The 56,016-nt window shown below is 72.3% G+C and carries 55 protein-coding genes (1 of these 55 only partly in view); 33 read left to right on the top strand and 22 right to left on the bottom strand.

The features are described 5' to 3' along the window. The 3 genes in view from ACFY2Q_RS19930 to ACFY2Q_RS19920 are tightly spaced (each overlapping or abutting the next) and all read left to right on the top strand, a layout consistent with a single transcriptional unit that may run on beyond the window. On the top strand, nt 1–186 hold the 3' end of the coding sequence (locus ACFY2Q_RS19930; RefSeq protein ID WP_387132252.1) for a (Fe-S)-binding protein. Its footprint begins 588 nt before the window's first position; 186 of the gene's 774 nt are visible here — the last part of the coding sequence; its start codon lies off the left edge, out of view; its stop codon occupies nt 184–186. After that, nucleotides 183–1,628, top strand: coding sequence for a LutB/LldF family L-lactate oxidation iron-sulfur protein (locus ACFY2Q_RS19925; RefSeq protein WP_387132250.1), 1,446 nt, complete (start codon nt 183–185; stop codon nt 1,626–1,628). The genes ACFY2Q_RS19930 and ACFY2Q_RS19925 overlap by 4 nt, the downstream gene beginning before the upstream one ends. Next, nucleotides 1,625–2,224, top strand: a complete 600-nt coding sequence (locus tag ACFY2Q_RS19920) for a lactate utilization protein C (RefSeq protein WP_387132248.1) — start codon at nt 1,625–1,627, stop codon at nt 2,222–2,224. The genes ACFY2Q_RS19925 and ACFY2Q_RS19920 overlap by 4 nt, the downstream gene beginning before the upstream one ends. A gap of 19 nt (nt 2,225–2,243) precedes the next feature. Here the strand turns inward: ACFY2Q_RS19920 and ACFY2Q_RS19915 are convergent, their stop codons facing one another. The 9 genes from ACFY2Q_RS19915 to ACFY2Q_RS19875 form a co-directional block, all read right to left on the bottom strand. Next, a complete protein-coding gene (locus ACFY2Q_RS19915; protein WP_387132245.1) occupies nt 2,244–3,272 on the bottom strand; it encodes an endonuclease/exonuclease/phosphatase family protein in 1,029 nt (342 codons plus the stop codon). A 132-nt stretch (nt 3,273–3,404) separates the two neighbouring features. Further along, nucleotides 3,405–4,598: an endo-1,4-beta-xylanase gene (locus ACFY2Q_RS19910; RefSeq protein WP_387132242.1), complete on the bottom strand. Its 1,194-nt coding sequence runs from the start codon at nt 4,596–4,598 to the stop codon at nt 3,405–3,407. A 334-nt stretch (nt 4,599–4,932) separates the two neighbouring features. Next, nucleotides 4,933–10,395, bottom strand: coding sequence for a carboxyl transferase domain-containing protein (locus tag ACFY2Q_RS19905; RefSeq protein ID WP_387132239.1), 5,463 nt, complete (start codon nt 10,393–10,395; stop codon nt 4,933–4,935). A 432-nt stretch (nt 10,396–10,827) separates the two neighbouring features. Further along, complete coding sequence (locus ACFY2Q_RS19900; RefSeq protein WP_387132236.1) at nt 10,828–13,755, bottom strand: glycosyl hydrolase; 2,928 nt, start codon at nt 13,753–13,755, stop codon at nt 10,828–10,830. 189 nt (nt 13,756–13,944) lie between these two features. Next, entirely contained in the window at nt 13,945–14,328 is a 384-nt protein-coding gene (locus ACFY2Q_RS19895) for an MmcQ/YjbR family DNA-binding protein (RefSeq protein WP_387132233.1), read from the bottom strand. A 101-nt stretch (nt 14,329–14,429) separates the two neighbouring features. After that, the gene (locus tag ACFY2Q_RS19890; RefSeq protein ID WP_387132230.1) at nt 14,430–14,723 is read right to left on the bottom strand and encodes a BON domain-containing protein; all 294 of its coding nucleotides are present in this window, start codon (nt 14,721–14,723) and stop codon (nt 14,430–14,432) included. Nucleotides 14,724–14,755: 32 nt separating this feature from the next. After that, nucleotides 14,756–15,349, bottom strand: a complete 594-nt coding sequence (locus ACFY2Q_RS19885; protein ID WP_387132226.1) for an STAS domain-containing protein — start codon at nt 15,347–15,349, stop codon at nt 14,756–14,758. 78 nt (nt 15,350–15,427) lie between these two features. After that, entirely contained in the window at nt 15,428–15,709 is a 282-nt protein-coding gene (locus ACFY2Q_RS19880) for a GlsB/YeaQ/YmgE family stress response membrane protein (RefSeq protein WP_387132223.1), read from the bottom strand. Between the two features lie 24 nt (nt 15,710–15,733). Then, on the bottom strand, nt 15,734–16,123 hold the full coding sequence (locus ACFY2Q_RS19875) for an STAS domain-containing protein (RefSeq protein ID WP_387132220.1): 390 nt from the start codon (nt 16,121–16,123) through the stop codon (nt 15,734–15,736). Nucleotides 16,124–16,275: 152 nt separating this feature from the next. Here ACFY2Q_RS19875 and ACFY2Q_RS19870 point away from each other — a divergent pair, with 152 nt between their 5' ends. The 5 genes from ACFY2Q_RS19870 to ACFY2Q_RS19850 all read left to right on the top strand — a co-directional run bounded on the left by ACFY2Q_RS19870 (nt 16,276) and on the right by ACFY2Q_RS19850 (nt 19,715). Beyond that, the gene (locus tag ACFY2Q_RS19870) at nt 16,276–16,959 is read left to right on the top strand and encodes a response regulator transcription factor (protein WP_387132217.1); all 684 of its coding nucleotides are present in this window, start codon (nt 16,276–16,278) and stop codon (nt 16,957–16,959) included. Next, the gene (locus ACFY2Q_RS19865; RefSeq protein WP_387132214.1) at nt 16,956–18,314 is read left to right on the top strand and encodes a sensor histidine kinase; all 1,359 of its coding nucleotides are present in this window, start codon (nt 16,956–16,958) and stop codon (nt 18,312–18,314) included. Before ACFY2Q_RS19870 ends, ACFY2Q_RS19865 begins: the two co-directional genes overlap by 4 nt. Then, a complete protein-coding gene (locus tag ACFY2Q_RS19860) occupies nt 18,311–18,880 on the top strand; it encodes a GerMN domain-containing protein (protein ID WP_387132211.1) in 570 nt (189 codons plus the stop codon). The genes ACFY2Q_RS19865 and ACFY2Q_RS19860 overlap by 4 nt, the downstream gene beginning before the upstream one ends. Before the next feature lie 163 nt (nt 18,881–19,043). Next, complete coding sequence (locus ACFY2Q_RS19855) at nt 19,044–19,313, top strand: GlsB/YeaQ/YmgE family stress response membrane protein (RefSeq protein ID WP_387132208.1); 270 nt, start codon at nt 19,044–19,046, stop codon at nt 19,311–19,313. 99 nt (nt 19,314–19,412) lie between these two features. Further along, nucleotides 19,413–19,715: a GNAT family N-acetyltransferase gene (locus tag ACFY2Q_RS19850; RefSeq protein WP_387132205.1), complete on the top strand. Its 303-nt coding sequence runs from the start codon at nt 19,413–19,415 to the stop codon at nt 19,713–19,715. A 28-nt stretch (nt 19,716–19,743) separates the two neighbouring features. Here ACFY2Q_RS19850 and ACFY2Q_RS19845 read toward each other — a convergent pair whose 3' ends face one another. Next, nucleotides 19,744–20,328 carry a TetR/AcrR family transcriptional regulator gene (locus tag ACFY2Q_RS19845; protein ID WP_387132202.1) on the bottom strand — a complete coding sequence of 195 codons (585 nt, stop codon included), beginning with the start codon at nt 20,326–20,328 and terminating at the stop codon, nt 19,744–19,746. Nucleotides 20,329–20,420: 92 nt separating this feature from the next. Here ACFY2Q_RS19845 and ACFY2Q_RS19840 point away from each other — a divergent pair, with 92 nt between their 5' ends. Then, nucleotides 20,421–21,176, top strand: coding sequence for an SDR family NAD(P)-dependent oxidoreductase (locus tag ACFY2Q_RS19840; RefSeq protein WP_387132199.1), 756 nt, complete (start codon nt 20,421–20,423; stop codon nt 21,174–21,176). A 20-nt stretch (nt 21,177–21,196) separates the two neighbouring features. Beyond that, nucleotides 21,197–21,913: an isocitrate lyase/phosphoenolpyruvate mutase family protein gene (locus ACFY2Q_RS19835; RefSeq protein ID WP_387132196.1), complete on the top strand. Its 717-nt coding sequence runs from the start codon at nt 21,197–21,199 to the stop codon at nt 21,911–21,913. A gap of 27 nt (nt 21,914–21,940) precedes the next feature. Here the strand turns inward: ACFY2Q_RS19835 and ACFY2Q_RS19830 are convergent, their stop codons facing one another. From ACFY2Q_RS19830 to ACFY2Q_RS19820, 3 genes are all read right to left on the bottom strand, one after another. Next, nucleotides 21,941–22,867: a 5'-3' exonuclease H3TH domain-containing protein gene (locus tag ACFY2Q_RS19830; RefSeq protein ID WP_387132193.1), complete on the bottom strand. Its 927-nt coding sequence runs from the start codon at nt 22,865–22,867 to the stop codon at nt 21,941–21,943. A gap of 49 nt (nt 22,868–22,916) precedes the next feature. After that, nucleotides 22,917–23,144 (bottom strand): hypothetical protein, encoded by a 228-nt coding sequence (locus tag ACFY2Q_RS19825; protein WP_387132190.1) that lies wholly within the window; start codon nt 23,142–23,144, stop codon nt 22,917–22,919. Nucleotides 23,145–23,314: 170 nt separating this feature from the next. Continuing rightward, nucleotides 23,315–24,580, bottom strand: a complete 1,266-nt coding sequence (locus tag ACFY2Q_RS19820) for an MFS transporter (protein ID WP_387132187.1) — start codon at nt 24,578–24,580, stop codon at nt 23,315–23,317. A gap of 80 nt (nt 24,581–24,660) precedes the next feature. Here ACFY2Q_RS19820 and ACFY2Q_RS19815 point away from each other — a divergent pair, with 80 nt between their 5' ends. Beyond that, a complete protein-coding gene (locus ACFY2Q_RS19815; RefSeq protein ID WP_387132184.1) occupies nt 24,661–25,548 on the top strand; it encodes a winged helix-turn-helix transcriptional regulator in 888 nt (295 codons plus the stop codon). 33 nt (nt 25,549–25,581) lie between these two features. Here ACFY2Q_RS19815 and ACFY2Q_RS19810 read toward each other — a convergent pair whose 3' ends face one another. Then, nucleotides 25,582–26,952 carry a glycosyl hydrolase family 18 protein gene (locus ACFY2Q_RS19810; RefSeq protein WP_387132181.1) on the bottom strand — a complete coding sequence of 457 codons (1,371 nt, stop codon included), beginning with the start codon at nt 26,950–26,952 and terminating at the stop codon, nt 25,582–25,584. Nucleotides 26,953–27,153: 201 nt separating this feature from the next. Between ACFY2Q_RS19810 and ACFY2Q_RS19805 the strand changes: the two genes are divergently transcribed. The 3 genes from ACFY2Q_RS19805 (at nt 27,154) to ACFY2Q_RS19795 (ending at nt 30,014) form a co-directional block, all read left to right on the top strand. Next, complete coding sequence (locus ACFY2Q_RS19805) at nt 27,154–28,263, top strand: M24 family metallopeptidase (protein ID WP_387132178.1); 1,110 nt, start codon at nt 27,154–27,156, stop codon at nt 28,261–28,263. Further along, the gene (locus ACFY2Q_RS19800; RefSeq protein ID WP_387132175.1) at nt 28,260–29,402 is read left to right on the top strand and encodes an acyl-CoA dehydrogenase family protein; all 1,143 of its coding nucleotides are present in this window, start codon (nt 28,260–28,262) and stop codon (nt 29,400–29,402) included. The genes ACFY2Q_RS19805 and ACFY2Q_RS19800 overlap by 4 nt, the downstream gene beginning before the upstream one ends. 105 nt (nt 29,403–29,507) lie before the next feature. Next, entirely contained in the window at nt 29,508–30,014 is a 507-nt protein-coding gene (locus ACFY2Q_RS19795; protein ID WP_387132172.1) for an Lrp/AsnC family transcriptional regulator, read from the top strand. Here the strand turns inward: ACFY2Q_RS19795 and ACFY2Q_RS19790 are convergent. Then, entirely contained in the window at nt 29,944–30,555 is a 612-nt protein-coding gene (locus tag ACFY2Q_RS19790; RefSeq protein WP_387132169.1) for a histidine phosphatase family protein, read from the bottom strand. The two genes, ACFY2Q_RS19795 and ACFY2Q_RS19790, sit on opposite strands and share 71 nt — an antisense overlap. Before the next feature lie 167 nt (nt 30,556–30,722). Between ACFY2Q_RS19790 and ACFY2Q_RS19785 the strand changes: the two genes are divergently transcribed. From ACFY2Q_RS19785 to ACFY2Q_RS19775, 3 genes are all read left to right on the top strand, one after another. Further along, nucleotides 30,723–30,917: a CsbD family protein gene (locus ACFY2Q_RS19785; RefSeq protein ID WP_387132166.1), complete on the top strand. Its 195-nt coding sequence runs from the start codon at nt 30,723–30,725 to the stop codon at nt 30,915–30,917. Nucleotides 30,918–30,991: 74 nt separating this feature from the next. Next, a complete protein-coding gene (locus tag ACFY2Q_RS19780; RefSeq protein WP_387132163.1) occupies nt 30,992–31,333 on the top strand; it encodes a YnfA family protein in 342 nt (113 codons plus the stop codon). A 135-nt stretch (nt 31,334–31,468) separates the two neighbouring features. Beyond that, the gene (locus ACFY2Q_RS19775; RefSeq protein ID WP_387132160.1) at nt 31,469–32,371 is read left to right on the top strand and encodes a polysaccharide deacetylase family protein; all 903 of its coding nucleotides are present in this window, start codon (nt 31,469–31,471) and stop codon (nt 32,369–32,371) included. A gap of 43 nt (nt 32,372–32,414) precedes the next feature. On the opposite strand, the gene ACFY2Q_RS19770 is transcribed toward ACFY2Q_RS19775, so the two are convergent. Then, a complete protein-coding gene (locus ACFY2Q_RS19770; protein ID WP_387132156.1) occupies nt 32,415–33,821 on the bottom strand; it encodes a KamA family radical SAM protein in 1,407 nt (468 codons plus the stop codon). 152 nt (nt 33,822–33,973) lie between these two features. Here ACFY2Q_RS19770 and ACFY2Q_RS19765 point away from each other — a divergent pair, with 152 nt between their 5' ends. The 9 genes from ACFY2Q_RS19765 to ACFY2Q_RS19725 all read left to right on the top strand — a co-directional run bounded on the left by ACFY2Q_RS19765 (nt 33,974) and on the right by ACFY2Q_RS19725 (nt 44,244). Then, nucleotides 33,974–35,023, top strand: coding sequence for a zinc-binding alcohol dehydrogenase (locus ACFY2Q_RS19765; protein ID WP_387132519.1), 1,050 nt, complete (start codon nt 33,974–33,976; stop codon nt 35,021–35,023). Between the two features lie 4 nt (nt 35,024–35,027). Beyond that, complete coding sequence (locus ACFY2Q_RS19760; RefSeq protein ID WP_387132153.1) at nt 35,028–36,593, top strand: amidohydrolase; 1,566 nt, start codon at nt 35,028–35,030, stop codon at nt 36,591–36,593. A 22-nt stretch (nt 36,594–36,615) separates the two neighbouring features. Next, entirely contained in the window at nt 36,616–38,175 is a 1,560-nt protein-coding gene (locus ACFY2Q_RS19755) for a lysine 5,6-aminomutase subunit alpha (protein ID WP_387132150.1), read from the top strand. Beyond that, entirely contained in the window at nt 38,172–38,921 is a 750-nt protein-coding gene (locus ACFY2Q_RS19750) for an OAM dimerization domain-containing protein (RefSeq protein ID WP_387132147.1), read from the top strand. Before ACFY2Q_RS19755 ends, ACFY2Q_RS19750 begins: the two co-directional genes overlap by 4 nt. Continuing rightward, nucleotides 38,918–39,310: a hotdog domain-containing protein gene (locus ACFY2Q_RS19745; protein ID WP_387132144.1), complete on the top strand. Its 393-nt coding sequence runs from the start codon at nt 38,918–38,920 to the stop codon at nt 39,308–39,310. Before ACFY2Q_RS19750 ends, ACFY2Q_RS19745 begins: the two co-directional genes overlap by 4 nt. Next, nucleotides 39,307–40,644, top strand: a complete 1,338-nt coding sequence (locus ACFY2Q_RS19740) for a glutamate mutase L (RefSeq protein ID WP_387132141.1) — start codon at nt 39,307–39,309, stop codon at nt 40,642–40,644. Before ACFY2Q_RS19745 ends, ACFY2Q_RS19740 begins: the two co-directional genes overlap by 4 nt. Nucleotides 40,645–41,130: 486 nt before the next feature. Then, nucleotides 41,131–42,810, top strand: a complete 1,680-nt coding sequence (gene lnt, locus ACFY2Q_RS19735; RefSeq protein ID WP_387132518.1) for an apolipoprotein N-acyltransferase — start codon at nt 41,131–41,133, stop codon at nt 42,808–42,810. 34 nt (nt 42,811–42,844) lie between these two features. After that, nucleotides 42,845–43,654, top strand: coding sequence for a polyprenol monophosphomannose synthase (locus ACFY2Q_RS19730; protein WP_387132138.1), 810 nt, complete (start codon nt 42,845–42,847; stop codon nt 43,652–43,654). Between the two features lie 65 nt (nt 43,655–43,719). Continuing rightward, nucleotides 43,720–44,244 (top strand): FxsA family protein, encoded by a 525-nt coding sequence (locus tag ACFY2Q_RS19725; RefSeq protein WP_387132135.1) that lies wholly within the window; start codon nt 43,720–43,722, stop codon nt 44,242–44,244. Nucleotides 44,245–44,309: 65 nt separating this feature from the next. Here ACFY2Q_RS19725 and ACFY2Q_RS19720 read toward each other — a convergent pair whose 3' ends face one another. The 3 genes from ACFY2Q_RS19720 to ACFY2Q_RS19710 form a co-directional block, all read right to left on the bottom strand. After that, the gene (locus ACFY2Q_RS19720; protein ID WP_007460094.1) at nt 44,310–44,651 is read right to left on the bottom strand and encodes an RNA polymerase-binding protein RbpA; all 342 of its coding nucleotides are present in this window, start codon (nt 44,649–44,651) and stop codon (nt 44,310–44,312) included. A gap of 262 nt (nt 44,652–44,913) precedes the next feature. Further along, nucleotides 44,914–46,071, bottom strand: a complete 1,158-nt coding sequence (locus tag ACFY2Q_RS19715; protein ID WP_387132132.1) for a hypothetical protein — start codon at nt 46,069–46,071, stop codon at nt 44,914–44,916. Nucleotides 46,072–46,143: 72 nt separating this feature from the next. Continuing rightward, nucleotides 46,144–47,523 (bottom strand): MFS transporter, encoded by a 1,380-nt coding sequence (locus tag ACFY2Q_RS19710; protein WP_387132129.1) that lies wholly within the window; start codon nt 47,521–47,523, stop codon nt 46,144–46,146. A 59-nt stretch (nt 47,524–47,582) separates the two neighbouring features. Between ACFY2Q_RS19710 and ACFY2Q_RS19705 the strand changes: the two genes are divergently transcribed. Genes ACFY2Q_RS19705 through ACFY2Q_RS19695 form a run of 3 tightly spaced genes read left to right on the top strand, consistent with a single transcriptional unit; the run spans nt 47,583 to nt 50,430 of the window. Continuing rightward, nucleotides 47,583–48,230: a TetR/AcrR family transcriptional regulator gene (locus tag ACFY2Q_RS19705; protein WP_387132126.1), complete on the top strand. Its 648-nt coding sequence runs from the start codon at nt 47,583–47,585 to the stop codon at nt 48,228–48,230. Between the two features lie 56 nt (nt 48,231–48,286). Further along, entirely contained in the window at nt 48,287–49,609 is a 1,323-nt protein-coding gene (locus tag ACFY2Q_RS19700; protein ID WP_387132123.1) for a flavin-containing monooxygenase, read from the top strand. Continuing rightward, on the top strand, nt 49,606–50,430 hold the full coding sequence (locus ACFY2Q_RS19695) for an SDR family NAD(P)-dependent oxidoreductase (RefSeq protein WP_387132120.1): 825 nt from the start codon (nt 49,606–49,608) through the stop codon (nt 50,428–50,430). The genes ACFY2Q_RS19700 and ACFY2Q_RS19695 overlap by 4 nt, the downstream gene beginning before the upstream one ends. Nucleotides 50,431–50,565: 135 nt before the next feature. On the opposite strand, the gene ACFY2Q_RS19690 is transcribed toward ACFY2Q_RS19695, so the two are convergent. After that, nucleotides 50,566–51,216 (bottom strand): LysE family translocator, encoded by a 651-nt coding sequence (locus ACFY2Q_RS19690; protein WP_387132117.1) that lies wholly within the window; start codon nt 51,214–51,216, stop codon nt 50,566–50,568. A 230-nt stretch (nt 51,217–51,446) separates the two neighbouring features. Here ACFY2Q_RS19690 and ACFY2Q_RS19685 point away from each other — a divergent pair, with 230 nt between their 5' ends. Together ACFY2Q_RS19685 and ACFY2Q_RS19680 are read left to right on the top strand one after the other, a co-directional pair. Beyond that, nucleotides 51,447–51,932 (top strand): DUF1992 domain-containing protein, encoded by a 486-nt coding sequence (locus ACFY2Q_RS19685; RefSeq protein WP_387132115.1) that lies wholly within the window; start codon nt 51,447–51,449, stop codon nt 51,930–51,932. 108 nt (nt 51,933–52,040) lie between these two features. Beyond that, on the top strand, nt 52,041–52,559 hold the full coding sequence (locus tag ACFY2Q_RS19680; protein ID WP_387132112.1) for a GNAT family N-acetyltransferase: 519 nt from the start codon (nt 52,041–52,043) through the stop codon (nt 52,557–52,559). 2 nt (nt 52,560–52,561) lie between these two features. Here ACFY2Q_RS19680 and ACFY2Q_RS19675 read toward each other — a convergent pair whose 3' ends face one another. Both ACFY2Q_RS19675 and ACFY2Q_RS19670 read right to left on the bottom strand, forming a co-directional pair. Continuing rightward, nucleotides 52,562–53,128, bottom strand: a complete 567-nt coding sequence (locus ACFY2Q_RS19675) for a maleylpyruvate isomerase N-terminal domain-containing protein (RefSeq protein WP_387132515.1) — start codon at nt 53,126–53,128, stop codon at nt 52,562–52,564. A 111-nt stretch (nt 53,129–53,239) separates the two neighbouring features. Next, nucleotides 53,240–53,740, bottom strand: coding sequence for a hypothetical protein (locus ACFY2Q_RS19670; RefSeq protein WP_387132109.1), 501 nt, complete (start codon nt 53,738–53,740; stop codon nt 53,240–53,242). 369 nt (nt 53,741–54,109) lie between these two features. Between ACFY2Q_RS19670 and ACFY2Q_RS19665 the strand changes: the two genes are divergently transcribed. Beyond that, nucleotides 54,110–54,595: a DUF1062 domain-containing protein gene (locus tag ACFY2Q_RS19665; protein WP_387132106.1), complete on the top strand. Its 486-nt coding sequence runs from the start codon at nt 54,110–54,112 to the stop codon at nt 54,593–54,595. Nucleotides 54,596–54,811: 216 nt separating this feature from the next. Continuing rightward, a complete protein-coding gene (locus ACFY2Q_RS19660) occupies nt 54,812–55,426 on the top strand; it encodes an amphi-Trp domain-containing protein (RefSeq protein ID WP_387132103.1) in 615 nt (204 codons plus the stop codon). The last annotated feature ends 590 nt before the right edge of the window (nt 55,427–56,016 follow it).

Below are 56,016 nucleotides of genomic sequence, written 5' to 3'. Positions count from 1 at the left end.
CGTCACGTCATCTCCACCGGTGCCGACGTGTGCGCCGCAAGCGACGCCTCCTGCCTGCTGCACATCGGCGGCGGGTTGTCGCGGCTGCGGACCGGGGTCGGCACGGTGCACCTCGCCGAGATCCTGGCCTCCACCGAGCAGCACGCGGCACCCGGCGCCGCCAACGGGCCGGCGGTGCGGCCATGACGCGCCGCACGTTCCTCGGCATGCCGGCGACCGCACCGCCGGGTGTGGGCCACCTGCGCGGCACGGAGTCGTTTCCGGCCGCCGCGCGGCGCAGCCTGGCCGACCCGCAGTTGCGGCGCAACCTGCGGCACGCGACGACGACGATCCGGGCGAAGTCCGGCGCGGTCATCGCCGAGCTGCCCGACTGGGAGCAGCTACGGGCGGCGGGCGCGGCGATCAAGGCCGACACCCTGGCCCGCCTGCCCGAGCTGCTGGAGCAGCTCGAAGCGCGGGTCACCGAGGCCGGCGGCGTCGTGCACTGGGCGGCGGACGCGGTGGAGGCCAACCGCATCGTCACCGACCTCGTCCAGGCGACGGGCGCGGACCGGGTCATCAAGGTCAAGTCCATGGCGACCCAGGAGATCGGCCTCAACGAGGCCCTCGTCGCCGGCGGTATCACCCCTGTCGAGACCGACCTCGCGGAGCTGATCGTGCAGCTCGGCGACGACCGGCCCAGCCACATCCTGGTCCCCGCGATCCACCGCAACCGGGCGGAGATCCGCGAGATCTTCCTGCGCGAGATGCCAGGCGTCGACCCGACGCTCACCGACGACCCGGCGGCCCTCGCCGCCGCCGCGCGCCGCTTCCTGCGACAGACCTTCCTGAGTACGCCGGTGGCGGTGTCCGGCGGGAACTTCGCCGTTGCCGAGACCGGCACGCTCGCCGTCGTCGAATCCGAGGGCAACGGCCGGATGTGCCTCACCCTGCCGCAGACGCTGATCACCGTGCTGGGTGTCGAGAAGGTGGTGCCGACCTGGCGGGATCTGGAGGTGTTCCTCCAGCTGCTGCCGAGGGCGTCGACGGGGGAGCGGATGAACCCGTACACGTCGATGTGGACAGGCGTCACCCCCGGCGACGGGCCGCAGGCGTTCCACCTCGTGCTGTTGGACAACGGGCGCAGCGCGGTGCTCGCGGACGAGGTCGGCCGGCAGGCGCTGCGGTGCATCCGCTGCTCGGCCTGCCTCAACGTCTGCCCCGTGTACGAGCGCGCGGGCGGGCACGCGTACGGGTCGGTGTATCCGGGGCCGATCGGGGCGGTGCTGTCACCGCAGCTCACCGGCATCGAGGACAACGCCTCACTGCCGTACGCCTCGACGCTGTGCGGCGCGTGCTACGACGCCTGCCCCGTGAAAATCAACATTCCGGAGTTGCTCGTGCACCTGCGGGCCGAGGCCGTCGAGTCGCATCGCCGGCCCACCGCCGAGTCGATGGCGATGGCCGCCGCCGCGTACGCCATGGACCACCCCCGGCTGTACGCGGCCGGGCAGCGCGCCGCCCGCCTGAGTCGGTTCGCCGGCCGGCGCGGACGAGGCCTGCCGCCGCCGCTGAACGGCTGGACCAGCAGCCGGGACCTGCCGGACCCACCGGCGCAGACGTTCCGCGACTGGTGGGCGGAGCGGTGACCTCGCGCGACGTCGTCCTCGGCCGGCTGCGGGCCGCGCTCGCCACCGGCGGTGCCGTGCCGGTGGAGGTGCCCCGCGACTACCAGCACACCGGCACCCTCGACCTCGACCAGTTGGTGGAGCGGCTGACCGACTACCGGGCACACGTGCACCGGGTCGCCGAAGCGGCAGTCGCCGACACGATCGCCGGCATCCTGCCCGTGGGCGCCACAATCGTCGTACCCCCGGGTCTGCCATCGGCGTGGCTGCCGCCGACGGTGACCGCGCTGCCCGACGACGGCCTCGACAACGCGCGGATCGGCGCCGCGGACGCCGTCGTCACCGCCGCCGCGGTCGCCATCGCCCAGACCGGCACTGTCGTCCTGGACGGCTCGCCCGACCAGGGCCGCCGGGTGCTCAGCCTCCTGCCGGACCGGCACATCTGCGTGGTCCGCGCCGGTCAGGTCGTGGCCACCGTGCCCGAGGCGCTCGCCCGACTGACGCCACACCGCCCACTGACCTGGATCAGCGGCCCGTCGGCAACCAGCGACATCGAGCTCATCCGGGTGGAGGGGGTGCACGGCCCGCGCCACCTGCACGTCGTCCTGCTGCCCTGACGCGTCCGTCGGGGCCGCGTCAACGACTGGTGGGCCTGCCGTCGACGATGAGGGTGGTCAGCAGCGCTGGGTGGTCTGTCGCGCCGTCCATGACCACCGACCTGGTGCCGGCCAGTGTGATGTCGCCACTGGCCAGGACGTGTTGCAGCGCGCCGTCGTCGACCCGCAGAAAGCCCGGCGGTGTGCAGGCCCGCACGTCCGGGTCGCCGTCCTCGCGGAGGTTGAGGTCGCCGGCCAACACTGTGGGCGCGTAGCCGGTGCTGCCTCGGAGGGCTGGCAGGATCTCGTCGAACAGGTGGTCGCACTGGGCGAGCGCGACGGTGCGACTGGTGGCCGCCAGATGGGTGGTGCAGGCGTGCAGCGCACCGGCGACGTCGAGGCAGAGCCAGGCCCGCTCCTCGGGGTCCGCGACGTCCTGCGCCGGGTGGATTCCCTTGTGCACGGTGTGGGGGGTGTCCGGCGTCGGCAGGCGTGCCAGCAACCCGATGCCGTACGACTGGCCGTTGCGGCACCAGGTGTCGGCGCCGCTGGGGCGGTCGCCGGCCGCCTGGAAGGCGGACACGACGGTTCCTCCGGTGTACGCCTTGGCGAGGGCGCGTCGCAGGGCGGGTACGTCGTCCCGGCAGATCTCGTTGAGGGTGACCAGGTCGGGCCGCTCGGCGGCGATCACCTCGGCGGCCCTGGTCACCGATCGGCCGGTGTAGCAGCCGGCGCGACCGCTGTTGCACAGGTTCATCTGGAGCATCCGCAGGATGGTGGGCGCGGGGGCGTCGACAGTAGGCGATCGGGCCGCTGGCGATCCGGCGACCGGCGATCCGGCGACCGGCGATCCGGCGACCGGCGATCGGGCGGCTGGCGCACCGGTGGCCGGCCATCCGGTGACCGACGATCCGGCAGGCATCGCGACGGCGACGACCAGGCAGCCGACGGTGAGGGCGCGGCGGAGACGTCGGTAGGAGGGATCGGCCACAACCCCGGCGCGGAGCCGGCCGAGCCCGCGCGGGTGCCACCGGGATCGGGTGCTGTCGGCGCCCGGCTGCTCGGGCATGCGGGCTCCGGGTGGGGGAGGCGACGGCCTTCGGCGAGGTGCCCCTGATCCTACTGCGGGTCGACCGATCGAGCGGTCGCGAAGACGCGGGCCGGGTGCGGGAGGTCAGCCCCACACCCGGCCCGCGTCGGCTCAGCGGTGCGGCCTCGGCGTGCTGCGGGGCAGCACGTACGGAGGCCCGGCGAAGATCAGGTCGGACTTGATCTCCTGGTAGGCCCGCTTGGGTTGGTAGTTCTCGTCGTAGATGGTGGCCATGCCCTCCGGCGGGTCACTGAACCACTCCGGCACCCACGAGTATTTGTCGCTGAAACCCCACACCGTGTATGACAGGCAGGTCCGGACGGCGAGGCACGCCTTCATCAGCACGCTGAAGTTGGCGGCCGACGCCTGCAACCGGGGGTTGATCTCGGCTGCGTTGCCGGCCCGGACGGCCTCGGTCATCTCGCTGCGCACGTCGACCTCGGTGAACGCGGTGGCCAGACCGAGCCCGGCGAACCGCTTCAGCGCGGCCGTCACCTGGAGGGTGTCGAAGTTGCCGTACTGGGTGCCCAGGTGGCCCTGTGAGCCGACGCCGTCGATCGGGACGCCCTTGGCCCGCAGCCCCTTGGCCATGTCGTAGACGAACTGCGTCTTGTCGTCGGCGGGGTTGCCGGAGCCGAACGCCTCGATGTTGTAGTCGTTGTAGAACAGCAGCGCCTTGGGGTCGGCGGCACGGGCCCAGCGGAACGCGTCGGCGATGTAGTCGGGGCCGAGGTTCTGTGCCCAGAAGCCCTTGTAGTGCAGTGTCGACGGGGTGTCCCACGGGTCGCTGACGGCCTCGTTGACGACGTCCCACTGCCAGATCTTGCCCTTGTAGCGGCTGACGACAGTGGTGATGTGCTTGCGCAGCAGGTCACGCAGCTGCTGCTTGCTGATGCTGCCGTCGGCGACGCCGCTTGTCAGCCAGGCGGGCAGTTGGTTGTGCCAGACCAGCACGTGCCCCCGGACGCTCTGCCTGTTGCGCTTGGCGAACTCGACGAGCTGGTCGGCGGCGGCCCAGTCGTAGGTGCCCCGGGTCGGCTCCAGGCTCTCCCATTTCATGGCGTTCTCGGCGGTGACCGAGGAGAACTCGGTGGCCGCCAACCGGCGGTACTGCGGGTCGGTGGCGTCGTTGAGGGCCATGGCGTTCACGGCGGTGCCGATGTGCAGGCCGTGGCGCTGGCCGAGTGCGCCGAGGGTCTGCGCGGTCGGGTCGTACGGTCGGCTCGCGGTGGCGGGCACCGCGTTCAGCGCCGCAGCGGTCGCGACGGCGACGGCGCCGGCGCTGATCCACCGTCTTGGCTTCATCTGCCTTCCTCTCGATATTGATCGGCAAATGTCGATCTTTGAAGGGAGGGTGCGGCCCCGGTGTCTGGTGAGCGGTGAGTGGAGTCGGCGCCGGGTGCCGGGGTGTGGACAGGTCAGGGTGGCGCCTGTGGTCCCGCGGAGGGAACCGGAAATCTGCTCGAAACGTTAAGCCTGTCGATGGGCCGCGTCAACACTGAAAACTTCCGGAAATCAGCCGGGTGAGCTGCAACGCCACGAACATCCGATGACTGAAAGTTTCGACGGCCCAGCCACGTGCACAAACGACGGTGCCACGGTCGATCCCTCGACCGTGGCACCGTCGGTGCAGCGTGGACTAGCGCAGGCGGGCCTCGATGGCCTCGATGATGCGCGGACGCAGTTCGGCGGCGCGGATGACGGCGTCCACCGAGCCCACCTCCACGGCGCGTTGGATGTTGTGCACCCGGTCGAACTCCGTTGCCACCTCGCCGAGCTTTTCCGCGCGCACCGACGACCGCAACTCGTCCAACTCGGCGGTCAACGCGGCGCGCTCGGTGCCGGACGCGGCGGCGACGCGACCCTGGAGGGCGCGTACCCGCTCGTCGGCGGCCGTACGGGCGTTGACGTCGGCGGAGAACACCACAGCCGCGGCGGGAGCGCCGCCGAGCACCGAGGCGAACGACCCCTCCAACGCCAGCACCGTCATGCTCGGGTTCAGCGCCTTGGAGAACACCACGAACGCGCCACCGTGGTAACGCGAGATCACACAGAAGACGATCGGGCCGTCGAAGTTGACGATCGCCCGGCCGATCTCGGCGCCGTACTCCAGCTGGAGCTTGCGCATCGACTCCGGTGAGCCGTCGAAGCCGGACAGGTTCGCCAGCACGACAAGGGGTCGGTTGCCGCTGGCCGCGTTGATGGCCCGCGCGGCCTTCTTCGACGAGCGCGGGAACAGGGTGCCCGCCGTGTAGGTGTCCGGGCCGTCGGTGGGCGGGAACCCACGCCGGGGCACCGACCGGGACTCGATGCCGAGCAGGCACACCGGGATGCCGCCGAGGTGGACGTCCTGCACCACAGCCGTGTCCGCGTCAGCCATGCCCGCCCACCGCTCCAGCACCGGGTGGTCCTGGTCGGCGAGCGCCCGCATCACCGTCCGGATGTCGAACGGCTTCTTGCGGTCCGGGTTGGACTCGACCGAGAAGATCTCACCGACCGTACGGAACGGGCTGCTCGCGACGTCGTGCGGGAAGTCGGAGACGTCCCGGTCCACCGGGTCGGTGGTCGTCGCCCGCCGGGGTGAGGTCTCGCCGGGCACGACGTACGTGTGGTCGTAGTGGGCCATCAGCACGTCCCGCGCGGCTGTCAGGTTCGGCGCCCAGTACTGCGCCTGCCCGTTCGGCCCCATCACCCGGTCGTAGCCGCCGATGCCGAAGTTGTCCTCCGCGGACACGCCACCGGAGAAGTCGAGTGACTGCTTGCCGGTGAGCACCATCGCCGAGTCCGGCGTCATCACCAGGACGCCCTTTGTGTGCATGAGCATCGTGGCCTCGGCGTTCCAGTACGGCTGCGCACCGACGTTGATGCCCGCCACCACGATGTTGATCTCGCCGCCGGCCTGGGTGAACTCGACGATCCGCTTGAGCGCCGCGGCCACCCAGTCCATGTTCTCGGTGCCCGAGGTCATCGAGATCCGCGCACCCGCCGACAGCGCCCACCACTCCAGCGGCACCCGCATGGTCTCGGCCAGGTCCAGCGCGGCGATCACCCGCCGGCACTCCGGCTCCGACAGCGCGCCAAGCGACTTCGTCGGGTCACCCAGCAGCACGACCCGGGTGACGCCCTGCGGGTGCAGCGGAGCCGGCGTGGTGACGACACCGGCGACGATCGCGGCGCGGTTGCGCCCCTTCGGCCGGTCCACCGGCACCAGCACGTGGTCGTCGTCGAGGTCGTACTCGACGAAGTCACCGAGGCGGCCGGTCAGCTCGTACGGGTAGACGGTGTTGCGGCTGCTCGCCCGCAGCACCTTCAGCCGGTACTCGTCCAGCGGCTCGACGGGCTCGACAGGCGGCTCGCCGACTGTCAACTCGGCGCCACCCGCCGCGTCGAACGTGATCCGGACAGCGATCTTGGTCAGTTCGCCGGTGCGACGGTCACGCTGGCGGGCGATGAACAGGATCTCCTCCAGCCCGGCGCCCACTGTCGTCGGACGCACCCGCCCGGCGATCATCTCCATCTCCTGGCGGGTCAGCTCGCTCGGCGGCCAGACGTACACCACGATGCGGTTGGTGGTGAAGCGCGTCTTCGACGGTCGCAGCGTTTGTGCGCGGCGGATCGAGTCGAGACAGGCGGCGATGGTGTCCTCGGCAGTCGGCAGCGCCACCAGCCGGCCGTCCTGCTCGCGCAGCTCGGTCAGGTCCCGCACCTGCGCGAACGCGACGAGCCGCTCGTCGGACGGGTTCTCCCGAGCCACGCACTGGAAGAGGTAGACCTCCTCGTCGGACGACGGCAGCCGGGTCAGGTCGAACCGGTGCAGCCGCTCCAACTGCATCCGCTCCGCGATGTACGGGTGCAGGCCGCGGATCAGTCGATCCTCGGTCAGCTGGCCGTCTGACGGGCGGAAGGTGAAGTGGTGGTGCATCACCGCCCCGCCGCGACCCGCGACGGTGGTGGTGAGCCGGCGGACCCGCGGCGGCACCGGGTGCGCGGCGACGACCTCCAGCAGGGCGGCGGCCATCGCGTCGAAGTCCTCCGGCTGGTTCTCCCAGCCGAGGTAGATGTCGGCGTCGACGGCGCCCTCACCGCCGGCCAACTCGGCCAGCCCGCGCAGCGCGACGCCCAGCGCGTCGAAGCGCACCGCCGTGGAGACCACGCTCGAGTCGGCGCGCTCGGCGACCACAAACGAGCAGCCCTCGACCTCGTGGGTACGCACGCTGGTGAGCGCCCGGTTGCCGTAGTACCGCCGGGTCAGCACCTCCAGCATCACCGTGTTGTCGAGGTGGTCGCGGACGAGGCGCTGGCCGAGCAGCCGGACCAGCGGCTCGGTGCTGCGGACCATCTCCGCGACGCGCTCGGTGCGGTCGGGCGCGTCCGGATGCGCGTCCAGGTGCCGCAGGTGCCCACGGACCTGGGCGTAGACGCGGGCGCGGTTGCGGCGCAGCAGCGGCTGGGCGAACCAGGCGAACACCACGCCCCGAGCCAGGTCGGCGACGACGGGGAAACGGACCTGGGTGGCGGCCACCAGTCGCTCCAGCGCCAGGCCGGCCGGCTCCCGCAGCGCCTCGTCCGGCGGGGTCTCCCGCAGCCACGCGCGCAACAACGTCGCGATGACAGTGGCGTCGGCGGTGGCGCGCTGCTGGGCGAGGAAGATCCGGAAGACGGCTGCTTCGAGGTCGCCTGTGCGCTCCAGGTCGGTGACACCGTAGTGGCCGAGCGCCTTGGCGAGTCTGGCCTGGAAGGCGTCCGGCAGCCCGGCCCGTTCGACGTCGAGGCTCTGCAGGTAGGTGTGGAAGTACTCGCGGGCGCTGCGGACGTGGGCGCCGCCGTCGTCGCCGGTGGGCCGGTTGCGGCTCAACTCGGCCAGGTCGGCGAAGACCTCGATGAGGTCCAGTTCGGCGGCCAGCGGCCGGTGGCCCTCCTCGGTGGCCGTCCCCCGCACGGTGAGGTAGTCGTCGAGCACCCGACGGTCGTCGTGCGGGTCGACGTCGAATCCGAGCAGCAGGCCGCGCAGATCCTCCTGGCCGCGCCGGGCACGCTCGTACGCCGACACCTCGTCGTCGGCGGCCGGCAGGTCCAGCTCGACGGCGGCGGTGGCGCTCGGGTCGGCCACGCTGTCGCCGGCCTCGTCGCCGAGCGGCTCGAGCCGCAGCAGCGGCGCGCCCGACTCCACCTGGCTGCCCACGGAGACGGCGCACTCCTTGAGCCGCGCCCGGAACGGCGCCCTCAGCACCGTCTCCATCTTCATGGCCTCCAGCACCAGCACCGGCGCGCCGGCCTCGACCTCGGCGCCGACCTCCAGTGGTGTGGCGACGACAAGCGCCGGCATGGGGGAGCGGACGACGCCGCCCTCGTCGCGGCTGACCCGGTGCGTGACGCCGTCGACCTCGACGAGATGGGTCGGGCCGTGGGTGCCGGTGAGCAGGCGGTACCGGATGCCGTTGACGACGATCTGGCCGGTGTGCCTGTCGAAGCGGTCCAGCTCGACGTCGGCGGTGCGCACGGTGCCGCCCGCCTCGATGCCGACGCGGAACCGGTGCGCGCCGATGCGTGCCACCCGCAGGCGGTAGGTGACGCCGCGCAGCTTGAGGTCGAGCGGGCGGCCGCTTGTGTGCTGCACCTGGGGGCGTCCGCCGGAGGCCGTCGACAGCAGCCGCTGCCGCTCGACGTGCTCCTCCTCCTCGTACGACTCGATGGCGGCGGCGGCCAGTGCCACCGCGGAGTGCCGGTGGGTGACGAGCCGGCCCTCGCCCCGGACCCGGTCGATCCAGCCGGTGTCGGCGCTGGCGTCGATCACCTCGGGCTGGTCGAGCAGGTCGAGCACGAAGCTCTTGTTCGTCGCGCCGCCCTCGATGATCACCGTGGTGTCGGCCATGGCCCGGCGCAGCTTGCCGAGCGCCTCGTCACGGGTGCGGCCGAACGCGATGATCTTCGCGATCATCGAGTCGAAGTCGGCGGGGATGGTGTCGCCCTCGCTGACACCGGTGTCCACCCGGATGCCGGGGCCGCTGGGCAGGTCCAGCCGTGCGATCCGTCCGGGCGACGGCGCGAAGTCCCGATCCGGGTCCTCGGCGTTCAGCCGGGCCTCGATGGCGTGCCCGCGCTCGGCCGGCGGTTCGCCGTCGAGCCGACCGCCCGCAGCCACGTGCAGCTGGGCCTTGACCAGGTCGAACCCGGTGGTCAGCTCGGTGATCGGGTGCTCGACCTGCAGGCGGGTGTTGACCTCCAGGAAGGCGAACAGTCGATCGCCGGGGTGGTAGAGGAACTCGACGGTGGCCGCGCCGCGGTAGCCGACGGCGATGGCAAGCCGCTCGGCGGACGTCTTCAGCTCGGCTGCCTGCTCGGGGCTGAGCACAGGTGACGCCGACTCCTCGATGACCTTCTGGTTGCGCCGCTGCACCGAGCAGTCGCGTACGCCGAGCGCCCACGCGGTGCCCTGCCCGTCGGCGATCACCTGGACCTCGACGTGCCGGGCTCCGGTGACCAGACGCTCCAGGAACACGATGCCGCTGCCGAACGCCCGCGCCGCCTCCTGGCTGGTGCGCTCGTACGCGTCGACAAGTTCGGCCTCGTCACGGATCACGCGGATGCCGCGTCCACCGCCGCCGGCGGTCGCCTTCAGCATCAGCGGGTAGCCGACCTCGGCCGCCGAGGCGCGGGCGGCGTCCAGCGTCTCGACGGCGCCACGGCTCCACGGCGCGACAGGTACGCCGACCTCCTCGGCGATCAGCTTCGAGCCGATCTTGTCGCCGAGCTGGCGCATGGCGTCCGGGCTCGGGCCGACGAACGTGACGCCGATCTTCTCGCACAGCTCCGCGAACGCCGGGTCCTCGGCGACGAAACCCCAGCCGACCCATGCGGCGTCGGCCCCGGTCTCGACAAGGGCGCGCTCCAGCTTCGCCAGGTTGAGGTAGGGGCGTGCGGACGCCGGACCGAGGTCGTAGGCGATGTCCGCCTCGCGGACGAAGGTGGCGGTGCGATCGACGTCGGTGTAGAGGGCGACGGTCTCGATCCGGATGCCCGTCTCCGCGGCCAGCTCTCGGACCGCGTGGATGAGCCGCATGGCGGCTTCACCACGGTTGACGATGGCGACACGGTTGAACACCCGACGACCCCTTTGGTAGACCATGATGTGCAGGCCGCGAGACGACAGCTCCCGCTAGTGATCACTTTTCCGGCTGGGAGCGGCTAGCGCCATGGCGCAACCACCGAACCAATCGCCGCTCAATTGTAGGAACCCCACAAAACTTTTTGGCTGTCACTCCGGGCGTGCGGAATCCCCGCCCGATCCTCGGCGTGGATACCCGTTTGCGTGTTTGGCGACGTTCGCGAGATTGTGGTCGTTCCCCGCTGTGAACCCGACGTGGCCGGTGGTCCCGCCGACCAACGTCGACAGGGGGGCCACCGGCCACTGCGATAACTTCCTAGGACGCCTTGGAGGGTGTGCGACGCGGCACCCGACGACCGGCCGTCGAGCCGCCACGGCGGCCGGGTCGCCGTCGGCCGAGGTGCGACCGACGGCGACCCGTGAGCATGATCAGGAGTACGGGAGCCGGAGCACCGACTGGTTGCCGATGCCCAGGGTGGTGGGGTTGTTGCCGATCGCCGACCAGACCTCCACCCGGACCGTGCCGTTTGCCAGCGCGCCCAACGTGCCGGTGGCCGAGGCCAGGCCGGCGCTCTGGGTGTAGTGCTCGTAGCCGGGAACCGGGTCGGTGGCGAAGTAGCGCAGGGTCTCCACCCGTTCCCAACTGCCGTTGCCGGTCAGGTCGTAGGAGATCCGCACCTGCACGCCGTTGCCGACCGCCGTGCCCGCGTCGAGGAACAGGTCGAACGCGGTCTGCCCGCCGTTGTAGGCGAGGTTGAGGCCGGTCGCCGTGAAGACCCGCGCGTTCGTCGGCGTACCGTCGTGGTTTCCGTTCGCGGCCACGACTGTCGTCGTGGTCGCGCTTCCGGCGGCGCCCAGCCCGCCACCGGCCAGCAGGTACCGGGTCGGAGAGCCCGAGCTGGGCGGCGGCGTGGTCGGGGGAGGCGTCGTCGGCGGCGCCGTGGTGGGCGGTGGCGTCGTCGGCGGCGCCGTGGTGGGCGGGGCCGTGGTGGGCGGCGTCGTCGGGGTGACACCGCCGGAGGCGTTGCCACCACTCCAGGTGTACGCCCCGGTGGTGGCCGTCTTTCCGGCCGCCACGGTGAGCCTGGTGCCGTTGGAGAACGTGACGGTGACCGGGCTCGCGGTCGGGTTCGACGCCACGTAGGTGCGTGAGCCGTTGCGGGAGAAGACCGCGCTCAGGGGATGGTTGCCGGTGACGGTCGTGTCGACGGTGCCCAGCGCCGCGAGGTTGCGGATCCAGTGGAACGTGTGCGCGCGGCTCTCCCCCTCCTCGACCGTGTAGTTGGGGTTGGCGCGTAGGTTCGCCAGCGCCGCGTCACCGTCGCCGAGGGCCTGGAACTGCCAGAGGATGTCCTGCCACACCGTCGGCGGCCCGCCGTTGTTGCGGACCAGTTCGGCGTAGTTGGTGCGCACGTACGCCGGGTTGTTGCCCAGGTAGAGGTGCCCGCCGGTGATCGGCAGCAGGTTGATGCCCTGGATCATCTCGGGCTCGGCGCTGAACCAGGTGGCGTACGCGCCGCCGTCGCCCCAGACCATGCCGACAGTCGAGTGCCCGAACGCGGCGGGGAAGTTCTGGTCGCTGACGTCGAACCAGTACTCCTGGATGGCCGCGGCCTGCGTGGTGTAGAGGAAGACGCCCGCGTCACGGACGGCCGTGTTGCCGGTGACCTGTCCCCACTGGATGAGGGCGCTCGCGAAGTTCATCCCCTCCGATGAGGACTCCTGGTTGTTGCCGGAGCCGAACGAGCCGTGCCCGGAGGCCCAGTCGTGGCCGGCGTAGATGTCGAAGTCCCGCAGGTAGGGGAAACGTGTGTCGTCGCGGCGGTAGTTGTTGGCGTCGCGGATCAGCAGGTCCACCATGCCGCCGTAGCGGCTCGTGGAGGCCCACGACGGGTCGAACTTGGCGAGCGTCGCGGCGGCGGCGATGTAGTAGCCGTAGTGGAAGTGGTGGTCGTTGAGCTCCTGGTCGGAGCCGTACGACGCCGGGTAGCCGATCAGGGTGCCCCAGTTGGCGTCGTAGTAGAAGACCCGGCTGGTCTTGCCGCTGGAGGCGGTGAACCAGTCGGTGAGCGTGCTGCGGATGGCGTTCAGCGCGCTGTCGCGGGTGGCCGTGTCGTTGACCAGGTCGGCGACCTCGGCGAGCCGGGCGGCCCGGCCGAGCCCCTTGCCGGTCCAGTAGGTGTCGTTGCCGCGCTGGTCCATCGGGTTGGCGCGGGCGGCGGCCAGGTGACCGTTGAGCGTCGCCAGGTCGGCGCCGCTGCCGTCGCCGACGGCCGGCAACTCCGGCAGCACGCCCTGGAACTTCATGGCGGTGCGGAACTGGCTGACCCCGGTGAGCACCTTCATCCTGCCCCGCGCCGACGGGTACGTGGGAGTGATCGCCGTGGAGCCGGTGAGCGACTTCCACTGGTGCGGGTAGAGGCTGACCACCGTCTGCGTGGCGGTGCCCTCCCGGGCGGTGGTGGTGAACGCGTACGTGGTGTTCAGCCCGCTCGTCGCCGGGTCGTAGGTGTACGAGACTGTGGTGCCGGTGACGTGGGCGTGCGCGTACCGGCCGTAGGTGGCGGCCAGGTCGGCGCGCTCGGACGCGCTGGAGGTCGGCGGCAGCAGGGCCACCGAGAAGTACCCGCGCCCGGCCAGGCCCGACGAGATCCGGCCGGAGCCGACGCTCCAACTCGCGCCGCTCGGGGCGTACCCCACGTAGTCGTGGCCGTTGACCCGGAACCCGATGGTGGCACCGCTGTTGGACCAGACCTCGGGGTTGCCGCTCGTGCTGATCACCGCGTCGCCGCCGGTGCTCTGGAAGTACGCGAACGGCAGGCCGTGGCCGATTGTGGCCCGCAGGGTGCGGGTGCCGTCGCTCCAGTGTGGGCTGACCGTCCAGTCGGTCCAGCCGTCGACCTTGACCTGGGGTGCGCCGAGCCCGGCGACACCGACCCGGATGTCCTGCACGTACGGGTAGTGGAACTCACCGACGCCGGTGGCGGTGCCGCTGATGGCGGGCGTGGAGTTGGCGGAGAACCCGAGGCCGTCGGTGAACGTGTCGTACGAGATCGGGTGGGCGTGCAGCGGCTCGCTGAAGGAGCAGTCGGTGCGCTTCCACAGCAGCGAGGACCACCAGTCGTTTGTGGGGATGGCGCCGGCGGGTGCGTTGGTGGTGGCGAACTGCCGGGGGTTGCTGGACATCGCGCCGCAGCCGGTGGGGAGCGGGCCGACCGGGGTGGTGGTGTAGCTGCCGGCGCCGACGGGGGCGGCCTCGGCGGCGCGCGTGAGGGGGATCGCGAGGCCGCCGACGGCCAGGACCAGGGCCGTGGTGGCGGCCAGGACCCATCGGCGGTGGGGGACGGGAGGTTTCATGGTGCCTCCATCGCGCGCCGGGTCCGTGCTGGACAGGCGCGTTGCGTCTGAATTGAGGAGAAGGTCGACTGAGAGAGCGCTCTCTCAGTCCGCACGGTAATCGAACGCCGAGATCCGCGTCAATGTGTCAGGCGGGTTGCGTACTCATGTCGTGATTTGCCGCTGTCCGCCCCGCCGTCGGCGTGGTCGCTAGCCGGAGAGCGCGGCGGGATCGTCGAGGTCGGCGACGAGCGCGTCCGGCGCCCGCATCCGCCACGCGTCGGACACCAGCTCGCCGAGACGGTCGACGTCGACGTCGGGCAGGCGCAGCAGCACCAGGGGCAGCCCGTCGTAGCCGGGCGTGGTGAAGAAGAGGCCCGGCTCGCCGAGCAGCAGCGCCTGCTTCTCGGCCTCGTCGCCGACGTACAGCACGGCGATGTCGGTGCGGATCAGGCGAGGCTTCCCCGGGCTGCGCTCGGGATAGGACCAGACGAAGCCCTTGTCGGCCACCCGGAAGTCGAAGCCGTCGCTGTCGACCTCCACCACGTGCGGCAGGGCCAGAGCCAGGCGGCGTACGTCGTCGGCGTCAGCCACCGTGCCCCCTCACCGAGCGTGCGAACCGCATGTGCCGAGGCTACGCGCCCGCGCGCCGCGATCACCGGCTGGTGCGAGGTGGCGACGGCGGCACGCAGCGGTCAGCGACGGGTGCGACGCTTGTCGCCGAGCCGCAGCGTGTTGCAGACGTCGAAGACTCCCGGCACGTCCCAGGCGAGGTCCGCGGCGATCTGTCGGGCGTTCGCGTCGCTCACCAGCCCGGACAGGATGACCACCCGGTTCTGCACGGCAACGCTTATCTGTTGCCGCCGCGTGGTCGAGTCGATGCTCAGCCGCTGCGCGACGAGCGCCTCCAGGCGCCGGTCCGCGCTGCCCGGCTCGGGCGGACCGGCGGCGAACCCGAAGTCGTCGGGCAGCGGCCATGGCATGTGCACGAGAGAGCTCCTTGCTGGTGGATGGGCCCTGATCAGGCGCGGGTGCCCGACACGGACGCGCCCTGCGCCAGGTGGGCGAGCGCGTCGTCGCGACTCTCGAAGATCGGCAGAGCCCCGTCCAGGCGCATGGTGTGCAGGACGGTGCGGATGAACCGCGACGGCGCGGCGAGGCTGAGCGTGGCGCCACGGTCGCGGGCGTCCTGGTGGGCGCGCACGAGCAGGCCGAGGCCCGTCGAGTCGATGAGATGCACGCGGCTCAGGTCGACCACAACGTGTCCACCCATCTCGGCCGCGTGGCGCAGGGCCGAGCGCAGGGTGTCCCCGGAGGCCAGGTCGATGTCCCCGGTGGCCGCGACGACTGTCACATCGTCGAGATGGTCGATGCCGAGGATGCCGCCCGGGCCGTGGTCGCCGCACGCCGCCGTCCCACCACGCGAGGCCGGCAGCAGGCTGCAGTGCGGGCAGCGGTGTGGGCCTGTCGCGAAGGGAGAGCCACTCCAGCCGTGTTCGGAGACAAGCGTCCAGACGACCTCCGCGTCGGGCAGCACGCACGCGGTGGCCCGCAGGGAGTCACCACAGATGTCGCAGATCAGGGTCATCAGGTCGTCGTCGGGGACGACGGTCATGGTGCTGTCCTTCCTACGTCCGTGCCCGGCCGCGGACGATCTCGGTGCGGGCTGAATCGGCGGTGCGAGTTGCGTGTGTCAGGGCTCTGGAGTCGGCGGGGCGGTGCGACCGGTGGTGGCCACGACGAGGACCACGGCGACGCCGGCCACGCCGACCTGCAGGAGCAGTTCCAGGAAGCCGAACCCCTGCGTGGTGACGCCGGCGAGCCGTGCGGCGGTGGAGCCGACGAGCGCGGCGACGACGCCGACGGTCAGGGCTACCCAGAGCGGGACGCTGTGCGGGCCGGGCACGACGCGCCGACCGAGGGGCCCGACGACGAGGCCGACGACGAGGGCGCTTACCAGTCCACTGATGCTCATGTTGCCTCCTGTCGCGGTCGACGGTCAGTGACGCGCAGTTACCGGCGCCCGCCCGTGGGCGATCGGCGACGGCGCCGCCGGCTCGGCGCCGCCGGCCTCCACGTCGATGACGATCGGCAGGACCTGGTCGAGGCGGGCCGTGTGCAGGATGCGCCGGATGCGGGGGTTCGGGTTGCGGACGGTGAGGACCCCATCGGCGCGGATCAGCCGCCGGTGCACGTCGAGCAGCAGCCCGATGGCGGCGGCGTCGATGTGCCGGCACCGTGACAGGTCCACCACGACACGTGCGGGCCGCAGGGCAAGCAGCCGGTCGAACACGGCTCCGGTCTCCGGCAGACCGGCCAGGTCGAATTCGCTGATACACACCTCGACCAGCGGCAGTGTCCACGACGGCGGCGCCGGTGACTCTGTCATGGGCGTACCCCTTTCCCTCGCGGACCTGACCTCCACGACCGTGCCGGGCCGGCTTGGCGATCACCGCGCGGATCCATGACAGTTGCGTGACAAATCCGCCAGCCGGCGGACGCGGTTGGCCCCGCGACGTGCGGCCTGGGGATGATGCCGGTATGACGGCCGTACTGGTGATCGAGGACGACGACCGCATCCGCCTGGCGCTGCTGCTCGCGCTGGAGGAGGAGGGGTACGACGCCGTCGGCGCGGCCACCGCCGAGGAGGGCCTGCGCGCCCAGCGCCGCGATCCGGCCGACTACGTGCTCGTCGACCTGATGCTGCCGGGCCTCGACGGTTTCGAGTGCATCAGGCAGTTGCGCCGCGACGACGACGTGCCGATCGTGGTGGTCAGCGCCCGCGACGAGACCCACGACATCGTGGCCGCTCTCGAAGCCGGGGCTGACGACTACGTGGTCAAGCCGGTGGCGATCAAGGAGTTGACCGCTCGGCTGCGGGCCCTGCGCCGCCGCGCCCGCGCCGCCGTCGCCGAACCGGAACCGGTGCCCGTGCTCGCCTTCGGTGACCTGGAGATCAGCCCCGACGCGGGGGAGGTCCGCCGGGCCGGCCAGCCCGTGCCGGTCACCCGCACCGAGTTCCGGCTGCTGTGCGAGCTCGCCGAGCACGCCGGTCGGGTGCTGTCCCGCCAGCAGTTGCTGCAACGGGTCTGGGGGTACGACCTGGGTGACGAGCGGCTTGTCGACGTGCACGTGGGTCGGCTGCGGCAGAAGATCGAACGGGACCCGGCCACGCCACGACACCTGGTCACCCTGCGGGGTATGGGCTACAAGCTGCAGCGATGAGACTCCACCTCGGACTCCGCACCCGCGTCACCGCCGCGTTCGCCGTCGGGGCGTTCCTGCTTGCCGCGTCGATGGCCCTCGTCTCGTACGAGCTGGTCCGCCGGTCGCTGCTGGAGGAGCGGGAGCGCACGGCCCTGCGCGCCGCCTACTTCGACGCCACAGTCGTGCGCGCCGGGCTCGACACGGGCACGCCCGACGTGGTGGAGGTGCTCCGTTCGCTGGACACCGGCGGCGGCCGGCGGCCCGTGCTGCACCTGGACGGCGAGTGGTACGCCCGCACCGTCGACTCGGGCACCACCACCGCCATCCCCGCCGACCTGCGACGGATCGTCGCCGCCGGGCAGCCGGCGTTGCAGCGCGTACGCCTGGACGGCCAGCCCGCCCTCGTGGTCGGGGTGCCGCTGTCGGCGACGTCGACGTACTTCGAGGTCAACTCCCTGCGCGAGCTGGAGCAGACGTTCCAGGTTCTGGCGCTCGCGCTGACCACCGTCGCGATCATGGTGGCCGGCTCCGGTGCCGCGCTCGGCTGGTATGCCACCCGGCACGGGCTGCGGCCGCTGACGGCTGTCGCCGACGCCGCCGAGAAGATCGCCGCAGGTGACTTCACCGCCCGCCTCGACCCGGCCACGGACCTCGACCTGACCCGCCTGTCGTCGTCGTTCAACCAGATGGTCGACCGGCTCGAGCACCGCATCGAGCGGGATCGCCGCTTCGCCGCCGACGTCAGCCACGAACTGCGCTCACCGCTGCAGACCCTTGCCGCGGCGGCAAGCGTCCTGGCGCGTCGCCGCGAGCACCAGGACGAACGGACGGCTGTCGCCGCCGGGCTCGTGGCCGCCGAGATCGACCGTTTCCAGCGGCTCGTCAACGACCTGATCGACCTGGCCCGCAGCGACCAGCCCGCACACCGGGCCCCCGTGGACGTGGTGGCGTTGGCCCGGGACGCCTGCCGGGCCCTCGACCTGCCCGCCACCCTTGTCCACCTCACTGCCGACGTGCCGGCGACGTGGCAGGTGGAGCGGCGGCGGGTCGCCCAGATCCTGGCGAACCTGCTCGAGAACGCGGTGACCTACGGGGGTGGTCCGGTGATGGTCCGGCTGAGCCGCGACGGCAGTGCCGGTGTCATCGAGGTCGAGGACGACGGCCCCGGAGTGCCGGTCGAGGACCGTGAGGCGATCTTCGACAGGTTCGTGCGGGGGCGCGCCGCGCACACCCGTGGCACCGGGGACGGCGCCGGGCTCGGGCTCGCGCTTGTCGCCCAGCACGCCGCGGCGCACGGCGGCCGCGTCACCCTCAGCGACCGGCCCGGCGGGGGCGCCTGCTTCCGGGTCACACTGGCCGGGAGCCTGCCGTGAACCGCCGTCTTGTCGTCGCGTTGACGCTCACCGCGCTGCTGACCGGCTGCGGCATCCCCACCGACGACGCGGCCCGGCCGGTGAAACCCCCGCGCGGGCCGTTCCTCAGCACGGCGGCACCCACCGACGCCACCACCGCCCCGCCCGGCAGCGCCGTGGAGATCCTCTGCCTGGTCCGCGACAACCGCATCGTCCCCGTGGTCCGGCGCGTGGACCGCCCGCCGACGGTCGAGGAGCACCTGCGGCACCTGCTCGCCGGGCCCACCGCCGTCGAACGGGACGACGACCTGACCAGCGCGCTCGCGGGAGCGGTCACCGCCGCCGGGGCGACGGTGAACGGCGCCCAGGCCCAGATCGCTGTCGACGAACCGGGCCACGACGTCGGCCGCAGCGACGAGGTCCTCGCCTTCGGGCAGATCGTCTGCACCCTGACCAGCCGCGACGACGTCGCCACCGTCACGTTCCTGCGCGACGGCAAGCCCCTGGGCGTGCCCCGCGCCGACGGCTCGCTCACCGAACAACCGCTCACCCGCGCCGACTTCGCTCCACTCATCGTCCCGCTGTGACCTCGGCCGCCTACCGTGCGGCGCGGTCGTACGGCTCATGACAGTTGCGTGACAAATCGGCGTGCGCGCCGATCGCCGGTTTCGCCTGCATCCGACCGGGGGCACAAAGGCGTCCCTGACGCCAACACGTCATGGTCGACACAACTGAGGAAGGTAGGTTCCCGTGGAGATTACGGGCTTCTTCGCCGCCGTCATCATCGGTCTGATCATCGGTGCCCTCGGCCGGCTCGTGGTGCCGGGCAAGCAGAACGTCCCGATCCTGCTCACCCTGGCCATCGGTGTGCTGGCCGCGATCCTGGGCACCGTGGTGGCAGGTGTGTTCGGCGTGGACGACACCGCAGGCATCGACTGGATCGAACTGTTGATCCAGGTCGTGTTCGCGGCGATCGGCGTGGCCATCGTCGCCGGCACGTACGGCCGCCGACGCCCCTGACGGCGTACGCAGGGCGGGCCCACCCTCGCGCGGGGTGGGCCCGCCCTGCGCGTGGTGACGGCGTACGGCCGCCGAAACCGGCTGTGCTTGGATGGGCCTGTGCAGTTCACCGTGACAGACGCGCCGACGCGGGAGCGGTTCGAGGCGCGCGACGAGGCCGGCGGGGTCGCGGGTTTCGTCACCTATCAGCTGACCGGCGCCATCATCGCCTACACCCACACCGAGGTCGATCCGGCCTTCGAGGGCAGGGGTGTCGGGTCGACGCTTGCCCGCGCGGTGATGGACGACGCCCGGGCCAAGCGGCGCACGGTCGTGCCGATCTGCCCGTTCCTCGCCGAGTGGCTGGGCAAGCACCCGGAGTACGACGACATCGTGGTCCGATCCACCCGCAAGATCAAGTAATCGGGTTTCTGTTCCTGAGCCGCCGGTCTCAGGCCTCGGGCAGGAGCGTGGCGGCGAGGGTGCGTGCGGTAGCGGTGAGCGTGGCGATGTCCAGCCCCGTCCGCCCCATGAACACGATGCCCTGCTGAGCGGCGAGCAGTGCGCGTGCCGTCTCGACGGGGTCGACGTCGCGCGACAGGTCACCCTCGGCCTGGGCGCGTACGACACAGTCGGCCACCAGGTTTGTCGTCGCCTCGTAGGTGCGCCGCGCCTCCGCGAGAACGTCGGGGTCGGCGGCGGCCAGCTCGCAGGTGCTGTTGGCCATGAGGCAGCCGCGCCGGGCGGCGCTCGGGTCGCCGACCGGCGCCAGGACGAACGCCCGTAGCGCGTCCAGGGCGCGGGGAGCGGACGCGAGCATCTCGCGCAGGTGGCCGCCGCTGGTGTCGGTGTATTCGCGCAGCGCCCGCAGGAACAGCCGGTGCTTGTCACCGAAGGCGCCGTAGAGGCTGCCCTTGCCCAGCCCGCTGACGCGCATCAGGTCCTCCAGCGAGGTCGCCGCGTAGCCGGCGTCCCAGAACTGGTCGCGGACGGCGCGCAGCACCTGCTCTTCGTCGAACTGTCGTGGCCTGGCCATGTGACGAGCGTAGCAATTATTGACTGCTCGGTCCACCAACCGTATGGTGGACCGAGCAGTCAATAATTCCCCCTCGTACGGAGGACAAACTCATGGCACGGACTCTCCAGGGCAAGGTCGCGCTCGTCACCGGCGGTTCACGCGGTCTCGGCGCGGCCACCGCCCGCGCGCTCGCCGACGACGGCGCGGACGTCGCGATCACCTACGTCGGCTCCGCCGACAAGGCCGCCACCGTCGTCGAAGAGCTGCGGGGCAAGGGTGTACGTGCCCTCGCCCTCCAGAACGACCAGGCGGACAGCTTGCGCGCACCGGGGTTGATCGACGACGTGGTGTCCCAGCTCGGCGGTCTGGACATCCTTGTCAACAACGCTGCCATCTCCATCGAACAGGGCCGAACCGTCGACGACCCGGACGCCGACATCGCCGCTCTGGACCGGATGCACGCCACCAACTACACGGGCGTCATCGCGATCATCCGCGCGGCGGCGAAGGTGCTGCGGGACAACGGACGGATCGTCAACATCGGCTCGGGAATCGGCGCCCGGGTCGGGGTGCCCGGTCTCGCTGACTACGCCGCGACCAAGGCCGGCCTGGTCGGCTACACCAGGGGTGTCGCCCGCGACCTCGCGCCGCGCGGCATCACCGTCAACATGGTGCAGGCCGGGCTCATGCTCACCGGCATGGAGCCACCGAACCCGGAGGTGCTCGAGCGCATGGTGGGCAGCCTCGCGCTCCAACGCGTCAGCGACCCCGCCGAGACCGCTGCGGTCGTCGCCTTCCTCGCCAGCCCCGCAGCCTCCTACGTCACAGGCGCCGTGCTTGACTCCAACGGCGGATACACCGCCTGAGTCCACAGGAGGCCCCACCGATGACAGCCTCGACCTTCCGCGCCCTGCACCACGACCGCGCCCCCGGTGACCCGCTCGTCCTGCCGGGGCCGTGGGACGCGGGCAGCGCCCGGGTGTTCGCCGACGCCGGCTTCCCGGCGCTCGCGACCCCGAGCGCGGGGGTCGCCGCCTCGCTCGGTTACGAGGACGGCGCGACACCGCCGGACGAGATGTTCGCCGCGGTGGCGAGGATCGTCCGGGCGGTCTCCGTGCCGGTCTCCGCCGACGTCGAGGGCGGCTACGGGCTCGCCCCCGCCGAGTTGGTCGAGCGGCTCCTGGAGACCGGCGCGGTCGGCTGCAACCTGGAGGACTCCGACGGGCACGCCACGCTCAAGGACCCGCAGCGGCACGCGGACTGGCTGGCCGAGGTGCGGGCGGCGGCGGGTGACGCGCTCGTCATCAACGCGCGCGTCGACACGTTCCTGGTCGGCACGGGCGACCCGGCGGATGCCGTGGCCCGCGCCCGGCTGTACGTGGCGGCCGGCGCCGACTGCGTGTATCCGATTCTCGCGCCACCGGAGGTGTTCCCCGCGCTGCGGGAGCGCATCGCCGGCCCCATCAACATGGCCGCCGACCCGAGCAGGGAGTCGGTGGCCGAGCTGGCACGGCTGGGCGCCACCCGCATCACCTTCGGCCCTGGAATGCAGCGGTACGCCATGGGCGCGATCGGTGACCGCGCTGCCGAACTCTGCGGCTGAAACAGGGCCGGCCAGCGCCGGCCGGTGTCAGTGGTCGGCGCGGGCGGCCAGGGCGTCCACGAGGCGGCGGGTCGAGCCGGCCAGGTTCCACTGGCCGGCCAGTTCGAGAAGGCGGTCCGGGTCGGCCGGGGCGGTCGGCAGCGCGGTGGGCAGCTCCGGCAGCGGCACGTCCAGGGCGACCCGGACCACCGTCGGCGCGACGGCCAGGTAGTCGCGGGCTGCGGCCAGCTTGGTGCGCAGGCCCGGCGCGAAGGACGAGTCGGAGTCGTCGAGCGCGGCCAGGATGCCGTCGATGCTCCCGTACCGCTCGATGAGCCGCGCGGCGGTCTTCTCGCCGACGCCCGGCACACCGGGCAGGCCGTCGCTGGGATCGCCGCGCAGCGCCGCGAAGTCGGCGTACCTGTCGGCGGGCACGCCGTAGCGGGCGCGCACCGCGGCGTCGTCACAGTCGTCGAGCTTGGCGACGCCGCGCCCGATGTAGAGCAGCCGGACCGGCCGGGTGTCGTCGACGAGCTGGAACAGGTCGCGGTCGCCGGAGACCACCTCGACGGGGCCGGGCTGGGTCACCGACAGCGTGCCGAGCACGTCGTCGGCCTCGTAGCCGGTCGCCCCGACGACTGTGATGCCGATCGCGGCCAGCACCTCCAGGATCATCGGCACCTGCGGGGAGAGCGTGTCCGGGACGACCTCGCCGCCCTGCGGGGCCACCCGGTGCGCCTTGTACGACGGCAGCAGATCGACCCGCCACGCCGGCCGCCAGTCGTAGTCCATGGCGCAGACCATCCGGTCGGCGCCGCGCCCACGGATCAGGGTGGCGAGCATGTCGAGGAAGCCACGGACCGCGTTGACGGGTGTGCCGTCTGCGGTGCGGGCGGCGGACTCCGGAATGCCGAAGTAGGCCCGGAAGTAGAGGCTGGGTGCGTCGATCAGCAGGATCGGGGATCGGTGTGCCACGCCGGACAGCCTGGCACAACCCTCCGACGATCACTGGTACGCCCGGCCGTCAGCGCTGCTCGTCGGGCCGGTAGACGGTCTCCCGGCGGGCCAGGTGCTGCACGACGTAGCTGGTCACCAGCAGCAGGATGGCGGCCAGCACCTCGATCCAGGCAGCCACACCGTCGGCCACGGTGAGGCCGATGACCAGCAGCACCAGGCCGGCGAGCGCGAGGACCCCGGCCCACAACTGCCGGCGACGGCGGGTCGCCGCCCGGCTCGCCCCGTTCGCTGCCACGGTGGTCCCTCCGGTCGCGGCGCCCGGTCGGACGCCCCTTGCCAGGCTATGGCCCGTGACGCCCTCCGACCAGGGAAACCGCGCGCCGGGCCACCGGCCGCCCGGACCCGGCCCGGCTCGGGAACGACGCGTCGATGCCGACTTGTCGGCGCAGCGTCCTGACCAGGCGGTCACCGGCTGGCGACCAGCGCCTCGGTGTGCTGCGGATCGTCCCGGTCGTGGTCGGTGAGGTCACGCAGGTGCCGGACGGGGGAGAGCAGCAGCACCAGAGGCGCGCCCACCACGGCGGCCGCGAACACGAGCAGGGTGACCCGGGCGCCGAGCGGACCGGCCAGCGCCCCGGCCAGGAGTCCGCCCACGGGGATCGCGCCCCAGGAGACGAACCGCACCGTCGCCATCACCCGGGAGAGCAGGTCGGGCGGACTGGCGATCTGCCGGTAGGTCCGGGTGGTCACGCTGAGCACCACCGTGCCGAGGGAGAAGACGATGCTGCCGGCGGCGAATGCGGCGTACGCCAACCAGCCGGTGCCCCACGGGATCACCAAGGCCCCGGCGACGGTGGTGAACCCGGCGGCGATCAGCGCGCGGGCGGTGCCGATCCGTGCCGTGATCCGCGTGGTGAGCGCCGCCCCGACGAGCGCGCCGACCCCCTCGACGGCGAGGAGGACGCCGACCAGGCCAGCAGGGGCGTGCAGGTCGCGGACCAGGTAGAGCGGGTGGAGCGCGAACTGTGCGCCGCAGACGAGGTTAATGGCCGTCGCCGCCCACATGCTTGGACCCATGACCGGGTGGTACGCGACGAAGCGCCAGCCCTCGCGGATCAGCTTGCCGATCGGCGGCCAGCGGTCCGGGACGTCGGCGCGGCTGGCCGGCAGGGTCCGCAGCAGGGCCGCCGACACGACGTAGCCGGTCGCGTCGACCAGCAGCGTGGGCACCGCGCCGAGCGTCTGCACGGCGATCCCGCCGAGGGAGGGGCCGCTGAGCAGCGTGGCGGCGTGAGTGCCGGAGGTGAGGCTGTTGCGCGACTGCAACTGCTCGCGTTCGACGATGCTGGGCAGGAAGGTCGAGTTGGCCACGTCGAAGAGCACGGTGGCGAAGCTGACGACGAGCGCGGTGACCACCAGGTGGGCGACGGTGAGGTGGCCCCACCACCAGGCCAACGGGATCGAGGCCACGGCGACCGCGCGGGCCAGGTCGGCACCCACCTGGACGCCGCGCAGTGGCAGTCGTTGCACGAAGACACCGGCGGGTAGCCCGATCACGATCCACGCGACGTAGCTGGCCGCCGCGATGAGGCCCATCTGGAAGGCGGAGGCGTCGAGGACGGTGAGCGCGGTCAGCGGCAGCGCGACCGCGCCGACCGCCGACCCGACCATGCTGGTCGTGCCGGCGGTCCACCACCGCCAGAACACCCCGGCCCGCTTGTCGACGCGCATCCCCGTCGGCCCCCGTTCGTCGCACCAGTGCGTTCCAATCTGGAACGGACTATAGTCATCTTGCGAGAGGGGAGGTAGGGGTGCGGCGGGAAGATCTGGCCGATGCGGACTGCGGCATCGCGCAGGCGCTCGGCGTCCTGGGGGACTGGTGGACGTTCCTCATCGTGCGGGACGTGGCCGGCGGGACGACCCGCTTCGAGGCGCTCCAGCGCGAGTTGGGTGTGAGCCGACGGGCGCTGACCGAGCGCCTCGCCGCGCTGGTCGAGCATGGCGTGCTGGAGCGTCGCCCGTACTCCCGGCACCCACCGCGCCACGACTACCTGCTCACGCCGAAGGGCGAGGGGCTTCTGCCGGTGCTGATCGCCCTACAAGACTGGGGAACGCGGCATGTGATGGGCAACGGTGAACTGACCGCTACCGCCGACATGGCGTCGGCCGAGGCACGCCGGGTGCGCGACCTGACCGGGCGACGGTTGCCCACGGCCGTCCTGCCGGCCTCCGACGGCCGCCCGGTCGCGCTGGCCGACGCCGAGGCGTGGACCGTCCTCTACCTCTTTCCCGGGGCGTACGCGCCGGGGACGGACGGCTACCCGCCCGGCTGGGCCGCGATTCCCGGCACCCGCGGCTGCACGCTGGAGTCGACCACGTACGCCGACCGGTTCCCGGATTTCCGGGCCGCCGGGGTCCAGGTGCGGGGGATCAGCACCCAGCGTCCGGACCAGTTGGCCGACTTCGCCGCGTACGCGAAGCTGCCGTTCCCGCTGCTGTCCGATCAGGATGGTCTGCTCGCGGCCGGGCTGCTGCTGCCGACCTTCCGCGCCGGTGGGGTGACCCGGTTCAAGCGGCTGACGCTGCTGGTCGACTCGGCGGCGGTGATCAGAGCGGTGCAGTTCCCGGTCACCGATCCGGCCGGATCGGTGGACGAGATGCTCGCCCTGGCCCACGAGCACGCAAGGATCCCCGGCTGACGCTGGGCGTCGACCGGGGACCTTGGGGGCACGTCAGGCCGGGAGGGTCCAGCGCTGGTTGGCGCCGGCGAAGCAGTCCCAGATCTGCAACCGGGTGCCGTCGGCGGAGCTGTTGTCGCTGGCGTCCAGGCACTTGTTGGACTGCGGGTTGCGCAGCGTGCCGTCGGACTGCGCCTGCCACACCTGGGCGCCGGTGCCGTTGCAGTCCCAGAGCTGGATCTTCGCGCCGTTGGCGGTGGAGCCGCTTGTGATGTCGGCGCACTTGCCGAGCGCCCGCAGGGTGCTGTCACCGGCGACCGTCCAGGTCTGCGCGTTGGTGCCGTTGCAGCCCCAGAGTTGGATGGCGGTGCCGTTGGCGGTGCTCGCCGAGGCCACGTCGACGCATTTGCCGGCGATCCCGGTGATCCGGCCGGTGCGGCCGGTCGGCGGCGGGGTGGTGCCGCCCATGATGGTGTCGTACATGGCGCTGACAAGCGAGGTCGAGCCTGTGGTGTCCTGCGACAGTTCCCAGTTCATGACGCCGCCGGCGTTGGCGAGGGCCCACTGGGTCTTGCGCTTGACCGTGGGGATGCCGTTGTAGCACTGCTGTACGCCGCCGACGGTGGTGCAGTCCCGGTTGGCGTTTGCCGGGTCCATGCCGACGAGCGCCGAGTACGTGTAGTAGCCGGGGCGGCTGTAGAACGGGATGCCGAGCACGGCCTTGCTGGCGGGCAGACCGCGGGACTTCCACAGGTTGATGCTGGCGATCGACCAGTCGTAGTTGGCGTGTGGGCTGCCGCCGTCGTACGCCATGATGTTGAGCCAGTCGACCTGGGCGAAGACGGCGGTGGGTACGCCCTGCACGTAGCTGCCCTCGGAGACCACTGCGGCGGTGAGGAGCTTGCCCCTGCTGTGCAGGGCGCTGCCGAGCTGTGTCATGAGCTGGGTGTAGTTGTTGGCCGAGGTGCCCGGGTCGGGGTACTCCCAGTCCATGTCGACACCGTCGAGGTTGTACTGGTTGACGAAGTTGACAAGGTTGTTGACGAAGGCGGTCCGGGTGCCGGAGTTCGCGGCGAGGGCCTCGAAGGCCGAGTCGTTGCCGTCGTTCCAGCCGCCGACAGCGATCGACACCTTGACGTTGTTGGCGTGCCCGAGGGAGACGAGCGAGGAGAGCTTGCTGGGGTTCTCCACCGGGCGCAGGCTGCCGTCGTTGTTGGGCAGCACGAACGCGTAGTTGATGTGGGTGAGCTTGTTGTACTGGACGGTGTTGACGTTGCCGGCCCAGGAGGGCATGTAGCCGACGCTCTTGAAGTTGTTCGGCAGCACCACGGCATGGGCTGCGGTGGGTGCGATGGCGAGGGTGGCGCTGGCGGTGGCCAGTGCGAGCAGGCCGGCGGCGAGGGCGCGGCGCAGTGGTGAGGACATCGGTGGGGCCTTCCCGGGCGGGGGACGACGCCCGCCCGCGCAGGGTTGTCACGGGCGGGAGGTGCGAAAACGCGGGTGTGGCCTCGAGGCAGCCAAATCTTAAAGAGTGTTAACTGTCGGCGTCAATCAACCCCGATGGATTTCCCGCGGTCGACCCCGCGCGGCTTCTGGCGATGCCCAAACGACCGTTAAGCTGACGGGGTGGGAATCGACGAGCTGTACCCGTCCGACCGTCTGATCGCCGCGCAGCGCGCCACCGCCGCCGCCGGTCTGGACGCGCTGCTGCTCACCCCCGGCTCCGACCTGCGCTACCTGACCGGCTACGACGCCCGCGCGGGGGAGCGGCTCACCTGCCTGGTGCTGCCCGCCTCGGGGGAGCCCACGCTCATCGTGCCGACACTTGAACGTCCGGCCGCGGAGGCGTCCCAGGCCACCGGTCTGCGCATCGTCGACCACGCCGACGGCGTCGACCCGTACCCCCTGGTTATCGCCGCCCTCGACGGCCCGCCGGCGGCGGTGGGGGTTGCCGACCGGACGTGGGCCGAGCAGGTCCTGGCGCTGCGCGCGGCGCTGCCCGGCGCCGCGCAGCGGCTCGCCTCCGAGGTGCTGCGCGAGCTGCGCATCCGCAAGTCCCCGGCGGAGGTCGCGGCGCTCGCCGAGGCCGGCGCGGCAATCGACGAGGTTCACCTGCGCATGGGCGAATGGCTGCGGCCCGGGCGCACCGAGGCCGAGGTGGCCGCCGACATCGCCGCCGCGATCCGGGCCGCGGGGCACGTGAGCGTCGACTTCGTCATCGTGGCCGCAGGCCCCAACGGGGCCAGCCCGCACCACGGCACGTCGGACCGGCCGATCGGCGCCGGCGAGCCAGTCGTCGTGGACATCGGCGGGACGATGCCGTCGGGCTACCGCTCGGACTGCACCCGCACCTACGTCGCGGGCGGCCCGGCGCCGGCGGAGTTCCTTGACTACTACGCGGTGCTGCGCGACACCCAGCGCGCCGCCGTGGCGGCCGTGCGGCCGGGGATCACCGGCGCGGCGGCCGACGCCGCGGCCCGGGAACCGATCGCCGCCGCCGGCTACGGCCACGCGTTCCTGCACCGCACCGGCCACGGCATCGGGCTGGACGGTCACGAGGAGCCCTACCTGGTGACCGGCAACGACCGGCCCCTGGAAGCCGGGATGGCGTTCTCCATCGAACCGGGCATCTACCTCGCGGGCCGGCACGGCGCCCGCATCGAGGACATCGTCGTCTGCACAACGGACGGCGTGCAACGGCTCAACACCACCCCCACGGAGCTCATCGCCTTATGACTGTCGACCGGATCCTCCCCACCGACGAGGCCCACGATCTGCTGGACCTCGCCACCGAGCTCGCCGACCGTGAGCTCGCGCCGAAGGCCGCCGGCTTCGAGGAGCGCGCCGAGTTCCCCCGCGACGTGCTGCGCACCATCGGCCGGGCCGGCCTGCTCGGCCTGCCCTACCCCGAGGAGCAGGGTGGGGCCGCCCAGCCGTACGAGGTGTACCTCCAGGTGCTGGAGATCCTCGCCAGCCGGTGGCTCGCGGTCGCCGAGGCGGTAAGCGTGCACACCCTGTCCTGCTATCCGGTGGCGGCCTTCGGCACCGACGAGCAGCGCAAGCTGCTGCCGGACATGCTCGGTGGCGAGCTGCTCGGCGCGTACTGCCTCTCCGAGCCGCAGGGCGGTTCCGACGCGGCGTCGCTGAGCACCCGGGCGGTCCGCGACGGCGACGCGTACGTCGTCTCCGGCACCAAGGCGTGGATCACCCACGCCCGGGTCGCCGACTTCTACAACGTGTTCTGTCGCACCGGAGGGGCCGGCCCGAAGGGGATCTCCTGCCTGCTCGTCGACGCGGGCACGGCCGGCGTCACCCCACAGGCGGCCGAGCGGACGATGGGTCTGCGCTCCTCACCCGTGGCACAGATCGCCTTCGACGAGGCGCGGATCCCGGCCGATCGGCTGATCGGCGGCGAGGGGGTGGGCTTCACGATCGCGATGTCGGCGTTGGATTCCGGCCGGTTGGGCATCGCGGCCTGCGCTGTCGGGCTGGCCCAGGCGGCCCTTGACTACGCGGTCACCTACGCCCGTGAGCGGCAGCAGTTCGGCCGGTCCATCATCGACTTCCAGGGGCTGGGCTTCCTGCTCGCCGACGCGGCGACGCAGATCTCGGCGGCCCGCGCGCTGACCCTCGCGGCGGCCCGGCTGCGCGACGCCGGGCGGCCGTACTCCACCGAGGCCGCCAAGGCCAAGCTCTTCGCCACCGACATGGCGATGCGGGTGACCACCGACGCGGTGCAGGTGCTCGGCGGCGCCGGCTACGTGGCCGATCACCCGGTGGAGCGGTACATGCGCGAGGCGAAGGTGTTGCAGATCGTGGAGGGCACCAATCAGATCCAGCGGATGGTGATCTCCCGGGCGCTGGCGAAGGGCTGAACGGGCTACTGGCGGGTGCGGCGGCTTCCACCGCACCCGCCCGCCGCGACCGGCCGGGCGGGTTTCTCGTCGCCGCCGCGCCGTTTTCCCGGTAGGTTGCTCGCCGTGGAGGAGATCGACCGCGCCATCGTCGCCGCGCTCACCGCTGACGGCCGCCTGTCGTACACCGACCTGGCCGAGAGGGTGGGGCTGTCGGTGTCCGCCGTGCACCAGCGGGTGCGCCGGCTGGAGCAACGCGGGGTGATCAAGGGGTACGCCGCCCGGGTCTCCTTCGAGGCGCTGGACCTGCCGTTGACGGCGTTCGTGGCGATCCGCCCGTTCGACCCGTCGCAGCCGGATGACGCGCCCGAGCGGCTGGCCCACCTGCCCGAGATCGACTCCTGCTACTCGGTGGCGGGGGAGGACTTCTACATGCTGCTGGTGCGGGTGGCCAGCCCGACCGACCTGGAGCGGGTGCTCCAGGAGATCCGCACGTCGGCGAGCGTGACGACGCGGACGACTGTGGTGTTGTCCACCCCGTACGAGAACCGGCCGCCGAAGATCAGCGCTGGGGCACCGAGTCGGTCGCGGTCCCGGGTGCCGGAGGAGCCGGCTGGTTCCACCGAAGGATGACCGGCCGGTCGTGCTCGTGACCGAGCGCGCTTACCGTTGCGGTGTCCAGCCGCAGTAGGCCGCCGGCGGACGGGGGCAGGCCGATCCAGCGGGCGCCGAGCACCCGCAGGCTGTGTGCGTGGCCGACAAGCGCGACGGTGCCGCGGTCGAGCAGTGGGGTGACCCGGGCCAGCACCCGGTCGAGCCGGGCGCCCACCTGGGCGGGGGACTCCCCGCCGGGGCAGCCGTCGGTCCAGATGTTCCAGTGTGGCTCATCGTCGTGGATGTCGACTGTGGTGCGGCCCTCGTACTCGCCGTAGTTCCACTCGCTGAGGTCCTCGTCGACGGCGTCGACGGTGAGCCCGGCGAGCTGCGCGGTGCGCAGCGCCCGCGAGCGGGGACTGGCCAGCACAGTGGTGAACCGCCGGCCGGCCAGGAACGCGGCGAGGGTTCGCGCCTGCCGCTCGCCGTCGGGCGTCAGCTCCAGATCGGTGTACGAGGTGTGTCTGCGGGTGGCGCTCCAGGTGGTCTCGCCGTGCCGGATCAGCAGGAGCTCTCCCATGCGGCAAGTTAACCATCGTGGAAGCTGCGGCACCTGGCTGCCGCAGCTTCACCATCCCACCTATCTTCCTAGGATGCCTTACGGGGTGTGCCGACCGGCACTGCCGGTTTCGGCACCCGGGGAGCGGGCAAGCGGGTGAGGACCGATCGCCAGACCGAGGAGGCGCGATGAGCTTCACCGAGAAGGCACGGAACAAGGTCGAGCAGATGGCCGGCGCCGCGAAGGAGCGGGTCGGCGACATGACCGACAACGAGCGGATGCGTGGCGAGGGCGCCAGCGACAAGAGCGACGCACGCGCCAAGCAGGCCGGTCAGAACATGAAGGACGCGGGTCGCAACGCGAAGGATTCCTTCACGAAGTGACCTGAGTTGTCCACGGGTCCCCGGGCGTGCTGTCGCCCGGGGACCCGTGCGTGCGCTCCGGTTAGGGTCGCGGGGTGACCGTGCTCCGTTCCCTTGTGTTGTTCGTGTTGGCCGCGCTTGCCGAGATCGGCGGGGCCTGGTTGGTCTGGCAGGGCTGGCGGGAGCAGCGCGGCCTGTGGTGGATCGCCGCAGGTGTGGTCGCGCTGGGGTGTTACGGCTTCGTCGCGACGTTCCAGCCGGACGCGAACTTCGGCCGGATCCTGGCCGCGTACGGCGGGGTGTTCGTGGCGGGTTCGTTGGGCTGGGCGATGGTGGTGGACGGTTTCCGCCCGGACCGGTGGGACGTGACAGGCGCGGCGCTCTGCCTGCTCGGCGTCGCGGTGATCATGTACGCGCCGCGTGGCGGTCCGGCGTAGTCGCTGCCACACCATCGGGCCCGAACCAGCGTCGTAGCGCTTCGGTGGGGTCGTCGCCGGCCGTACCGGCCCCAGGCCACGTAGCCGTCGGGTCGGGGGCACCGAATCGCATTCACGTCTGCGATGATCAACGCCGTGATCCGCTCTCGGCTCCGCCCGGTGCTCGGGGCGCTCGTGGTGGCTGCCGCTCTCGGTGCCGCCGGGTGCGCGGCCCCGCCCTCCCGGGCACCGCAGCCGCCGGTCTTCGTCGCTCCGTCGGTCCCGCCGTCACCAGGTGGTGGCACGCCCTCGCCGGCGCTGAGCGGCAGCACGGGAACGCAGCGACCGCCGACTGTCGGCGTGCCGGGTGCGACGCCGACGGGGACCAGGCCGCCGGTGGTCGATCACGGGCCGCGTGTCGGCGACCGGGTCGCGTTGACCTTCGACGCGGACATGACCGACGGGATGCTGCAGAACCTGCGGAGCGGGCGTGTGCGGTCGTACGCCAACCTGCGCATCCTCGACCTGCTGGAACGGGAGCAGGTGCCGGCGACCTTCTTCCTGACCGGCAAGTGGGTGCAGCGGTATCCGGAGGTCACCCGGCGGATCGCCGGCAACCCGCGGTTCGAGTTGGCAAACCACACCTACGGGAATCTGGCGTTCACCGGCGACTGCTATGACCTGCCGAGGGTGGCGGCGAGCGGCATGACCGAGGACGTGGCGAGGACGTTCCGGGTGCTCGAGCCGTACGGGGGTAGGCAGACCCGGTACTTCCGCTTTCCGGGGCTGTGCCATGACAGGGCCGCGCTGGACGCGCTCGCTCCGCTCGGGCTGACGGTGGTCGACGGGGACGTGGTGAGCGGGGATCCGTTCGCCAGGTCGTGGGAGCCGCTGGTGCGCGCGGTGCTCGACACGGTGCGTCCCGGCTCGATTGTGATCATGCATGTGACCGAGGCGAACGCCTCGATGACCGACGAGGCGTTGCCGCACGTCCTGGCCGGGTTGCGGGAGCGGGGTCTGGTGCCGGCGCCGCTGTCGGAGGTCCTGGCCGGAGGTTGAGCGCGCACGACGCCCCCGGAGTGTTCCGGGGGCGTCGGGTGGGTCAGTCGTCGCGGTGGTCGGCCCACCACTGCTGCCCGCTGTCGGGCAGGGTGTCGATCGGGTCGTAGTAGGCGTAGCGCTTGTTGAGCGCTTCCAGGTCTGCCGACTCGATGGAGGTGCGGTAGTTCTTGGTCCAGTAGGAGATGCCGCGGTCGCGGTCGTAGTCGGTGAGCATGTGCACCCAGCGCTTGCCGACGAAGGGCACGTCGCAGACGATCCGTGGGGTGGCGTAGCCGGGCAGGTAGCCCATGATGTCGTGCTGGAGTTGCTGGGCGTGCCAGACGGGGACCCGCCAGTGTTCGGCGTTGGGGATCATGTCGCACATGTAGAAGTAGTACGGCAGGATCCCGGCCTCGCCCTGGAGCGCGAAGCAGAGGTCGAGCAGTTCGGGTGTGGTGGCGTTGACGCCGCGCATGAGGACGCCCTGGTTGCGCACGTCGCGGACGCCGACGTCGAGGGCGGTCTGGGCGGCCTTCGCGACGAGTGGGGTGAGGGACTGGGCGTGGTTGACGTGGGTGTGGATGGCGAGGTTGACGCCACGTCGGGCGGCGGTGCGGGCGACGCGCTCCAGGCCCTGGACGACGTCGGGTTGCAGCCAGTGCTGGGGGAGGCCCATGAGGGCCTTGGTGGCGAGCCGGATGTCGCGGACCGTCTCCAGTTCCAGCAGGCGCATGAGGTACGACTCGAGGTTGCGCCACGGGACGTTTGCCACGTCGCCGCCGGAGACGACGACGTCGCGGACGCCGGGGTGGGCTTTGAGGTAGCTGATGTGCGCGTCGTAGCGGTCGACGGGCTTGAGTGTGAGTTTGAGCTTGTCGACGGCGGGGGTGGAGTTGCCGACGAGGTCCATGCGGGTGCAGTGCCCGCAGTACTGCGGGCAGGTGGAGAGCAGTTCGGCGAGGACCTTCGTGGGGTAGCGGTGGGTGAGCCCTTCGGCGACCCACATGTCGTGCTCGTGGAGGCTGTCGCGGCTGGCGTAGGGGTGTGAGGGCCAGTCGGTGCGGCGGTCGGAGGCGACCGGGATCATGTAGCGGCGGATGGGGTCGGCGAGCAGCGCCTCGGTGGTGAGGGGCGCGAACGGCACCATCGTGTTGATCATTTGTGGTGGTACGAGCATCGACATGGTGGCCAGCGCCTGTTGGTCGGCCTGGAGGTCGGTGTAGAAGCTGTCGTCGATGAGGTCGCCGAAGACGGTGCGGAGCTGCTTGACGTTCTTGACGCAGTTGACGCGCTGCCACTGTGCGGATTCCCACTGGTCGCGGGTGACGTGTCGCCAGCCGGGGAAGCGCGTCCAGTCCGGTTCGACAAGGGGGCGGCGGTGGTATTCGTAGGGCTGCCCGGCGGTCGGTTCGGCGACCGGGGCGTGGCGGGGTTGGGGGACGGTCTCAACCGGTTGGGTCTGGGTCACGGCCCCTCCTCGGTGCTGGGGGTGGTCAACGGGCCCGAAGGCTACTGGAAAATATTCGGTATAGAAACTAGTCTGCCGTAAGTTTTCCCGTTACGCGAGCCTTGACCGGGGCTTCGAGCGGCTGGACAGGGGAGGTCGGCGTGACGTCACCGGTGGGACTGCACCGCGTCGTGGAGCCAGCGGGGGTGCTGCCGCAGGCGGCCTGGCGGCTGGACGCATCGCCGACGATCGCGGCGAACGAGGTGCGGATCCGGGTGCAGCGGCTCAACCTGGACGCGGCGAGCTTCCGGCAGTTGTCGGAGAAGCACGGCGGTGACGGGGACGCCGTGCGCGCCGAGGTCCTGGAGATCATCTCTGCCCGGGGGAAGATGCAGAACCCGGTGACCGGCTCCGGTGGAATGCTGATCGGCACGGTCGAGGAGGCCGGTCGGCGCTCCCCGCTGGGGCTCAAGCCCGGGGAGCGGGTCGCCACGCTCGTGTCACTGACGCTGACGCCGCTTGTGGTGACCGATGGGCTGGCCCGCTGGGACGGGCGCAGCGAGCAGGTGCCGTGCGACGGGTGGGCGATCCTGTTCGCGCGTTCCATCGCCGCGGTGCTGCCCGAGGACGAGGACCCGCAGCTGTCCCTGGCGGTGCTTGACGTGTGCGGGGCGCCGGCGTTGACCACGCGGGTGGTGTCGCGCTACGTCGAGGATCGGCGTCGCGCCGGTGACCCGAGCCCGGTGCGCGTGGCGGTGATCGGTGGGGCGGGTAAGAGTGGGTCGCTGTCGCTCGCGGCGGCGCGGCGCGCGGGTGCGGCGCGTACCGTCGGGGTGGTGCCGGTGGCGGCGGAGCGCGACGCGCTGACGGCCGCCGGTCTGGCCTCGGCTGTGGCGTTGGCCGACGCCCGGGATCCGGTGGGCCTGTCCGTGGCGGTGACCACGGCGCTGGGGGGCCCGGCGGACGTCACTGTGGTGTGCGTGGACGTGCCGGGCTGTGAGCACGGGGCGGTGTTGGCCACGGCTGACGGCGGCACGGTGATCTTCTTCTCGATGGCGACGAGCTTCTCCGCCGCCGCGCTTGGCGCGGAGGGGTTGGCGGCGGACGTGACGATGCTCGTGGGCAACGGGTACGTGCCGGGGCACGCGGAGTTGGCGTTGGGGCTGCTGCGCGCCGAACCGGGGGTGCGTCAGCTCTTCGCGGCGCGGTTGGCGGCAGACTGAGGTCATGACGAACCCCTCGACGTTGTACCGCGGCGGCGTGCTGCACTGTCCCGCCGATCCGAGCGCGACCGCGCTGCTGGTCTCCGGTGGGCGGATCGCCTGGTTGGGCACCGACGGTGACGCGCCGCCGGCCGACCGGGTGGTGGACCTGGGTGGTGCGCTGGTGACGCCGGCGTTCGTCGACGCCCACGTGCACGCCACCGACACCGGGTTGGCGCTGTCCGGCCTGGAGTTGTCCGGGGTGCGCTCGGCCGCGCAGTTGCTCGACGCGGTGGCCGCGTACGCGGCGGGGCTGCCTGCCGACGCGGTCGTGCTGGGGCACGGCTGGGACGAGTCGGGCTGGTCGGATGCGACGTTGCCGGACGCGGCGGCGCTGGACCGGGCCGCCGGTGGTCGACGGGTCTACCTGTCGCAGGCGTCGATCCACTCGGCGTTGGTGTCGTCGGCGCTGCTGGCGGCGTGCCCGCAGGCGCCCGACGCGGCCGGCTACGACGCGTCAGGCTGGCTGCGGCGCGACGCGCACCACGTGGTGCGGGCGGCGGCGCAGGGGTCGGTGAGTCGGGCACAGCGGGTGGCCGCGCAGCGGGTGGCGCTCGCGCACGCGGCGTCGCTGGGCATCGCGGCGGTGCACGAGTGCGGCGGGCCGGAGATCTCCGACGAGGAGGACTTCACAGGTCTGCTGGGCATCTCCGGCGATGGGTTGCCGGAGGTGTACGGGTACTGGGGTGAGCTGGGTGGCGCGGCGCGGGCCCGGGAGTTGGGTGCGGTGGGCGCCGGTGGTGACCTGTTCGCCGACGGGGCGTTGGGTTCGCGGACGGCGCACGTGTCGCAGCCGTACGGCGACGGTGACGGCTGTGGGCACGGGTACGTGTCGGCCGAGCAGGTGCGCGATCACCTGTTGGACTGCGCGGCGCACGGCATGCAGGGCGGGTTCCACGCGATAGGTGACGCGGCGATCGACACGGTGCTTCAGGGTTTCGCGGAGGCGGCGCGGACGCTGGGTGTGGAGCGGCTGCGGGAGGCCCGGCACCGCATCGAGCACGCCGAGATCATGAGTAAGCGGTTGATCGCCGGGTTCGTGGAGTACGGGGTCGTGGCGAGCATGCAGCCGGCGTTCGACCGCCTGTGGGGTGGCGCGGGCCGGATGTACGAGTCGCGGCTGGGTCTGGACCGGTCGTTGGAGTCGAACCCGATGGGTGCGATGCACTCGGTGGGTGTGGCGTTGGCGTTCGGGTCGGATTCGCCTGTGACGCCGCTGGACCCGTGGGGGTCGGTGCGGGCGGCGGCGGCGCACCACAATCCGGCGCAGCGGATGAGTGTGCGGTCGGCGTTCGCGGCGCACACGCGGGGTGGGTGGCGGGCGGTGCACCTGGACGTCGAGGGGGTCCTCGCGTTGGGTGCGCCGGCGACGTTCGCGGTGTGGTCGACGCCGGCCGGCGTGGAGCGGGGCCTGCCGGTGCTGCTGGCGGAGGATCCGGAGTTGCGGGGGCCGGACGACCCGACGCCGCTGCCGGTGTGCCGGCGGCTGGTGCTGCGCGGTGAGGTCATCTACGAGGAAGGGTCGTCGTGAGCGAGCAGATGAGCGGTGTGGCGTGACCGGAAAGCTTGATCTTGACCCGGTGTTGGTGGCGCGGGCGCGGGAGTTGGCGCGTCGGGCCGGGCAGCCGGTGGTGGACCTGGCGCGTAGTCACACCACTGTGTCGGTGGAGCGGGCGGTGCTGCGCCTGGCCGGGGTGAGCGGCGCCGACCCGGACGGCATTCCGTGGGTGAACCGGCTCGTCGACGCGGTCGTCGCGGATGTCGGGTTGGGCCACGGGGTGGCGGTGCCGGTGTTCGACGCCCTCGCGCGGGAGGGCAGCACGGACGTGACGTTGCTGGCCCAGAAGGCGGCGGCCGGGTCGGTGCGGTTCGCGGTGCCCACCGGTCGGGCCGCGACAGTCGCGCGGTCGGCGGCGCGCAAGGCCGTCGGTGCGGGTGTCCGGCGTATCGACAGGCGGCGCGCCGAGCGGGACCGTCTGGTCAAGCGGCACGGTGACCCGGCGCAGCGGCCGTGGATCTATCTGATCGTGGCGACCGGCGACATCTACGAGGACATCCCGCAGGCGCAGGCGGCGGCGCGGGCCGGCGCGGACGTGATCGCGGTGATCCGCTCCACCGGGCAGTCGCTGCTGGACTACGTGCCCGAGGGCGCGACCCGGGAGGGTTTCGCCGGCACGTACGCCACGCAGGAGAACTTCCGGCTGATGCGGGCGGCGCTTGACGAGTCGTCGAGGGAGTTGGGCCGCTACGTGCGGTTGACCAACTACGCGTCCGGGTTGTGCATGCCGGAGATGGCGACCCTGGCCGGGCTGGAACGCCTCGACATGATGCTCAACGACTCGATGTACGGGATCCTGTTCCGCGACATCAACCCGATCCGCACGTTCGTCGACCAGCGGTTCTCCCGGCAGGTCCACGCCCGCGCCGGGATCATCATCAACACCGGTGAGGACAACTACCTGACGACCGCGGACGCGGTCGACGAGGCGCACACGGTGACGGTGTCGCAGCTGCTGAATGAGTTCTTCGCCCACGAGGCGGGGCTGGCGGACTGGCAGTTGGGGTTGGGGCACGCGTTCGAGATCAACCCGGAGGTGCCGGAGTCGTTCCGGTTGGAGTTGGCGCACGCGCTGCTGGCCCGCGAGTTGTTCCCGGAGGCGCCGCTGAAGTGGATGCCGCCGACGAAGCACATGACAGGTGACGTGTTCCGGGGCAACCTGCTCGACGGGTTCTTCAACCTGGCGGGTGCGATGACCGGGCAGGGCATTCTGCTGGTGGGCATGATGACCGAGGCGGTGGTGACGCCGTGGCTGTCGGACCGGGACATCGCCCTGCAGAACGTGCGGTACGTGCTCGGCGCGGCCGGCGGGTTGCACGAGGACTTCGTGCCCGCGCCGGGCGGGTTCATCAGGCGGCGCGCCAACCAGGTGCTCGGTGAGGCGCTGGACCTGTTGGAACGCATCGGGGAGCAGACACTGCTCACGGCCATCGCCGAGGGCACGTTCGGGATCATGAAGCGGCCGGCGGACCGCGGCAAGGGCCTCGCCGGGGTCGCCGCGCACGACGCCGACTACTACAACCCGGCCACCGAGATCCTGGAGGCGGCGGCGTGAGTAAGCAGATCGTGCGGCCGTACGGGGACACCACAGGCGACGGGATGGTGCAGGTGTCGTTCACCCTGCCGGTGTCGCACGACAAGCGGGCCGAGGGCGCGGCGGTGCAGTTGGCCAACCGGATGGGCATCGACCCGGCGATGGTGGTGCACGCCAAACCGATGGGTGACGGGTTCACGTTCTTCGTCGTGTACGGGCGGGTCAACCACCTCGTCGACCTGGACGCGGTGCAGGTGGTGGAGCGGGACTTCGCGCTGCTGTCGGCCAAGGAGGTCAACACGGTGGTGAAGCAGCGGCTGCGGCGCAAGCTGTCAGTTGTCGGGGCGTGCATCGGGACCGACGCGCACACAGTGGGCATCGACGCGATCCTCAACGTCAAGGGCATCGCGGGGGAGAAGGGCCTGGAGTACTACCGGGAGTTGAAGGTCACCAACCTGGGCGCGCAGGTGAGCGTGCCGGAGTTGGTGGAGGCGGCGCGGGTGGAGAAGGCCGACGCGGTGCTGGTGTCGCAGGTTGTCACCCAGCGCGACGCGCACCTGCACAACACCCGGGAGATGTCGGCGGCGTTCCGGGAGGCGATGCCGGCCGGCCGGCGGCCACTGCTGATCGTCGGTGGTCCCCGCTTCGACGAGACGATGACCGACGAGTTGGGCGTGGATCGGATCTTCGGTCGGGGCACCACGCCCGGCGAGGTGGCCAGTTACCTCGTGCACGCCCTGATCACGCAGCGGAAGGCGATGGCATGACCGGCTCCAGGCTCGGGTTGACGGTGACGCACCGGCGGTACGTGCCGTACGCGCACGCCCACTACGCGGGCAACCTCGTCGACGGGGCGTACGCCCTCGGTCTGTTCGGGGACGTCGCCACGGAGGTGTGCATCCGTACCGACGGCGACGAGGGTCTGTTCGCCGGCTACGCCGACGTGCGGTTCCTCGCGCCCATCAGGGCCGGTGACGTCGTGGAGGTGACCGCGCGGGTGTCGAAGGTGGGCAGCCGCAGCCGCACCCTGGAGCTGTCCTGCGCGGTGGTGTGTCGGGGCCGCCCGGACCGCTCCGAGTCCGCCGCCGAGGTCCTCGACCCGCCGATCGTGGCGGTCACCGCGACCGGCACCGTTGTCGTACCCGCGGTGTCGTGACCCTCGCGGTCTGCGCGGACGTCGGTTCGACGTACACCAAGGCGGCGGTGGTGGACCTGGCCGCCGGTGTCCTGGTGGGCGCGGCGGCCGCGCCCACCACTGTGGGCACCGATGTGCTGCACGGCCTGGACGCCGCGGTCGCGGCGGCCACCGTCGGGCTGAAGACGCGCGACGTGCCGTGGTACGTGTGCTCGTCGGCCGGCGGTGGGCTGCGGCTGGCCGTGATCGGCTACGAGCCGTTGGTCACCGCGCAGGCCGGCCGGCGGGTCGGGTTGTCCGCCGGCGCGCACGTGGTGCACGTGGCATCCGGGCGCCTCGGCGGTGCCGACCTGTCGGCGCTGCGCGCGGCCCGACCCGACGTGGTGCTGCTCGTCGGCGGCACCGACGGCGGCGACGCCGACACGATCGTCCACAACGCGACGCGGCTGGCCCGCGCCCGCTGGCGGGTGCCTGTGGTGCTGGCCGGCAACGGCGACGTGCGGGCGGAGCTGACCGGGCTGCTGGAGGCCGCCGGGGTGCCGGTGACGGGCGCGGACAACGTGCTGCCGCGCATCGGGGTGCTCGCGCCCATGTCGGCGCGGGCGGCGATCCGTGCGGTGTTCCTGCGCCACGTCATCGGCGGCAAACGCCTGTCGAAGGGCAGCCGGTTCGCCCGGTTGGTGCGCGCCGCCACCCCCGACGCGGTGCTCACCGGCGTGGAGGTTCTGGCCGACACCATTGGTGGGGACCTCGCCGTCGTCGACGTGGGTGGGGCCACCACCGACGTGTACTCGGTGCTCACCCCCGACGAGCGGGCCACCGGGCCGGGCCGGGAGGTCGCCGGCAGCCTGTGGCGGGCCCGCACCGTCGAGGGGGACCTGGGTATGCGGTGGAGCGCCCCCGGCGTCGTACGCGCCGCCGTCGAGGAGCGGCTGCTCGCCGCCGGTGAGGCCGACGACCTGACGGCCGCGGCGGCACGGCGGGCCGCCGACCCGGCGTTCCTGGCCGCCGACGACGCCGAGCGGGCCGTGGACGGGCGCATCGCCACCCTCGCCGCGACTGTCGCGTTGCGGCGGCACGCCCGGGGCGCCGCCACCGGGGAACGGGCCGGCCGGGATCTGCGAGATGTGCGGCTGCTGGTGGGCTCGGGTGGGGTGCTGCGGTACGCGGCCGAGCCGGTGCCCGCGCAGGTGCTGGCGACGGTCCTCGCCGACCACGCCGGCGGGTGGGCGCTGCCACGGGCCGCCCGCGCCGTGGTGGACGTGGACTACGTGCTGGCCGCCGGTGGGCTGCTCGCCCAGGAACATCCGGCGTCGGCGGGGGCGCTGCTGCGCCAGCATCTGGGTACGCGGTGACACTCACCGCCCCGACACGCCGTGGCGCAACACACGACAGGCCGGGTGTGGGTTGACAGGAGGCGGGGTGTTGCACGTACCGTCTTTGAGTCCTACCACGGGAAGCGGCTGTTGTTCGCTTCGTCCCTTCGTCCGCTGGCCGAGCGACAGTTGAGCGTCATCGTCGCGGCGGCCAGGTCCAGCGGGCGGGGGTCGGCGGGGCGGCGCGAACCGGTCGCGGTTACCGGTGTACGGGCAGGGTGAGGTGCACGGCCAGTAGACAACGGCCCGGCGGGGGCAGCCAGTCCGCGTCCGGTCGGTCCGAAGGTCGGCGCTCCTCGTCCTCGCCACACCGGCCGGGGAGGGCCTGGGAGCATCGGGGCGCGGCGCGAGCCGCGCCCCGATTTCATGTCCGCCGGGCGGTCTGTGCCCGGCAGCCCGATGCGGCCGATGTGCCCGCCGGCCAGGTAGCCTTCGCCCCGTGATCGAGGGGATGCTGCGGTGACGATGCTGGACCGGGACGAGACCCACTCCCCGGCGGTGCCGCCACGTCCGGTAGCCGCCGGACGGCCGCTGCCGCTGAAGGTCGCCGTGCCGATGGCGGTCGTCGCCGGGTTGGCCCTGCTGCTGGCGTTCCCGCCGTACGGGGTGTGGCCGCTCGCGCCCGTCGGGGTGGCGTTGCTGGCCGCCGCCGCGCACCGGCGGCGGTTGCGCGCCGGCGCCGGCGTGGGCTTCCTCACCGGGGTGGCGCTGTTCGGGCCGCTGCTGGCCTGGACGAACCTGCACACCGGCTACCTGCCGTGGGTGCTGCTGTCGCTGCTGCAGGCCGGCTACCTGGCGCTGCTCGGCGTGGCCACCGCCTGGGTGTCGCCGCTCGCCGACCGCAGCCGGTGGGCGTGGCCGGCGCTGACCGGGCTGCTGTGGGTCGGGCAGGAGGCGCTGCGCGACCGCACCCCGTTCGGGGGGTTCCCGTGGGGCCGGCTGGCGTTCAGCCAGGACGAGTCGCCGCTGCTGCGCCTGGCCGCGTTGGGCGGTGCACCGCTTGTCACCTTCGCGGTGGCCCTCACCGGTGGGCTGCTGGTCACCGCCGCGTGGCGCGCCTGGGCCACGTGGAGCGCCACCCGCACACCCACCGACACCACGCCTGACGACACCGACGTCCACGATCGCGCGTACGGCGGTATCGGCGCCGGGTCGCGCTGGACCCCGGTTGTCGCGCCGGCCGCCGCGGCGGTGGCAGTGGTCGCGGCGGGCCTGCTGGTGCCTGTCGCCTCCGCCGGCGACGGCGCGCCGGTCACCGTGGCCATCGTGCAGGGCAACGTCCCGCGCCTCGGGCTGGACTTCAACGCCCAGCGGCAGGCTGTCCTCAACAACCACGTCGACGCCACAATCGAGCTGGCCGGGCAGGTCGCCGCCGGCACGCAACGCCAACCCGACCTGGTGGTGTGGCCGGAGAACTCCAGCGACATCGACCCGCTGCGCAATCCCACCGCCGGTGCCCGCATCTCCCAGGCAGCCGACGCGATCCGCGCGCCCATCCTGGTCGGCGCGGTGCTGCTCGGCCCCGACCCCGGGCAGGTCCGCAACGCGGGCATCCTGTGGCGGCCCGACACCGGCGCCGACATGTCGCAGCTCTACACCAAGCGCCACCCCGTGCCGTTCGCCGAGTACGTGCCCCTGCGCGACATCGCGCGGATGGTCAGCGACAAGGTCGACCTGGTCCGCAACGACTTCGTGCCGGGCAGCACCCCGGGCGTGGTACGCGCCGGCCCGGTGGTCCTGGGCGACGTCATCTGCTTCGAGGTCGCCTACGACGAGGTGGTCCGCGACACCGTCACCGGCGGCGCGCAGCTGCTCGTGGTGCAGACGAACAACGCCACGTTCGACGTGGCCGAGGCCCGCCAGCAGCTGGCGATGGTGCGGCTGCGGGCGGTGGAGCACGGCCGGCCGGCGTTGATGGCCTCCACGGTCGGGGTGTCCGGGTTCGTCGCCCCCGACGGGCGGGTAAGCGACGCCACCGGGTTCAACACCCGGGAGGTCGTGGTGCGGGAGCTGCGGCTCGACGACGGACGGACGCTCGCCACCCGTCTCGGCTGGTGGCCGGAGCTGGCCCTGGCCGGGTTGGCCGTGGCCGCCCTGGTCGGCGCGGGGGTGCTGCGCCGCCGGCAGCGGGTCGTGGCCGGGTAGCAACAGCCGGTGAGCCGGCGGGAGCGGAGGAACCGTGATCCAGGCGACCGATACGATCCGGCGTCCGGACGAGGTGCCCGGCGTGGGCCGGGTGCTGGTGGTGATCCCCACCTACAACGAGGCCGACAACGTGGCGGAGATCGTGGGTCGGGTCCGCCGAGCCACCCCCGCCGTGCGGATCCTCATCGCCGACGACAACAGCCCCGACGGCACCGGCGCGATCGCCGACGGTCTCGCCGAGAACGACGCGCACGTGCACGTGCTGCACCGCGAGGGCAAGGAGGGTCTCGGCGCGGCGTACCTGGCCGGTTTCGGGTGGGCGCGCGAGCACGGCTACGACGCGGTCGTGGAGATGGACGCCGACGGCTCACACGCCCCGGAGGACCTGCCGGCGCTGCTGGAGGCCGCCCGGGACGCGGACGTGGTGATCGGGTCCCGCTGGACCAGCGGGGCGCGGGTGGTGAACTGGCCGCTGCGGCGGCTGCTGCTGTCGCGCGGCGGCAACCTGTACGCGCGCCTCGCGCTGGGCATGCCGGTCTCCGACGCCACGGGCGGATACCGGGTGTACCGGATCAGCGCCCTGGACGCCATCGACCTGGAGTCGGTGTGCTCGCAGGGCTACTCGTTCCAGGTGGAGCTGTCCCGCCTGGCCCACCAGGCCGGTGTGCGGATCGTTGAGGTGCCGATCACATTCGCCGAGCGGGAACGCGGTGACAGCAAGATGAGCCCGCGCATCGTGGCCGAGGCGCTGTGGCGGATAACCCGCTGGGGTGTGCAGGACCGGCGTCAGGCGGTACGTCGGAGCGTGAACGGCACCCCCACCGGTCAGGTGCGGTGGCCGTGAGCGTGGCCGTGTCATGCTGGATGAGCGGCGCGTGTCGGTGTGCCGCCGAATGGCGATGAGGTGAGATGCGGCGAGGACTGAGGTTCGTACCGGTTGCCCTGCTGCTGGCGGTGATGCTGGAGTTGGCGGTGTTCGTCCTGCTGGGGCGGGCGGTGGGGTTCGGCGTGGCGGTGCTGCTGGTGTTGGCCGCGTCCCTGCTGGGGCTGGTGCTGCTGCGTCGTGAGGGGATGCGGGCCTGGCGGGGTTTCCGCACCGCCGCGCAGGCCGGGCAACCGCCGGGACGGCAGGTGACCGACGGCCTCGTCGGGTTGGCCGGCGCGCTGTTGCTGGCGGTGCCGGGGCTCGTCAGTGGCCTGGTCGGGCTGCTGCTGATGCTGCCGCCGGTGCGCCGCCTGGCCCGTGCCGGTGTGCAACGCGGCGCCGAGCGGCGCGTGTCGTCGATGGTGGCGGGTGACCTGTTCGGGCCGCGAACGGTGCGGGTGCGCCAGGGCGCGCCGGAACCGACGCCGCGTCCGGAGCCGGAGCAGCCGGTCGTCGTCGACGGTGGCCGGGCCATCGAGGGTGAGATCGTCGAGCCCGGCAACCGCTGAACACACACGTGACGGGGCCCCCGGGGATGTTTCCCCGGGGGCCCCGTCACGTGTGGTGCGGTTGCTCAGGCGCGGCCGCGGCGGGTCCGAACCTCCTGGAGCCGTTCGGCGAGGATGTCCTCGAGCTCGGCGATCGAGCGCCGCTCCAGCAGCATGTCCCAGTGCGTACGCGGCGGCTTGGCCTTCTTCTGCTCCGGCTCGTTGCCGTCGACGAGCCGAGCGACGCTGCCGTCGAACTTGCACTCCCAGGTCGTCGGGACCTCGGCGTCGACGGCGAACGGCACCTCGAACTGGTGGCCCTTGGCGCAGAGGTACTCGCGGGTCTGGCGCGGCGCGAGCTCCGTGTTGCGGTCGGATTCGTAGCTGACCGCGCCCAGCCGGCTTCCGCGCAGCATACGCTCGCCCATGATCGACTTCCCCTCGTTCGTGGTGCTGGTCTTCTGGGTGTAACGGTGGTTTCCCGTCGCCCCATTCCCGCCCGAGGGCGTGAGGCACCCACGGGTGGGCCGGAACCAAGGGTAGCCCGGCCTGGCCGGTTACCCGACAGGGTGATCCCGGGCAGGTCTCGGCGGTGGCGGGTGATGGTTGCCACCGGGGATGTTAACCGCCCGGACGCGGCGAAGGTTGCGCCGGCACCCCACCGGCCGGCAACCCTACCGCCCGCAGCGGTCAGCGGGCGGCCCCGTCGGGGGCGGCGGCGCCGAGTCGGGCCAGCGCCAGGGCGAGGTCGCTGACCTGGTCGCCGAGCTGCGCCACCCGCCGCTGCGCCAGGTCACGGTCGGTTTCGGCGGCGTTGAGGCGTACCGACAGGGCGGTGAGCCGGCCCTCGGCGGTGGCCGCGGCCTGCCGGGTGGCGGTCAGGTCGGCGGCGAGGGCGTCGCGCTGCGCGGCCGTCGCGGCCAGCTCCGCGCGGAGCCGGGCGGCGAGCTCGGCGGCCTCCTGCCGGGCGTCGTCGGCCTCGCGGGCGGCGACGAGGGCGCGGTCGCGTGCCCGGTCGGCCTGCTCGCGGGCGCGGGCCGCGTCGGCGGCCTCGGCGCGGGTCCGCGCGGCGTCGGCGCGGGCCTGGTCGATCTGGCGGCGAACGTCCTGCACCTCGCTCTGCCACCGCCCGGCCCGCTCGGTCGCCTCGGCGGCGACCCGGGTGGCCCGCTCGGCGTCGGCGCGCAACCCGTCGCGCTCGACTGTCAGATCGGCCACCCGCTGCCGCTCGGCGTCGCGTTCCGCCCGCAGGTCACGCACCTCGGCGCGGGCCTGGTCCCGGTCGTGTTCGGCCTGGGCGCGCAGGGCCTCGGCGGCGCTGGCGTCGTGCCGCGCCTGGTCACGGGCGGCCTCGGCGTGCTGCGCCCGCTCGTCGGCGGCGGTGGCCTGCCGTGCGGCCCGCTCAGCGCGTTGCCGGGCGTCGTCGGCCTCGGCGAGGGCGGCGCGGGCCTGCTCACGTGCCCGCGCGGCGTCGGCCGCCGCGTTCTCGGCGTCGTCGCGGGCCTCGTCGCGTTCGGTCTGCGCCGCCGCGATCTCGGTGGCGGCCTCGGCACGCACCTGGGCGACCTGCCGCTGCACACCCACCGGGGACAACTCGGCGTGCAGCGCCTCGGTCAACGTCTCGACGACCTGGTCGAGCCGATCCACCGCCTCCCACGTGCGGGCCACCTGTCCGGGCAGGCCGGGGGCGTTGCGGTGCCGCATCCGGCTGTTGCGGGAGGCCCGCTGGCAGGCGCCGTCGTTGTCCCGGCAGTAGCGAAACGGTCGGCCCGCGCCGACACGCTGCGGCACCGGCCGTCCACAGTGGGCGCACGGGCGGGTGTCGGCGGGGGTGGGCTGGGCGTCCATCGAGGTCGCAGTCTAGATGAGCGATCCCGCACTCGGTCAGGTCACCTGGCGGCGGTCGAGCCGGCCGACAGGTCAGGTCGCGGCCCGGGCCGTCGCGTCCAGGGTGTAGCGGCGTTGCAGCAGCAGAGCGGCCACCATCGCCACCGCGGGCAGCAGCCCGAAGCCGTAACGGACCGCCGCGAGCGCCGCGTCCGGCTGCACCGGCGACTCACCGGCCGTCGAGGCCACGAAACCACCCACGGCCAGGCACAGCGCGTACGCGTACGGGCCCAGCGCCGCGCCGGTGGCCTCGGTGGCCGTCCACACCCCGGTGTAGGTGCCGGCCCCGGTCGCTCCGGCGGTGCTGGTGTCCGCGCCGGCGCCGGCGGCGGCGCGGATGACGTCGGGCAGCATCGAGAACGGCAGCAGTTGCATGCCGGCGAACGCCACCCCGAGCACCGCCACCGCGCCGATCAGCAGCGGCAGCCCGGCCGGCCGACCCACCGCCAGCACCAGCGAGCCCACCGCAAACGCGCCCTGCGCGCCCAACAGCGCCCGCTGCTTGCCGACGCGGCGGGCCAGCACCAGCCAGGCCGGGGTGACCAGCAGCGCGGGCGCGACGAACGCCGCCACCAGCACCGTGGTCAGGCCGGGCGCCCGCAGCTCGTACTCGGCGTAGTAGGGCACCCCGGCCAGCACCAGGTGGGTGGTGGTCGACATGGCCAGGTACGCGGCGACCAGCCAGCGGAACTGCCTGTCGCGCAGCGCCGTGCGCAACGCCCGCCACCCGCCGTGCCCCGCCGGCGTGGGGGTCGCCGCGGAGCCGCGCAGGCGGGCGATGCCGGCCACGCCGACAAGCATGGCGGCAAGCATCCCGACCGCGAGGACCACGCCCATCCGCTGGTAGCCGCCCCGGGTGGCGGCGTCACCGCCGGTCAGCAGTGGCGCCAGCAGCCCGGACACCAGGATGCCCAGGGTCAGCACGACCATCCGGAACGCCATCAGCCGGGTGCGCTCGTGATAGCCGATCCGCAGGTCGGCAGGGGTGGCCAGGTAGGGGACCTGGTAGGCGGCGAAGAGCAGGTTGCCGGCGACGAAGAACACCGCCACCCACGCGGCGGCCGGCGCTCCGGTCAGCCCGCCGGGCACCGCGAAGAGCGCGGCGAACGCGACAGGCAGGGCGCAACCGAGCAGCAGCAACCGTCGCCTGTCGCCCCGGCGGGTCTGCTCGACGTCGGCGCGGTGGCCGATCCAGGGGTGCAGCAGCACGTCGGCGATCTTCGGCAGCAGCAGCGCCAGACCGGCCAGCCACGGCCCGACGGCCAGCACGTCGGTGAGGAAGTAGAGCAGCAGCAGGCCGGGAACTGTCACCCAGACACCCATGCCGAGCGAGCCGGCCGCGAAACCGGCCAGGGGGCCGCGGGGCAGCGTCGCGTCGGTGGCGGCCACGGGCCGCCGGTCGAGCCCGGTCATCGCCGCGTCCTCTCGGGGGAATCCAACGGTTGCTGGATTCTAGGGGCAGAATGGCGCCCATGACCATGCCCCGACGCCGCCCGGGTCGGCCCCGACGCGAGGAGACCCGACCGACCCGCGAGGTGGTCCTCACCGCTGCCACCGCGCTGTTCGCCGAACGCGGCTTCGACGCCGTCGGGCTGCGGGAGGTCGCCGCCGCCGCCGGCGTGGACGTCGCCACTGTCGCGCACCACACGGGTACGAAGGCCGCGCTGTACGACGCCTGCTTCGCCCGGGTGTTCACCGCCGAGCGGGACGTGCTGGTCGAGGCCGCGCAGCGGGCGCGCGAGGCGCTCGACGCGGGGCCGGACGCGGCGCGGCGGGCGCTGCACGATCTGGTCGACGTGTTCGTCGACTTCCTGGAGGACCACCCGGAGACCACCGCGCTGTGGCTGCGCCGCTGGCTGGAGCCGCAGCGGCACACCGAGCTGGACCAGCGCTACGCCGAGCCGCTGTATCGGCTGGTGGCGGAACTGCTCACCGCTGCGGCGGCGGCCGGCGCCCTGGCCGAGCCGACCCCGCACGTCACCGTGCGCAGCCTGGTGTGGGCCACCCACGGGCACGTGGTGGCGCTGGCCGCCGGCGCCCCGGGAGCCCGGGAGCGGCGCGAGTTCCGCGCGTTCGTGCACCGCCTGCTGGACGGGCTGTACGGGGCGCCGACGGCTTGACGGGCCGCCCTCGCGCGACGATTATCCATCGGACGTTGGATTAAATGGGGGTAGCGATGCAGGCACCACCCAGGGTCGCGGTGATCGGCGCTGGCGCGGCCGGACTCGCCGCCGTCAAGGCACTGCGCGACGCGGCAGTGCCGGCGGTGTGTTTCGAGGCCGCCGACCAGGTCGGCGGCCTCTGGGTGTACGGGGCGCCCGACTCGCCCGCGTACCGCACGCTGCACCTGAACACCAGCCGCTGCCGCACCGAGTTCGCCGACCACCCGATGCCCGCCGACTGGCCCGACTATCCCGACCACCGCCGGGTCGCCGGCTACCTGGCCGACTACGCCGACCGGTTCGGCCTGCACGACGCCATCCGGCTGCGGCACACCGTCGAGCGGGTCACCCGCGACCCCGCCGGCACGTGGACGGTGACCGCCAGCGGCCCGGACGGCCCGGTCGAGGTCACCGTCGAGGCAGTGGTCGTCGCCAACGGCCACAACCGGGTGCCCCGACTGCCCGACCCGGCGTACCCCGGCGCCTGCACGGCCGAGCAGTTGCACAGCCACGACTACCGGGGCCCCGAGCAATTGGCCGGCAAGCGGGTCCTTGTCGTCGGCGGCGGCAACTCCGCAATGGACATCGCGGTCGACGCCTCGTACACCGCCGAGCGCACCCTGCTGTCGCTGCGTCGAGGCGTCTGGGTGGTGCCCAAATACCTGCTGGGTCGCCCCTCGGACACCCTCAACGGCGCGCTGGCCCGCCGGCTGCCGTGGCGGCTGCGCCAGCGCATCAGCCAGACCATGCTGAGCGCCACCGTCGGCAGTCCCACCCGCTACGGGCTGCCCGCACCCACCCACGGCTTCCTCCAGGACCACCCGACGCTGTCCGACGGGTTGCTGTCCCGGCTGACCCACGGCGACGTCGAGGCCCGACCTGGCGTCGCCGCCCTGCACGGCGACCGAGTCGAGTTCACTGACGGCCGCAGCGACCGCGTCGACCTGATCGTCTGGTGCACCGGCTACCGGGTGGAGATCCCGTTCCTCGACCCGGCGCTGCTCGGCGGCGGCCCCGACACCCTGCCGCTGTACCGGCACGTCTTCCACCCGGAGGCCCCCGGCCTGACGTTCGTCGGGCTGATGCAGTCCACCGGGTCCGCGTTTCCCCTTGTGGAGGCGCAGGCCAAGCTGATCGCCGCGCACCTCGCCGGCCGGTACGCGCTGCCCGACCCGGCCCGGCAGCGGGCCGCCTGCCGGGCCGAGCTGCGGGCGGCGACCGCCCGCTGGGGTCAGCGTCGCCCGGCGATGCGTGTGGACTTCGACGCGTACCTGGCCGAGTTGGGCCGCGAGCTGGCCGCCGGTGGCCGTCGGGCACCTTCGGGAGCCCGGCGGTGACGGGCCGCACGCTGACCGGCCGCCGGGTGCTCGTCACCGGAGCGAGCGGGACCTTCGGCCGGCACCTGGGCGTCGCGCTGAGCGCCGCCGGCGCCCGCGTCGTCGGGTTGGACCTGCACCCCGAGAACGAGCCGCCGGTGCTCGGCTGCGACCTGACCGACCCGGACGCCGTGCCACCGGCCGTACGGGCCGCCGTCGACCGGCTCGGCGGGCTCGACCTGCTGATCAACAACGCCGGCGTGGGTGGCCCCGCCCCTGCCGAACTGCCACCCGACGAGGTGGTCCGCCAACAACTGGAGGTCAACCTGCTCGCCGCGTGGCGGACCACCGCAGCGGCGCTGCCCCCGCTGATCGCCGCCCGCGGACGGGTGATCTTCGTGGCGAGCCGGATGGCGGTCCTGCCCCTGCCGCTCGCCGCCGCGTACGGGGTCAGCAAACGAGCACTCGTCGCGTACGCCGACGCGCTGCGCCATGAGGTCGGCACCCACGTCGGGGTGAGCGTCGTCTACCCGAGCATGGTGGCCTCACCCATCCACGACAGCACCGCCGAGGCCGGCCTGTCCCTGCGCGGGGTGTCCCGGCCGGAGCCCGTCGAAGGTGTCGTCGCGGCGATCCTGCGTGCCGCCACCGCCCGGCGGGCACCCCGGGACGTGGCGACCACGACCCGCGGCCGGCTGGAGATGGCCGTCGGCCGGCACGCGCCCGCGCTGGCCGACCGGCTGGTGCGTCGTACCCTCGCCAGTCGGCTCGCCGCCGGCGACCTGGACGCCGCGCCGCTGGCCGCCGGCATGGTCCGCCGGCACCGCGAACCGGGCAGCTGAGCCGGCCCGACGTGGGGCTGAGCCGGCACCGGACGTGGGGTGAGCCGGCCCGACGTGGGGCTGAGCTGGCACCGGACGTTGATCGGACCGGAGTGCGGAGCTGCGCCGGTGCTGGCCGGGTGCTGCGGCGGGCTGTCAGCCGGTGGCGACGGCGGCGCGGGAGCGGTCGGTGGCGATGCGCACGGCCAGCGCCGCGAGGGCCGTGCCGGTCACCCAGCGCTGCACCCGCAGCCACAGCGGCCGGCGGGCGAAGAACCCGGCGAGCGAACCGGCGGTCAGCACGATAAGCGCGTTCACGCTCAACGCGACGACGATCTGGGTCAGCCCGAGCAGCAGGCTCTGCGCCGCCAGGTGCCCCCGCGCCGGATCGATGAACTGCGGTAGCAGCGACACGTACAGGATGGCGATCTTCGGGTTGAGCAGGTTGGTGATCAGGCCCATGGTGAACAGCCGACGGGGTGGGTCCGGCGGCAGCGGCGCGGGCGTGAACGGCGACTGCCCACCGGGGCGCAGCGTCCGCCAGGCCAGCCAGAGCAGGTAGCCGGCCCCGGCGAGCTTCACCACCGCGTACAGCGTCGGCACCAGGACGAAGACGGCGGCCAGGCCGGCGACGGCCGCCGCCAGGTAGACGCCGAACCCGGCGGCCACCCCGAGCAGGGAGATCAACCCGGCGCGGCGGCCCTGCGCCACCGACCGGGAGATCAGATAGACCATGTTCGGGCCGGGCGTGAGCACCAACCCCAACGCCACAAGCGTGATGCCCAGCAACGCACCCGAACTCACCATTGCTGTCCTCCGATCGCCGATCACCCGCACCGACCGTAGGCCGGGCCGGTGTCTCCGGCCCAGAGCCACCTCAGCGGCGGTGGCCTGCCACGCCGAACCGGTCACCGGGGCGTGAACCACCAGGTGGACGTCCGCCGGGAATTGTCGACGGCTCGGCCGCGCTGATCCGTTGCGGTGCGTGCCGCCGGCCGGCGGCGGCGCGTTACGGTGGCCAGGGGAGGTGCCGCAGGGTGACCGAAGCGTGGGACGCGGCCGTGGAGGCGCAGATCCGGGGAGCCGTGCAACGCGGCGAGTTCGACGACCTGCCCGGCATGGGCAAGCCGATCCCCGGCCGGGGAGCGCCCTACGACGAGTCGTGGTGGATCAAGAGTTTCCTGGAGCGTGAGGCGCTGCCCAGCGACCTGCTGCTGCCCACCCCGCTGCAACTGCGCCGCCGCGTCGAACAGGTCCCCGACGAGGTCCGCGACCTGCCCACCGAACAGTCCGTACGGGACTTCGTGGGGCAGCTCAACGCGCAGATCGTGGCCTGGATGCGTAACCCGGAAGGCCCTCGGGTGGTGGTGCGCCTGGTGAACACCGACGAGGTGGTCCACCGCTGGCGCGCCGAGCGCACCCGACGCGAGATCCGCCCGCCGGCCACCGAGCCGGCGACCGCCGTCGCACCACCGCGCCGACCCCGACGCGGCTGGTGGCCGCGCTGGCTGCGCCGGGGTTGACCTCCACGGCGCGTCGGAGTTGGCCTCCACGCCGCGTCGGCGTTTACCTGCACGCGCCCTGGCCGGAGCTGACCCCACGGTCGCGCCGAGCGACGGCAGACTGTGCTGATGCTGATCGAGTCCACGTCCTCGGCACTCGTCCTGCGCCGCTGGCACCCGGACGACCTGGACGCGCTGCTCGCCGCCTACCGGGATCCCGTGCTGCGCCACTGGACCCGGGTTCCGGTGACCAGCGCCGCCGAGGGCCGGCAGTGGCTGGATCGGGTGGACACCGACTGGAACGACGGCAGCCGGTACACGTTCGCGGTCATCGACGCCGACGACGGACCGCCGGTAGCGAACGTGGTGCTCAAGCGGACCGCCCTCTACCGGCCAGGAGCCGAGGTGGGGTACTGGACGGCGGCGTGGGCGCGCGGTCGAGGGGTCGCCCCACGGGCGGTCACGATGCTCAGCGGCTGGGCGTTCGACCGGTTTCCTGAGCTGCCCCACATTGACCTGATGCACCAGGTCGACAACGTCGCATCCTGCCGGGTGGCGCTCAAGAGCGGCTACCTGCTCCAGGAGGTGGCGCCGGCCCGCCCGCCCTTCCCCCTCGAGGGTCACCGGCACACGCTGACCGCCCCCTGAGGTCAGTGCACGGCGGCCCGCCACCCCCAGGAGGTACGCCGCTCCCGGCCGGGCAGCTCGCCGCGACCGGTCATCCACAGCAGCACGTCGGGTGCGTCGCCGCCGGGGGCGTCCGGGAAGAGCCGCTGCAGCACCAACGCGCTCAGCTCCTGCGGCGGTCGCCACGGCACGTCCAGCCCTGCGGTGATGTCGTACGTGTGCAGCAGGGTTTCCGCCACGCCCATCGCGGCGAAGCCCGCCGGGTCGCACAGGCCGAAATGCCAGGCCCGCACATCCGGCCCGGCGGTGTCGACCGCAGCGGCCAGCAACCCGGCGCAGGCCCGCACCACAGTGAGCACCTGCGCCGGGCTCGCGGTGGGGGAGACCCGCAGGTCGTACGGCAGGTAGGCGTCCTGCGGGCGGCCGGTGACCTGCCCGGCATACGCGAGGAGATCGTGCGCGATGTGTGCGGCGGTGGTCCAGCAGCTCCAGGTCAGCGTGCCGGCCGGCACCGACCAGTCGCGCTCCCGCTGCGGGTGCAGCACCCGTGTCATCTCGTCGGCCGCCCGAAGCAGGTCGGCGCCGCTCACCGCAGTCACGAGTCGACCCTCGCAGCGACCCCACGTCAACGCAACCGGGGATTGTGAAGCGGTAAGGAAGGGCACCTTCCTATCGCCTGGTGTTGTACAAGGGTCCCTTCCTCACGGCGCGGCATCGAGGCGTCGCGTCGAATCGGAAGCCAGTGCCTCGGCGACACCGCGGATCCCGGCGCGGATCATGTCGCCGTAGGGATCCTCGGGCAGCGTGTCGGCGAGCTGCCGGGCTGCGGCCAGATGCGTGTGGGCCGGCCCGGTGTGACCGAGCCGCCGGTGTACGTCGGCGAGGTTGAGGTGCAGCGATGGCAGGAAACCCCGCACCCGCAGGGCGTCGTCGTGTCGCCGGGCACGTTCGTCGGTGAGGTCGGCGACGGCGGCCAGCGCGCGTTCGTCCCACACCAGTTCGGCCTCGACGGTGTCCTGAAGGTCGGCGAGGTAGTGGGCGAGGGTGCAGCGGTGCAAGGCGTCGCCGGTGGGGCCGATCTCGTCCCACAGCGCGGTGAGCTGGTCACGGGCCTGTGCCCGCGCGCCGGCTTGGCCGAGCTGGACCGCCTCGATGATGCGGGTCATCGTCGGGTCGGGCGTCGGCTGATCGGTGTCGGTCATGCGGCCGATGCTCTGGCCTCGACCCGGTCGAGGGTCAAATCCGTACTTCGTGCGTGGCCCGCACGAAAACCAGTTGAGCGTGGCCTTCGCGTTCCCATAGGTTGCCGGCCAACCGCATCCAGCGAAGACAGAGGACAAACCGCGTGACCCCGCCCGCTCTGTAGACCTGACACCTTCTTGCGCTCATCCGTAGCCGACGCTCCCGTCGGCTCCTGCGGGCTGCCCATGTGCGCCCGTTCCCACAGCGTTCGAGGCCGTGGGTAAACCCCGGCCTCGTGTCAGGTCTGGAGAGTCGTGTCTTCACAACCGCATACCGTGCTGCCCTGGGTCGTTCGTCGGACCAGGCTGCCGCTCCTGTCCATCCGATGCGTGGACTGCCGATCGGAATCGGCGACCACCGGCCAGGGCAGATTCCGCGTCAACGCCAACGGCAAACTGCTTGACGTGTGGCTGCTGATCCGCTGCGTGTCCTGCGATCGGACCAGCAAACTCACCGTCCACGAGCGGACGCCGGTCAGCGCCTTCAACCCGGCCGAACTCGAGGGCTACCGCGTCAACGACCCGGAGCTGGTGGCGTCCCGGTTACTGGATCCGTTGCTCGCCCGGCGCAGCCATTTCACCCTGGACTGGGCGGGCGCCTGGCATCTGGACGTCCCGTCCGCCGTGCCCGACGAGGTGTGGCCGCTCCAGGTGGAGGTCATCTTCGAGGATCCGGTGCCGGTACGCCCGGAACGGCTCATCGCACAGGGGCTCGGCCTCAGCAGAAACGAGGTGCGACGTCGGGTCAAGTGCGGCATTCCGTCGCGCCGCCCCACGAGCGCCGGATTCACCTTCACGGTGCTGACCGGGGACTAGCGCAGCCGTAGCCGGGCGGACCACCCGGTCCGCCCGGCTAGGTGTGTATCGAGGTGATCAGGCGACATCGTCGCAGGCAGTGGCGAAGTGTCGCTCCGGTTTAGAGGGTCACGTGGGCGGGCGTGCCGTCGCAGGCGGGGTGCGTAGGGCCGGGGTCGACGGGGTGGACGCCAGGGAGCCCGCAGCGGGGTTGTTGGCGGGTGGGAGCATGATCGTATGGAGATTTTCGAGGACTCCCGCAACGTGTCGCGCGACGATCTGGCCGCCTGGCTTCGCCAACTCGCCAGTCAACTGGAATCCGATGGGCGGATCTTCTTCGGCGCCGCAGGCACCGTACGGGTCCCCGACGAGGTCGAATGTGAGTTCGAGATCGAGGACGAGGACGGCGAGATCTCCGTCGAGATCGAGTTCACCTGGCCGAGCCCGAAGCGGGCCTCCGCCGATTCCGCAGAGGACGACGACGAAGACGCGGAGTCGGAGGACGAGGAAGAGGACACGGAGGAGTCGGAGGACGAGGACGGCGAGGAGGTCGAGCCGGCCGACGAGAAGCAGGTCGCCGCCGCTGTGGAGGTCACCGACCCGGTGTCCGCGGAATCCCTCGGTGCCGCGCCGGCGGAGGCCGAGGCCGCTACCGCGGAGAAGCCCGCGACCCCGGCCGAGGATGACGCCACGCCGGCCGCCGCAGAGCCTGCCGACACCGCCAGCGCGGAAGAGACACCGACGGCCGACGCCGGGAAGCCCGCCGACGACGAGGCTGCGGCCGAGAAGCCGGCCGACGAGGACACCGCCGCCGAGGCGGCCGACGCCGGCCCCACCGAGAAGACGGCCTGACCCCAGGCCCAGCGAGGTTCTCCGGGGAGCCACCCCCGCGTGCTCTCCGGAGAACCGACACACCGTCGCCGAGGTCGAGCTGGCGCAGACCCCCGCGGCGACGCGTACAAACTGCTCGCACATCCCATGAACGCCGGCCGCGGCCAACTGTCTTGGCCAGCGTCGTCTGGACCAGATCCTCGGCTCTCCCTCGGTCTCCGGACAGCAAGAAGGCGGTCCTGAGCAGCGATCCGTAACGCGCCCGCACAAAGGCTGTCACCTCCTCATCCTCGCGATCAGGCATCAGCCACCCGCACCCTTAGCTTCAATCTCACGGCCACTACTTACGCCCTCGACCCCAGCAAACGTTGCCGTGACTCCAGAACCTTTGACCGGCCAGGTCCGCCGGATCCTCGCCGTCCTGGGACCCCGCCCCCGGAGGGTGCCGCCACCATCCGCACCCGCGCCCCCGGCCGCCCGCGCCAGCGGACAACACGTGTCGTCTGCCAACGAGGTTGGGGTCTGTGGATCTAAAGGTGTTTCCGGCCTGACCTGCCGGGCGTTGTGCCTGGTGAGGAGGGTGCCGTGATGACCGCGACACTGAACGATCA

It is taken from the genome of Micromonospora sp. NPDC000316, from assembly GCF_042898885.1.
GTDB lineage: Bacteria > Actinomycetota > Actinomycetes > Mycobacteriales > Micromonosporaceae > Micromonospora.
This window is presented reverse-complemented; position numbering and strand designations above follow the sequence as displayed.

Bases quoted from the DNA above. Each gene is read 5' to 3' on its own strand.
- ACFY2Q_RS19925 (WP_387132250.1), top strand. From the start codon at position 183: ATGACGCGCCGCACGTTCCTCGGCATGCCGGCGACCGCACCGCCGGGT.
- ACFY2Q_RS19915 (WP_387132245.1), bottom strand. From the start codon at position 3,272: ATGCCCGAGCAGCCGGGCGCCGACAGCACCCGATCCCGGTGGCACCCG.
- ACFY2Q_RS19910 (WP_387132242.1), bottom strand. From the start codon at position 4,598: ATGAAGCCAAGACGGTGGATCAGCGCCGGCGCCGTCGCCGTCGCGACC.
- ACFY2Q_RS19900 (WP_387132236.1), bottom strand. From the start codon at position 13,755: ATGAAACCTCCCGTCCCCCACCGCCGATGGGTCCTGGCCGCCACCACG.
- ACFY2Q_RS19885 (WP_387132226.1), bottom strand. From the start codon at position 15,349: ATGACCGTCGTCCCCGACGACGACCTGATGACCCTGATCTGCGACATC.
- ACFY2Q_RS19880 (WP_387132223.1), bottom strand. From the start codon at position 15,709: ATGAGCATCAGTGGACTGGTAAGCGCCCTCGTCGTCGGCCTCGTCGTC.
- ACFY2Q_RS19875 (WP_387132220.1), bottom strand. From the start codon at position 16,123: ATGACAGAGTCACCGGCGCCGCCGTCGTGGACACTGCCGCTGGTCGAG.
- ACFY2Q_RS19870 (WP_387132217.1), top strand. From the start codon at position 16,276: ATGACGGCCGTACTGGTGATCGAGGACGACGACCGCATCCGCCTGGCG.
- ACFY2Q_RS19865 (WP_387132214.1), top strand. From the start codon at position 16,956: ATGAGACTCCACCTCGGACTCCGCACCCGCGTCACCGCCGCGTTCGCC.
- ACFY2Q_RS19845 (WP_387132202.1), bottom strand. From the start codon at position 20,328: ATGGCCAGGCCACGACAGTTCGACGAAGAGCAGGTGCTGCGCGCCGTC.
- ACFY2Q_RS19840 (WP_387132199.1), top strand. From the start codon at position 20,421: ATGGCACGGACTCTCCAGGGCAAGGTCGCGCTCGTCACCGGCGGTTCA.
- ACFY2Q_RS19835 (WP_387132196.1), top strand. From the start codon at position 21,197: ATGACAGCCTCGACCTTCCGCGCCCTGCACCACGACCGCGCCCCCGGT.
- ACFY2Q_RS19820 (WP_387132187.1), bottom strand. From the start codon at position 24,580: ATGCGCGTCGACAAGCGGGCCGGGGTGTTCTGGCGGTGGTGGACCGCC.
- ACFY2Q_RS19810 (WP_387132181.1), bottom strand. From the start codon at position 26,952: ATGTCCTCACCACTGCGCCGCGCCCTCGCCGCCGGCCTGCTCGCACTG.
- ACFY2Q_RS19800 (WP_387132175.1), top strand. From the start codon at position 28,260: ATGACTGTCGACCGGATCCTCCCCACCGACGAGGCCCACGATCTGCTG.
- ACFY2Q_RS19790 (WP_387132169.1), bottom strand. From the start codon at position 30,555: ATGGGAGAGCTCCTGCTGATCCGGCACGGCGAGACCACCTGGAGCGCC.
- ACFY2Q_RS19785 (WP_387132166.1), top strand. From the start codon at position 30,723: ATGAGCTTCACCGAGAAGGCACGGAACAAGGTCGAGCAGATGGCCGGC.
- ACFY2Q_RS19760 (WP_387132153.1), top strand. From the start codon at position 35,028: ATGACGAACCCCTCGACGTTGTACCGCGGCGGCGTGCTGCACTGTCCC.
- ACFY2Q_RS19745 (WP_387132144.1), top strand. From the start codon at position 38,918: ATGACCGGCTCCAGGCTCGGGTTGACGGTGACGCACCGGCGGTACGTG.
- lnt (WP_387132518.1), top strand. From the start codon at position 41,131: ATGCTGGACCGGGACGAGACCCACTCCCCGGCGGTGCCGCCACGTCCG.
- ACFY2Q_RS19725 (WP_387132135.1), top strand. From the start codon at position 43,720: ATGCGGCGAGGACTGAGGTTCGTACCGGTTGCCCTGCTGCTGGCGGTG.
- ACFY2Q_RS19720 (WP_007460094.1), bottom strand. From the start codon at position 44,651: ATGGGCGAGCGTATGCTGCGCGGAAGCCGGCTGGGCGCGGTCAGCTAC.
- ACFY2Q_RS19715 (WP_387132132.1), bottom strand. From the start codon at position 46,071: ATGGACGCCCAGCCCACCCCCGCCGACACCCGCCCGTGCGCCCACTGT.
- ACFY2Q_RS19710 (WP_387132129.1), bottom strand. From the start codon at position 47,523: ATGACCGGGCTCGACCGGCGGCCCGTGGCCGCCACCGACGCGACGCTG.
- ACFY2Q_RS19705 (WP_387132126.1), top strand. From the start codon at position 47,583: ATGACCATGCCCCGACGCCGCCCGGGTCGGCCCCGACGCGAGGAGACC.
- ACFY2Q_RS19700 (WP_387132123.1), top strand. From the start codon at position 48,287: ATGCAGGCACCACCCAGGGTCGCGGTGATCGGCGCTGGCGCGGCCGGA.
- ACFY2Q_RS19690 (WP_387132117.1), bottom strand. From the start codon at position 51,216: ATGGTGAGTTCGGGTGCGTTGCTGGGCATCACGCTTGTGGCGTTGGGG.
- ACFY2Q_RS19680 (WP_387132112.1), top strand. From the start codon at position 52,041: ATGCTGATCGAGTCCACGTCCTCGGCACTCGTCCTGCGCCGCTGGCAC.
- ACFY2Q_RS19670 (WP_387132109.1), bottom strand. From the start codon at position 53,740: ATGACCGACACCGATCAGCCGACGCCCGACCCGACGATGACCCGCATC.
- ACFY2Q_RS19660 (WP_387132103.1), top strand. From the start codon at position 54,812: ATGGAGATTTTCGAGGACTCCCGCAACGTGTCGCGCGACGATCTGGCC.